The organism is Catenuloplanes sp. NPDC051500 (assembly GCF_044454585.1).
In the GTDB taxonomy this organism is placed as follows: domain Bacteria; phylum Actinomycetota; class Actinomycetes; order Mycobacteriales; family Micromonosporaceae; genus Catenuloplanes.
On record NZ_JBITDX010000001.1, the window covers coordinates 350,461 to 407,077 of the forward strand.

Sequence of the window (56,617 nt, forward strand, 5' to 3'; positions counted from 1 at the left end):
CCTCGACCGACTCGAACGCGAGGTAGGGATTGATCGCCGCCGCGCCGTAGCCGATCAGCGCGGCCGCGTGGTGCACCTCGCGGCAGTCACCGGACTCGACCACAAGCGCCACCCGGGTACGTGTCTGCTCGCGCACCAGGTGCTGGTGCACCGCGGCCGTGAGCAGCAGCGACGGAATCGGCGCCAGGTCCGCGTTGGAGTCCCGGTCGGAGAGGACAAGGATGCGCACGCCGTCCTCGATCGCCTCCGAGACGTGCCGGCAGATCTGGATCAGCCGGGCCCGGATGCCCGCGGCGCCGTCGCGCAGCGGGTAGAGGCCGGAGACCCGCACCGCCTTGAAGCCGGGCAGGTCACCGTCCTCGTCGATCGAGAGGATCTTGGCGAGCTCGTCGTTGTCGATGATCGGGTAGGGCAGCACGATCTGCCGGCAGGACGCCGGGCCCGGGTCGAGCAGGTTCCCCTCCGGCCCGATCGTCATCTGCAGGCTGGTGACCAGCTCCTCGCGGATGGCGTCCAGCGGCGGGTTCGTCACCTGGGCGAACAGCTGGTGGAAGTAGTCGTAGAGCAGCCTCGGCCGCTTCGACAGCGGCGAGATGGGCGTGTCGGTGCCCATCGAGCCGAGCGGCTCCGCCCCCGCCTTGGCCATCGGGCCGATCAGGACCTTGAGCTCCTCCTCGGAGTACCCGAAGGTCTGCTGACGGCGCAGCACCGAGTCGTGCGTGTACACGGTGTGCTCGCGGGCCGGCAGGTCCTCAAGGTTGATCAGACCGGCGTGCAGCCACTCGTCGTAGGGCTGCGCCGCGGCCAGCTCCGCCTTGATCTCGTCGTCCTCGACGATCGTGCCGGCCACCGTGTCGACAAGGAACATCCGGCCCGGCTGCAGCCGGCCCTTCGCCACCAGCGTCGCCGGGTCGAGATCGAGCACGCCCGCCTCAGAGCCGACAACCACAAGGCCGTCCTGGGTACGCCACCAGCGTCCCGGGCGCAGGCCGTTGCGGTCAAGCACGGCGCCGACCACCGAACCGTCAGTGAACGCGACAGCGGCCGGGCCGTCCCACGGCTCGATCAGGCTTGCGTGGAAGCGGTAGAACGCGCGCTTCGCCGGATCCATGTCCGGGTCGTTCTCCCAGGCCTCCGGGATCATCATCAGGACCGCGTGCGGGATGCTGCGCCCGGACAGGTGAAGCAGCTCAAGCACCGCGTCGAAGTTCGCCGAGTCGGACGCGTCAGGCGGGCAGACCGGGAACAGCCGCTTGATGCTGCCGGGCAGGTTCTTCGACTGCAGCGCCGCCTCGCGGGCCGCCATCCAGTTCTTGTTGCCCCGGATCGTGTTGATCTCACCGTTGTGGGCGATCAGCCGGTACGGGTGGGCGAGCGGCCACGACGGGAACGTGTTCGTCGAGAACCGGGAGTGCACAAGCGCGATCGCGCTGTCCACCCGCTCGTCCTCCAGGTCCGGGAAGAAGACCGGCAGCTGGTCCGGCGTGAGCATGCCCTTGTAGACGAACGTGCGCGAGGACAGCGACGGGAAGTAGGCCGGAATGCCCCGCTCGGCCGTCTCCCGCTCGGCCTGCTTACGCACGCAGAACGCCACCCGCTCCAGGTCCAGCCCGGACAGCGGCGTGCCGGCCGGAACGCCGGGCCGTGACGCGAGCTGCTCGGCCGCGATGAAGACCTGGCGGATCAGCGGGCGGGCCGCCTCCGCGGAGGCACCGAGGTCGTCGCTGACCACAGGTACATCGCGCCAGCCGAGCACGTCCGCACCCTCGACGAGCGCGTACTTCTCGAAGATCTGCGTGGCGCGGGCCGCATCGGCCTCGGCGCGCGGCAGGAAAACCAGTCCGGTCGCGTACTCACCGGCGGGAGGAAGTGCGAAATCAGTGACCGCACGGAAGAAATTATCCGGTACCTGAATCATGATGCCGGCGCCATCGCCGGTATTCGTCTCGGCACCCCGCGCACCACGGTGATCCAAACGGATCAACGCGGAGACGCCCTTGGCGACCACGTCATGCGAACGCCGGCCGTTGAGGTCCGCGACAAACGCGAAACCGCAGGCGTCATGCTCGAACGACGGGTCGTACATCAGGCCGGCCGTTCCGGGGAAACTGCCCGTCGGGGCGGCTCCGGTAACGGGAAGCTGAGCCCCCTGAGGGTACGGAAAAGCCACCGGGCCTCCTGTCGTCGCTCGCTGGTTGAAGATGTCGGGACGACGTCGGCCCTGTGCAGAGTCTCTAGAGTCTACGTGAGTCGGCGCCGTTTCCCACCAATACAGATTGATCACACGTCCACCATCTGAGACATGTAGGCTCGCTCGATGCCTCAGGTCGACGCCGCGCTCTTCGCTCGCCTGGAAGTCTTCTACGACGGAGTGCCGCGATTCGCCGCGCACGTCGAAGACTTCGGTGCATTGGCGCTCTTCATCGGCAGTAACGACGCGTATCCGCTATATGCACGGCCCGCATTGCAGGCCGGGAAAACGCCGTCCGCCGCAGACATTACCGCCGTGCGGCGGCGCCAGCGTGACATCGGCGCGCCCGAGGCGTTCGAGTGGGTGCACGAAACGACTCCGGAACTGCTGGCCGTGGCCCGCGCGGCCGGGTTGACAGTGCTCCAGGCGCCGTTGATGGTGCTGGATCCGGCCGCGTTGCCGCCGGCCGCCGATGACGAATCCGTTTCGCCACGGTTAATCGCGCCGGACGACGCATCGTTCGCAGACGACTTCGCACTCCAGCGCGCCGTCGCCACAGTCGCATTCACAAACGAAGGAACCTCGGTGGGTACGGCCGGCGCCCCCGACCGCGACGCCGCGCTGGTCCCGCTCTCCCCCGGCGCCATCGCGCTACAACGCCGCCGGGCCGCTGAGGGACGCGCCGCCACCGCGCTCGCAACGCTGACGAACGACCAGGTGTCCGGCGTGGTAGGCAGCGGCCTCTACCAGCGCGAGGGCGACGTCGCCGAGATCCTCGGCATCGCCACCTTGCCTAAACACGTTATGAGGCGCGGGCAGATCTCAGCCAACGACGCTCTTAGTCTGCAGCTTCTCCCGACCCCCGCCTGCTGGACCACGTCATGAGGCGCAAAGCAGACCTCAGCCAGCGACGCTCTTAGTCTGCAGTTTCTCCCGACCCGTCGCTTGCTTGACCACGTCGTGAGGCGCAAAGCAGACCTCAGCCAGCGACGCTCTTAGTCTGCAGTTTCTCCCGACCCGTCGCTTGCTTGACCACGTCGTGAGGCGCGGACGACCGAAGAAAGTCGGTCTCAGTCAGACACGCTCTTCGTCTGCCTGAGACCGCCTTTCTTCGGCCGTGGCGTCGAGCCCGGAGGAGCGAAGCGACGACCAGAAGCAGAGCGACCATTAGGTGGGCGGGCGCCAGTCTCCGGCGGTCGTGGCGACGCTGCCGAGTAGGCGCGGGGTGATCGTGCCGAGGGCGGCGTCGCGGGCGCGCAGGGCCAGCCGGCCCCGGGCCTGGAGTACCGCGGACATCCGGCGGGTCTGGCGCACGATTGTCGCGGTCCGGGGGCGGCGGGCGCGGCTGTACTGCTCGATCGCGGTGGTGAGCGTCCGCCCGGGCACCGCCTCCGCCATCACGGAGCGCAGCGTGGCCGCGTCTTCGAACGCGAGGCAGGCGCCCTGGCCGAGGTGGTGTGGCATCGCGTGTGCGGCGTCGCCGAGCAGTACCACGCCGCCGGGGCCGGAGCCGAAGCCGTACTGCCGGGGCAGTGGGCGAAGCTCCCGTACCTCCTGCTGGATCAGGTCTTCCGGTTCGGTCGCGTCGAGGAGTTCGCCGATCGGCGCGTGCCAGCCGGCCAGCCAGCGGCGCAACAGTTGCAGCTGCGTGGCGGGTGACTCCGGGCGGGGGGCGCCGGCCGCGGTCGCCACCCAGTAGATGCCGCCCCGGCTGGAGCCGCCGGCCGAGCCGCGCTCACCGAGCGAGACGGCGACGAACCGGTAGCCGGCGCCGAGCGTCTCGCCGTTCGGCGGCATGTCGTCGGGGAGGCGGGGGGCGCGGTACCAGGGGATGACCGCCCGCCACGCGGCGCAGCCGGAGCTGACAACCGATGCCTCCGGCGCCAGGTGTTTGCGAAGCACGCTGTCGATGCCGTCCGCGGCCACGATCAGGTCGGCCTCGTAGCGCTGCCGGCCGTGCCCGATCGACGGCCGGTCGCCGTCGTGCAGGTGCACGGTGTCGATCGGCACGCCGGTACGGATCTCCACGGCCTCGCCGAGCCCGGCGATCAGCGCGTCGTGCAGGTCCTCACGGTGCACCACGATCGGCGGCGTGGTGTCCGGGCCGGGCTGGCGCGGCTGGACGAGCCACTGCCCGTCCGGCCGGCGCACCCCGCGGTCGCGCAGCGGCGTGGCGATCGCGTGCAGCCCGTCGCCGAGGCCGAGCGAGCGGAGCGCCCGCACGCCGTTCGGCCAGAGGATCAGCGCGGCCCGGTCCACCGGGACGCGGTCGCCCCGCTCCAGGATGGTGACCTGCCAACCGCTCCGGGCGAGGGCGCCCGCCGCGGCGAGACCCCCGATCCCCGCACCCACCACGATCGCCGTGCGCATCCTGGATCCCTTCCCGGCTCGTCCTACCCGTGTCGTCGCCTTACTTGTCGTCGCCGCCAGGTGTTGCGGCGGAGGGCTCGTCGGCCTTCTTCTCCGCGGCGACCGGCTCCGGTTCCGGTGTCGGTTCCGTCGTGGGCGCCTCGCCCGTCTCCTGATATGCCCGGTACTGCTCCTCGGACACCACCGTGTAGCCGGACGGTGCGATCTGCGCCTGTGTGACGGGCGCCTCGCCCTCCACGGCCGGCGACGTGGCCGGCACCGGCAGGATCGGGATCAGGAACTCGCGCGGGCCGCGGGCCTGCACGAAGTAGGCGAGCGCGGCCAGGAACACGACCACTGACGTGAACACGTTGAGCCGGATGCCGAAGAACGAGTTGGCCGGGTCGGTCCGCATGATCTCGATCCAAAACCGGCCGACCGTGTAGCCCATCGCGTATACCGCGAACGCCCGGCCGCGGCCGAACTTGAACTTGCGGTCAAGCCCGAAGACCAGCGCCGCGACGCCCAGGTTCCAGATCAGCTCGTACAGGAACGTCGGGTGGTAGAGGCCGGGCTGCAGGATCGGGGCGCCGTCCGCGTCGAGAAGCGCGCGGCCCGGGTTGTCGTCGTCCATCTTGTGGATCTCCAGGCCCCACGGGAGCGTGGTCAGCCCTCCGTACAGCTCGTTGTTCCACCAGTTGCCGAGCCTGCCGATCGCCTGCGCGACCGGCAGGCCGGGCGCGACTGCGTCGGCGAACACGCGCAGCGGGACACCGTACTGACGGCAGGCGATCCAGGCGCCGAGCGCGCCGCCCGCGATGCCGCCCCAGATGCCGAGGCCGCCCTCCCAGATGAAGAGCGCGCGGATCGGCTCACCGCCCTCGCCGAAATATGCCTGCGGGGACGTGATGACGTGGTAGAGCCGGGCGCCGACGATGCCGAACGGCACCGCCCAGACGGCCACGTCGAGCGTCACCCAGGGCGCCGAACCACGGGCCCGGAGTCTGCGCTCCGTGATGAGCACGGCGGCGACGATGCCGAGGACGATGCAGAGCGCGTATGCCCGGATGGGAAAGCCCGCAACGTGCCAGACCGCGACGCTTGGGCTAGGGAGAGCGGCAGGAATCACGAATGCACACGCTACCGTCGCGACGTCGCGCTGCGTACCCCCGGGTGATGCCAGGTGTGTTCGTGACAGGAGCAGACGCCACGGGGGTACGGACGTGCGCGCCCGTACCCCCGTGAAGCTCGTCAGCGCCGGACCGAACGGGCGCCCTTCGCCAGGTCCGCGCCGAGTTCCCGAAGCGACGCCAGGCCTGCCTCGCGGTCCGGGGCCTCCAGCACGCGCCGGATGAGCGCGCTGCCCACGATGACGGCGTCCGCGTAGGCGCCCACCTCGGCAGCCTGCACGCCGTCGCGCACGCCGAGCCCGACGCCGACCGGGATGTCCGCGTCCGCGGCCCGGATGCGGTCGACAAGCGCGGGTGCGTCGGACGAGACCGCCTCCCGGGCACCTGTGACGCCCATCAGCGCGGTGGCGTAGACCCAGCCGCGGCAGTGCTTCAACGTCATCGCGATCCGGGAGTCCGTCGACGACGGCGAGACCAGGAACGTGCGGTCGAGGCGGTGCGCGTCGGACGCGGCCAGCCACGCGTCGGCCTCGTCCGGGATCAGGTCCGGCGTGATCATGCCGGTCGCGCCTGCCGCGGACAGGTCGCGCGCGAACGCGTCGACGCCGTACCGCTCGACCGGGTTCCAGTAGGTCATCAGCACCACCGGCGCGCCCGCCTTGGCGACCGCCTCGATGATCCGGAACGTGTCCCGGGTGCGCACGCCGTTCGCGAGCGCGATGTCGCTTGCCTTCTGGATGACCGGGCCGTCCATCACCGGGTCGGAGTAGGGCAGCTCGACCTCGATGACGTCGATGCCGGACTCCACCATCGCGACCATCGACGCGATGCTGTCGTCGACGGTCGGGAACCCGGCCGGCATGCAGCCGACGATCAGCGGCCGGCCCTCGGCACGGGCCTTCTCGAACGCCCCGCTGAGGCTCACAGGTTCTCCTCCGGGACGATCGTCTCGTTCTTGTCCAGGATGCCGAAGTACGCGCCGGCGGTGTGCACGTCCTTGTCGCCGCGCCCGGACAGGTTGACGATCACGACCGGCTCGCGGCCCAGCTCGTCCCGGAGCGCGGGGATGATCTTCGCGGTACCGGCGAGCGCGTGCGCGCTCTCGATCGCCGGGATGATCCCCTCGGTACGGCAGAGCAGCTGGAACGCGTCCATCGCCTCCCGGTCGGTGACCGGCGTGTAGCTCGCCCGTCCGGTGTCGTGCAGCCAGGAGTGCTCCGGGCCGACGCCCGGGTAGTCCAGGCCGGCCGAGATCGAGTGCGACTCGACGGTCTGCCCGTCCTCGTCCTGCAGGATGTAGGTGCGCGCGCCGTGCAGCACGCCGGCCGTGCCACCGGTGATCGAGGCGGCATGCCTGCCGGTCTCCACGCCGTCGCCGCCGGCCTCGAAGCCGTACAGCCGCACGGTCTCGTCCGGCACGAACGCGTGGAAGATGCCGATCGCGTTCGACCCGCCGCCCACGCACGCGGTCACCGCGTCCGGAAGCGCGCCGGTCAGCGACAGGCACTGCTCGCGCGCCTCGATGCCGATGCCGCCCACGAAGTCCCGGACGATCTCCGGGAACGGGGCCGGACCGGCAGCGGTGCCGAGCAGGTAGTGCGTGGTCTGCACGCTTGCCACCCAGTCGCGGAGCGCCTCGTTGAGCGCGTCCTTGAGCGTGCGGGACCCGTTCGTCACCGGGACGACCGTGGCGCCGAGCATCCGCATGCGGGCCACGTTGAGCGCCTGGCGCTCGGTGTCGACCTCGCCCATGTAGACGACGCACTCGAGGTCGAGCAGCGCGGCCGCGGTGGCGGAGGCGACCCCGTGCTGGCCGGCGCCGGTCTCCGCGATCACCCGCTGCTTGCCCATCCGCTTGGCGAGCAGCGCCTGGCCGAGCACGTTGCGTACCTTGTGGGCGCCGGTGTGGTTCAGGTCCTCGCGCTTGAGCAGGATCTTCGCGCCCAGGCGCTCGGACAGCCGGCGCGCGGAGTAGAGCAGTGACGGCGTGCCCGCGTAGTCGCGGAGCAGACCGCTGAACTCCTCCTGGAACGCCGGATCGGTCTTGGCGGACCGATACGCGGCGTCCAGCTCGTCAAGCGCGCCGACAAGCGCCTCCGGCACGAAACGCCCACCGAACCGCCCGAAGTGCCCGGAGATGTCGGGCAGCGTCGGCGCGGTCATCGGGCCGGCCTCGGCGTCGCCGGGTGGTTACCGGCGTTCACAAGCGCGGCCACCGCGTCCCGGGGGCTGCTCTGCGTCACCAGGCCCTCGCCGACAAGCACCGCGTCGGCACCGGCCGAGGCGTACCGGATCAGGTCGTGCGGCCCGCGCACCCCCGACTCGGCGATCTTGACGACCTCGTTCGGCAGGCCGGGCGCGATCCGCTCGAACACGGTCCGGTCGACCTCGAGCGTGCGCAGATTGCGCGCGTTCACGCCGATCACCCGGGCGCCGGCTTCAAGCGCGCGGTCCGTCTCGTCCTCGTCGTGCACCTCGACAAGCGCGGTCATGCCAAGCGACTCGATCCGCTCCAGCAGGCCGACAAGCGCGTTCTGCTCAAGCGCCGCGACGATCAGCAGCACCAGGTCGGCGCCGTGCGCCCGCGCCTCGTGTACCTGGTAGCTGGAGACCACGAAGTCCTTGCGCAGGATCGGCACACTTACCGCCGCGCGCACGGAATCGAGATCGTCGAGCGAGCCGCCGAACCAGCGCCCCTCGGTCAGCACACTGATCACCCGTGCGCCACCGGCCGCGTAGTCACGCGCCAGCACCGCCGGGTCCGGGATGTCCGCGAGCTGCCCCTTCGACGGGGACGCCCGCTTGACCTCGGCGATCACGCCGACGCCGGGCTTGCGCAGCGCCGCGTACGCGTCGATCGGCGGTGGCGCCTCGGCACACAGCTCTCTCAGGCGCTCCAGGGAGACCTGCTGCTGCCTGATCTCGACGTCCTCGCGCACTCCGGCCAGGATCTCGTCGAGCACGCTGCCGCCGCTGTTGTCCGCAATACCATGCTCAGCTGTCACCAAGGACTCCCCTCTCCGGGTGTCATGGGCCGATGCTAGGTCTCGCCCGCCCGCAGGCCACGCTCGGGGTATGGCGTGCCTCACCGGATGGGCTCGGGCATAATGCCGGTGCCTCCGTGAGTGCCGGGTGACGGTGGGTGCCCGGAATCGCCCGCCACGCCGCATTCACCAGCATGATCGTGCCGGCCTGCGCATTCATTGATCACTTTGTGTCACGACCGCTGTCAACCCCACGGTCATTGATCGGAAACACACCTCGGTCAGCATGGGTAGCGGGCACACTTGTCCGCGGGCCCGCACGGGCGCCCGTCAGCCGACAGAGACCACCTGTGGGGTACGCGATGACTTCCGACCGCACCAACGGACTCGTCCAGATGACTCGCACCGTCTGCTCCGTCGCCGCCGACCTCGCACAGAACGTGGAGCGTGCCGTCGTCGGCCCCGCCCGGGTGCGGACCGCAAGCGGCAACGCGTGGGAGGCCGTCTGCGCCGACCGCGACAGGGCCCGCAAGCGCGACGAGATGTTGAGCTCATGGTCGTCGCTTCGCTCCTCCGGGCTCGGCGCCACAACCAAAGAAGTCGGTGTCAGGCAGACAAAGAGCGTCTGACCGACACCGACTCCTGTGGTCGTCCGCGCCTCACGACGTGGCCGGGTTTCGCGGGGCCGGGGGCTGTCAATCGCCTGTGGGGTCCTCGCCACGGTCCAGGGCGTCCCAGGCCTGGCGGGTGCCGCGTGGGGCGTTCAGGGCCGGCAGCGGCTCCTTCTCGGCGGTGTGGGGCGAGCGCTCGTAACGGGCGCCCATCGACGGCCAGTGTGCGCCGCGCACGGCCGTCCACCCGCCGGCGGCGAACACCGCCAGACCACCGATCCCGGTCAGCACCGGCCAGAGCCCCTCGGCAAGTTCGAACGCGGCGCCGGCCACCATCGCCACGCCCAGCACGGCCAGCAGACCGCCGATCAAACGCCTGGTCAGGCCGCGGGTGGCGAGCACCGCCCCGGCGCCGGCAAGCGACACCACCGCAAGCGGCTGAAGCCAGGACAACAGATCGCCGCCGGTACGCTCCACGCGCAACGGCGACAGCGGTGCGGCCCGCTCGGTCACCTCGACAAGCCACACCCGGGTCACCGCGTAGATCGCCAGCCCGGCGCCGGCGACACAGAGCAGCAGCGCGATCGTGAACGCGCGACGGTGCCCGCCCGCCGGGGTGGCTGCCGAGCCGCCCGCCGGGGTGGCTGACGAGCCGGCTGCCGGGGTGGCTGACGAGCCGGCTGCCGGGGTGCTCGCCGGGTCGATCATCGGGCCGGGCGCAGGGTCTCGGCGGCGGCGATCGCGGCGAGCACCGCCGCAGCCTTGTTCCGCGTCTCCAGCTCCTCCGAGACCGGATCCGAGTCGGCCACGATCCCGGCGCCCGCGCCCACATAGGCGTAACCGCCCCGCAGCAGCGCGGTCCGGATCGCGATCGCCATGTCCATGTCGCCGCCGAAGCCGAAGTACCCGACCGTGCCGCCGTAGAGGCCACGGCGGGTCGGCTCCAGACTCTCGATGATCTCCATGGCCCGGACCTTCGGCGCGCCGGAGAGCGTGCCGGCCGGGAACGTCGCGGCCAGCGCGTCGAACGCGGTCTGATCCGCGCGCAGCTCGCCCAGCACCGTGCTGACGATGTGCATGACGTGGCTGTACCGCTCGATCGTGGCGAACTCCGGCACCTGCACCGTGCCCGGCCGGCAGACCCGGCCCAGGTCGTTGCGGCCCAGATCGACGAGCATCACGTGCTCGGCGCGCTCCTTCGGGTCGGCAAGCAGCTCCGCCGCGAGCGCGGCGTCCTCGGCCGGGGTGGCGCCGCGCGGACGCGTACCCGCGATGGGGTGGAGCATTGCTCTCTGCCCGTCGACCTTGAGATGCGCCTCCGGGGAGGAGCCCACGATGTCGAAGTCGTCGAAGCGCAGCAGATACATGTACGGGCTCGGGTTCGTGGTGCGCAGCACGCGGTAGACGTCGAGCGGGTCCGCGGTCGTCGGGCGCTCGAACCGCTGCGCCACCACGATCTGGAAGCACTCGCCGTCCCGGATCGCCTCCTTCGCGACCGCCACGGCCTTCTGGTACTCGCCCTCCGGCGTACGGCTGCGCGGCTCTGCTCTCTTGATCTGCTCGACCGTCGAAACCATCGGCGGCGTCGGCCGGGACAGCGCCGTCGTCATCGCGTCCAGCCGGCCGATCGCCTGGTGGTAGGCGGCGCCGATCTCCGCGTCGTCTGCGTCCGCGCCGACTATCGCGTTCGCCACGAGCGTCGCCGAGCCCTCGTAGTGGTCGAGCACCACCAGGTCGGTCGCAAGCATCATGCCGATCTCCGGCAGCCGCAGATCGTTCTCCGCCTGCTCCGGCAGCCGCTCGATCCGGCGGATCACGTCATAACCCAGATAGCCGACCATGCCGCCGGTCAACGGCGCCAGCCCCTCGCCGGCCTCACCGCGCAGCGCCTCCACAGTCGCACGCAACACGTCGAGCGGCTCGCCGTCGACGGGCACGCCGGCCGGGGGCGTGCCAAGCCACTCCGCGCGGCCGTCCCGCTCGGTAAGCGTGGCAGCGCTGCGGACACCGACGAACGAGTACCGCGACCAGGCCGTGCCGGCCGAGGCCGCGCCCTGCTCAGCGGACTCCAGCAGGAACGTGCCGGGCCCGCCGGCCAGCTTCCGGTAGACGCCGACCGGCGTCTCCGCGTCCGCAAGCACCTTTCGGGTGACCGGGACGACCCGGTGGCCGCCGTCGCGGATGCTCGCCCGGAACGTGGCCTCATCGGGCTGCACGGCGCCGTTCGTCATGCCGGGGCTCCCTGCGTGGTCGCCGTCGCCGGCGGCGTGGTTGTTGGCGGCGTGGTTGCTGGCGGCGTGGTTGCTGGCGGCGTGGTTGCCGTGATCGGGAGTTCGGTGGAGAAGCAGCTGTGTGTGCCGGTGTGGCAGGCCGGGCCGACCTGATCCACCGTGAGCAGCAGCGCGTCGCCGTCACAGTCAAGCGCGGCGCTCCTGACGTACTGGCGGTGGCCGGACGTCTCGCCCTTCACCCAGTACTCCCGGCGGCTGCGCGACCAGTAGGTCGCGTGGCCGGTGGCAAGCGTGCGGCGCAACGCCTCGTCGTCCATCCAGGCCAGCATCAGCACGTCGCCGGAGCCGTGCTCGCGCACCACGGCCGCGATCAGGCCATCATCGGTACGGCTCAGACGCGCGGCGATCGCGGGGTCCAGGGTGGCGGGCGGTGTGGATTCACTGATGTCTGGCACAGCTGCCGATTCTCCCGCATCCGGTTGCCGGGGCCACGACCCGCCCGGGTTCCGCGCGCCACACCCACCGGGCGGCGACACGTGACCAGGCGCGCCGGCCGTGTCTCAGCGTGACCGATCAGACGCCGGGCGCCGTGACAGATAACGCCCGGTCGCGTATTAAGTCAGACATTTTACCGGGCAAAGGCCCCTCCGGGGTGCTGTATCGATCATGCGTGGCGGGTACCGTTCGCCTCACCTCACGAGCGGACGGAGAATCGCCATGCCCCCGACGCCCCCCTCCGGAGCCGGCGAAGGCCCCGAGGAGGCCACGCCCGGCTGGCAGGCGCACGGGAAGCCGGTCCCCCACCCACGGCAGGCGGCGGACAGCGCGGCGTTCTTCTCCGACACCGGCGAGAACCCGGAGGCCACCCAGCCGTCGAATGCGCCGCTCCCGCCGTACATGGCGCAGCTGATCGACAAGCCGGAGAGCCCGCCGCCCTCCGGCGCGGCCGGGCCGTGGGCGGTGCCGAGCCCGTGGGCGCCCGCGCCGCCTGCCGAACCGGTGACACAGCCGATCGGGCGCGGGGACGGGTTCTACGACTACGGCGACGACGATGACTGGGAAACGGAACGGTTCGGCGATCCGCGCGAGCAGCGCTCGTCCGTCGTCGACCTGGCCACGTGGTCGCGCCTGGCACCGGCGAATACGGAGTCTCCCGGTCCCGGTCCCGGTCCCGGCCCAGGTCCCGGCTTCGGTGAGGCGGCCTTTGTAGAGGATGACCCGGCGGCGACCACGCCGATGGGTATGCCGATCCAGGATGTCCAGCCCACCGCGGGGGCGGCGCAAGCTGGTGGGCCGCAGGCGCAAGCTGGTGGGCCGCAGGCGCAAGCTGGCGGCCAGCAAGCCGAGTTCGCGCCGTTGAGCGCGCAGGAGATGGCTGGTCACGACGGGGCGGAGTCGCCGAAGGGTGGACGCGGGCGGGACATCGGCGGTCTGCAGCCGATCACGCCTGGCGTGCGGCCGGGGACCCGGCGGTTTGTACCCGGTCAGGGTGCGCCGGGCACGCCTCGCGGAGAGGATGCGGCGGCTCCGCCTGAAGGAATCAGCCCGGCCCGTCACGGCCGCCGAGTCGCCGGCGGCCAGGACACCACCGGTGGGCAGTCGGCTCCTGCCGTCATACCGGCACAAAGCACAGAGCCCGCATCGTACGAAGCCGGGCCGCCGAGCGCGCCGCCCGGTCGGCCGGACGACGTTGTCACGGACGGCGGGGCCTCCTTCGCGCCGCTGGCCCCGGCCGGTGAGGGCGTCCCGAACCCAGCCCTCCCTGCTCAGGGGCCGTGGAGCGGCAAACCGGTGATCCCTGAGGTACCGCCGATCCCGGACACTGCGCGCAGCCCGTGGTCACCGTTCGGCGGAGCGACGCCGGTGACCGAACCCGCACCGCCCACCCGCGGCGCTGCTGGGCCCCGCCCGCCCCGTATCGACGAGGAACGTTCCGGAGCGGGCTGGCCCGTCGCTCCGCGGACCGCGCCGGACGACTCGGTCGACCTCGATTCGCCCACCTCCGCGCTAACGCCGGCACGACCGGACGGCACCGCCCGCATCGATGTACCGGCACAAACGCGCGGAACTGGCGCCACGGACAACGTGATCAACACGGATCCGGAGTCGCCTCGGCCTGCGCAGCGCACCTGGCAGCCGGTCCCCCCGGGCGCCGGTCTGCCGATCGGCCCCGCCGCCGACACGCTGCCCGCCGCGGAGACATCGCGGCTCGCCGTGCCCGCCGTCCCGTCTGGAGCCTCGCCGGACGACACCGACGACCCGGCTCCCCCGGACGACCCAGCCCATGCGAGCGGCCTGTCCGGTGCGACCAATCCGCCTTCTGCGAACGATCCGGCCCACTCGGACAACCGGCCCCACGGGACCGACCCGGCCCACGCGGTCGACGCGACCCCCACGGTCAACGCAACCCAAGCGGTCAACGCGACCCAAGCGGATGATGCGACCCAAGCGGTCAACGCGACCCAAGCGGATGATGCGACCCAGTCAGTGGACGCGGCCCAAGCGGTCGGCGCGACCCACGCGGATGATGCGACCCACGCAGTCGACGCGGCCCCAGCGATCGACGCGGACGCCGCGACCTACGGGAACGACGTGGCGCAGGCTGCCCAGGCGGACGACGCTTCCTACGCGGTCGAACCGGCCCACACGGTCGATCCGGCCCGCACGGACGACGCGGACGACGCGGACGACGCGGATAGACCGGCCCACACGAACTACGCATACGACCCGGACTACACGGTCAACGCAGCCCATGCGAACCCCCCTGCTCACGCGGTCGACCCGGCCCATGCGGACGACGCGGCACGCGCGGTCGTCGACGCAGCTCGCTCGGCCGATCCGGCACGCGCGAACAATCCGGCCCACACCGACGCGTTCGACGCAGCGCTCGCGGACGATGCAGCCCATGCGCATGAGGTGGCCCGCTCGGGCGACTCCGTGCGGGCACGTAGCCTTGCCGACCTCCCCGACGAGCCTGATCGTCGTCGCCCGGCGGCCGGCATGGGGCACGCGGACTCCGTCGGTCAGGCGGAGAGCATCGACAGTGCCGAGCACGGTCGGGTAGACGGCATGGTGCGGTATGAGGATCGCGATCTGGCAGGGGGCCACGGCCCGGAGAGGCCGCGCGACCTGGCAGACGCCTCTGAACACGCGGATCTCCACGACGGGGGAACTGCTCGCACGGCAGCCGCCCATGGCCAGGCTAGCGACCGCAACCACGTCGACGACCAAGTCCACGAGAGTGAGCACGACCCGGCAGGCGAGCACGACTTGGCAGGCAAGCACGACTGGGTGGACAGTGCAGACCCGGCCGAGGCGCTGGCTGCCTACGGTGAGTCGGCGCCGGGGGCGATCGACGCCGATCCTGATGCGGCGGTAGCGGTCGGTGTCGATGCGAGGCCTGCGGTGGAGATCCATCTCGAGGTGTTCAAGCCGCTCGCGGCTGCAGAGATCACGCCTGTCGCAGACACCTCGCCAGCTGCGGCGGTCACCGGCCTGGCCGCGAACACCGAGCCGGTCACAGCCCCGGAGACCGCGCCGACCGGAACCGGCGAGACCGCCGGAGCCCGCGAACCAGCCGAGACAGGCGAAACCGGCGGGACACTCGAAACCGACGAAACAGCTGGAGCCGGCGAAACAGCTGGAGCCGGCGAAACAGCTGGAGCCCGCGACACAGCCGGAACCCGCGAGACGGCCGGAACCCGCGAGACGGCCGGGAGGAGCAGCGAGCGGGTGGACGCCGCGATGTCGCCTATCGCGGACGGCGAGACGGACGATGACGAGGCCGAGTCCGGCTCTGACGTGGACGTGAGTGAGCTGCGGCCGGAACATCCTGCGCCGGTGTGGGTCACCACGACCCGGTTGCAGCCGGTTGATCTTCCGGACGGCCGTGGTGAGGTGGACGCGCTCACCGAGCGTACCGGCGAGCGGCCGGTCATCGGCGCCGATCATGGTGCGCCCGCCGACGAACGCCGGGCTGCCTCTGCTGCGCTGCACCGGAATGACGAAGCTTCGTTCGAGGTCATCGAGGCGATCGCGGAGGCGTTGCGGGAGCGTACCGGCGCACATGCACTGGTGGCGGACGCTGCTCAAGATCGGAACGAGACGACGCTGGCCGCGGAGGCCGCGGCCGATGCGCTGCGCGCGCACGACGCCGCTGTGGCTACGGAGTCCGCTCCCGAGACCGCGGGAAGCGGCCGACCCGGCGCCGGGCAGGCTGCGCGTCCGGCGGCACCTGGCGGCTCTGGCCTCTCCTCCGAACGGAGCGCCGAGATCGGCGCCGCCGTGGCAGCGCTGCGCTCAGGCGCGCGGAAGGCCGGCAGCATCGTCTACACACCGGCGGCCTCAACCCGGCGGCACACCACAGACCTGTCGGCGAATGCACAGGACCCGGACGCCACGGATCCGCAGGACACGGATCCGCAGGACACGGATTCGCCTGCCTCGGTTGTGGAGCCGACTCTCACCAGCGCTCATGAGGCGAGCCCAGCCGTCTCGGACACACACAACCCCGAACCAGCAGACGCGGGCACGCGGGAGGCAGACCTACTCGTCACAGCCGCGACACCGCCCCTCACGCATGCTGATCACGCGAACCCGGAAGCCCTGGACACGCAGCCGGAAGCCCTGGACACGCAGGACGCCCAACCGGCCGCCGCGGACACTCAGAACGCAGACCTACTCGGCGCAGCAGTCCAAGAAGCTGACCCGGCACGCGCAGACGTGCATGACGCGAAGGCACACGACGCGGCGGCGGTCGGCACAGACGCGCAGTTCACCGGGCCTGTGATCACCCACGCATATGGCATAGGGCAGACACCGGCGGAGGCGCATGCGGCACCGGATCCCGCGCTCCCCCACGACGCGGAACCAACTGTCGACGAGGCCTACGATCGGGAACCAGCCGACCCGGACAGGCACGACGTGGAGGCGGCTCTCACGGGAACGGTTCCTGTGCCCGCGTTCGACGGGGACACGATGGCCTCGGACGTGCGGAACCCGGCACCGGTTCTCATCGGCGTAGACGCCGAGTCGGCCCTCGGCGGCCTCAATCCTGCCGGGACTAGGGTGGAGGAGCCGGGCGAACTCGAGGCTCCCGGGCTTCTTGAAGCAGAAGATACGGCCGACCAGGACATCATTGAGCCGGGCGACGAGTTGGACGCCGGTCGAAAGACCTGGGCGCGGACGCCAGCCGAACCGCCCGTGACCGGCGGATGGGCCGGCACCACGGGCACCACCCACACCACCAGCGCCTCCACGACCGTCTCCGACGACGTTAATCTCGACGCGACCAGCGCAGACCTCGTCACAGTGGACGCGATTCCGCCGGCCTCGACTGCCGACCCGGCCGATGCAGCCGAGAAAGCCAAGAAAGCCGAGAAAGCCGCCCTCGACGAGAACGCACGCCTCACGACCACGGCGAACCCCGCTGACTCGCTCCCAGACCCGGCGCCGAGCAGCACGAACGCCCCGATCGACCCCGAGCCGGAACCGCTCGACCATGCCAGCACCCAGCCTGAGCGCGCTGACGACGATGAGGATGACGACGTGACTCTGCTGAGCACAAACCTGGACCGCGACGACGACCACCCGCAGACCACCGCCGCAGGCGACGCCGAGACCGCCACAGGCGACGCCGAGACCACAGCCACGCACGACCCCGAGGCGCCCCAGTTGCGTCCCGGCGACGTGGTGGAGACGCCGATCGCGGTGTGGACGGAGGAGGCCGCGGCGCCGTTCCGGCAGCAGTGGCATGAGATCAAGGCGCAGTTCGTGGACGATCCGGTGGGGGCGCTGGCGCAGGCGCAGACCGTCTGTGCGAACGCGGTGCACGATCTCGCGGACTCGCTGCTTGCGGAGCAGGCCGGCCTGGACCCGCACAAGGCGAACGCCACGCCTGACACCGAGAGCATGCGGATCGCGATGCGCCGCTACCGCGAGTTCCTGGACCGCATCCTCGCGCTCTGACGCGGCGTGGCCGTGGTCCGCGACGCGGCGCTGGTGGCTGCCGCCGCGGCACTGCGCCCGCGCACGGCATGAAGCACGATGAGGGGGCACATCGCGGACAGAGGAGCCCCACACATGGCAGGACGGACCGGGCGCAGGCCGGGTAACCCGGACACCCGGGAGGCGATTCTCGGCGCGGCGCGGTCGGTGTTCGCGGACAGGGGGTTCGACAAGGCGTCGATCAGGGCGATCGCGTCCGTGGCCGACGTCGATCCGGCGCTTGTGCACCACTATTTCGGCACCAAGGACCAGCTGTTCCTGGCCGCGATGGAGGCGCCGATCGACCCGGCGGAGCTGCTGCCGGACGTGCTGGCAGGCGGCGTGGACGGCGTCGGCGAGCGGATGATCCGGATGATCCTCGGTGTGTGGGATGGGCAGGCCGGGAAGGCGGGGGTGGCGCTGCTGCGGTCCGCGGTCACGAACGACTGGACCGCGCGGCTGTTCCGCGAGTTCATCGCCACGCAGGTGCTGCGCCGCGCGATGACTGAGCTGGAGGTCGATCCGGGGGAGGCGCCGCTGCGGTCGGGCCTGGTCGCGTCACAGATCGCTGGTTTGATCATGATGCGGTACGTGATCCGGTTGGAGCCGATCGCGTCGGCCCCGGCGGAGTCGATCGTGGCCACGATGGGCCCGACCCTGCAGCGTTATCTCACGGGTGACCTAAGCGGCGTGTGAGGTGGCGGAGTCCGCGGAGCAGCGCGGGCAGAGCACCGGGTGCAGCAGCCGGGCCAGTTCGGCGCGGTCCGCGACCGGGTGGGCGTAGGCGAGCCGGACCGTCTTGGTGGTGCCGATGTCGACGAGCATGCCGTACCTGTCCATCCGCACGACGCGGGGATCACGCCCGCCGTAGGTCATGCCGGCCTTGTCCAGCTGCGCCTTCAGGAAGTCGGTGACCTCCGGCGCGTGGTGGTCGGCGAGGTCGCTGAGCAGGTCCCACTCGATCGCGTGCAGCGGGTCCGGCTCGGCCTCGGCGTACTCGTCCGGGTCGACCTCGATTGTCACGCCGCCGCGCTCCAGCCGGACCTCGGCCACCTCCAGGCGGTGCAGCACGAACTCGCCTGACAGGTCGAGCAGGTCGCCGGTCGGGTCGACCTCGGCGAACTCGATCGCGGCCTCGCGCGCGTCGTCACCGGACAGTGCGACGGCCCAGCCTGCGATCCAGGCGCGGCCGAGCGAGGGCGCCCCGGCCACCGGGGGCACGTCCGTCACGTCGAGCACCATCGCGGTGTCGTCCGCGCCGTCCGTCGGGATCAGCGCCTCGGTGAGCAGGCCGTCGCGGCGGCTGAGCATCAGCACCCGGCCCGCGCTGTCGGCGACGTGCCGGACGGGGTGCGGACCGGGACGGCAGGCGATCGTCGCGCTGCCGGGCAGCCGGCCTGCTGCAAGTGTTCGGGCGACCTCGGCGGGGCTGGGGTGCATGTTCTGGTCCCTCCGACTTACGTTAGGCTTGCCTTAGTAAGGGAAGGCTAACTTACTCGGCTCGGGAAGCCAATCGGCCCCCGCGTCCGCGGACAAACCACCCCTGGAGCGCACAACGTGAACCAAAGCCGGCCCAAGGTCCGCATTTCCCGTGCCCTCGGCATGCCACTGACCCGCAAGTGCGTCAAGTACTTCGAGAAGCGGCCGTACCCGCCGGGCGTGCACGGTCGGTCCCGCAAGAAGCCGTCGGACTACCAGGTCCGGCTGCTGGAGAAGCAGCGGCTGCGGCACCAGTACAACATCTCCGAGACCCAGCTTCGGCGCGCGTTCGACGACGCCGTGCGCCAGCAGGGTCGTACCGGCGAGAACCTGCTGCAGATCCTGGAGAGCCGTCTCGACGCCACAGTGCACCGCGCGGGCATGGCCCGGACGATCTACCAGGCCCGCCAGCTTGTCGCGCACGGCCACTTCATGGTGGACGGCAAGAAGGTCGACCGGCCGTCGTACCGCGTCAAGGAGGGTCAGCTCATCGAGGTTCGCGAGCGCAGCCGCGTGAAGCCGCCGTTCCAGGTGGCGGCGACCGGCGCGCACGTGGACGGCCCGACCGCGCCGTACCTGTCGACCTCGCTTGACGAGCTCAAGACCACAGTTCTGCGCAGCCCGGCCCGCACCGAGATCCCGGTCATCTGCGACGAGCAGCTGGTGGTCGAGTTCTACGCCCGCTGATCCGTCCCGGGTCCCGTTCCGCCGGCCGTGGCTTCAGGCCCCACGGCCGGCGGAACGCTCCAAAACCGTAAATGCGGATATACCCCGCTCCGCGCGGGTCACCGCCCGCGTGCTCCCGCGGGCCACGGGATCCGCGGGCGCACGGTCAAGAGCACCTAGCGGGTCTGCTCCAGCCAGCTGGCGTGCAGCTTCCCGTACACCCCGTCGGGCTCCTTGAGCAGTTCCCCGTGCGATCCGCGTTGCACGATCCGGCCGGCGTCGAAGACCAGCACCTCGTCCGCGGCCTCGGCGGTGGAGAGCCGGTGCGCGATCGCGATAGTGGTCCGGCCGCGGGTCACCGTGTCGAGCGCCGCCTGCAACCGCACCTCGGTCGCCGGGTCCACCGCGGACGTCGCCTCGTCGAGTACAAGCAGGTCCGGGTCCGCGACATAGGCCCTGGCCAGCGCGACCAGCTGCCGCTCCCCCACGCTCAGCGACTCGCCGCGCTCACCGACCCGCGTCTCGATCCCGGCGGGCAGCGCGCCCAGCCAGTCCGCCAGCCCCAGCTCCGCAAAGGCGGCGCGGAGTGCGTCGTCGCTGAGGCCCGGCCTGGCGAACCTGACGTTCTCCGCGATGGTGGCGTCGAACAGGAACCCGTCCTGCGGCACCATCACCACCCGCGCGCGAAGCGAGTCGAACCGGACCGTGGTCAGCGGCGTGCCGGAGAGCAGCACCCGCCCGGCCGTCGGATCCATCAGCCGGGTGAGCAGCTTCGCGAACGTGGTCTTGCCGCTGCCGGTCTCGCCGACCACCGCGACCTTCGTCTTCGCGGTGATGTCCACGCACACGTCGGTAAGCACGCGCGGCCCGTCCGGATAGTGGAAGTTGACCGCGTCGAAGCGCACGTCGAGCGGTCCGCCCGGCAGCGCGACACCAGCTGTTCCCGGGTCGGCCACGTCCGGCTTCAGGTCCAGGATGTTGAGCACCCGGCGCCAGCCCGCGATCGCGTTCTGCGCCTCGTTGAGCATCTCGGTCGCCATCTGCACCGGCTGGATGAAGAGCGTGACCAGGAACAGGTACGCGGTGAGCTGCCCGATCGTCAGGTCGCCGCCGACGCCGAACGTGACGCCCGCGCACACCACCCCGGCCAGCGCCAGGCCGGTCGCGACCTCGCCCGTGGAGAAGCTGGTGACGCTTGTCCTCATCGCGGAGCTCTGCCGCACCCGCACGTCGCCGATCGCCTTGTCGAGCCGGCCCTCGGTACGGCCGGAGATGCCGTACGCCCGGATCACGGCCGCGCCGACCACGCTCTCGGAGACCACGGCAAGCATGGCGGCCATCCGCGCACGGACCTCGCCGTACGCCCCCGCGAGCCGCTTCTGGTAGGCCCGGATCACGATCGCGGCAGGCACGAACGCGGCGAACACGACGAGCGTCAGCTGCCACGAGTAGAACGCCATGACCACTGTGGTGACGATCAGCTGGCCGCCGCTGACGATCAGCTGCACGCCGCCCATCTGCAGGAACGTGGTGATCTGGTCGACGTCGCTCGTCACCCGGGACACCAGCGAGCCGCGTCGTTCGGACTGCTGGTGAAGCATGGACAGGTCGTGCACGTGCCGGAACGTACGCACCCGCAGCCCGGCCAGCGCGGTCTCGCTCACCGTGAACAGCCGGCGCATCATCAGGTATCCGCTGGCCGTGGTGATGACCAGGACCGCGAGCGTGGTGCCCGCGATGATCGCGACCGTGCCGACGTGCGGGCCGCCGGGCGCGGTGATGCCCTTGTCGATGCCCTGCTGGATCGCGATCGGCGCGGCGACCCGGCCGATCATCGAGATCAGCGCGAGCAGCAGTGTGCCGGCCAGCCCGCCGCGCAGCTCGGGCGAGAGCGCGAGCCCGCGCCGGAGCGTGGCGTAGGTGCCCTCGTCCTCAGTCATTAAGGGCTTCCGCCTTCTCGTAGGCCGTGACCAGGTCCTTGTAACCCGGCACGGTGGCCAGCAGCTCAGTGTGGGTGCCGCGCGCCAGGATCCGCCCGTTCTCCAGGTAGACCACCTCGTCCGCGAGCGCGATCGTGGCCCGCCGGTACGCGACGACAAGGATGCTCGCGCCCTCGCCGGCCGAGGCGCGCAGCGCGCCGAGGATCGCCGCCTCCACGCGCGGGTCGACCGCGCTCGTCGCATCGTCAAGGATCAGCAGCCGCGGCCGGCCGGCCAGCGCGCGGGCAAGCGTGATCCGCTGCCGCTGCCCGCCGGAGAGCGAGGTGCCCCGCTCGCCGACCTCGGTGTCGAGCGACTCGGGCAGCCCGGCGACGAACGAGTCGATCTGGGCCAGTCGCAGCGCGGCCCATACCTCGGCGTCGTCCGCGGCCGGGCGGTCGAGCGCGATGTTCGCCCGCACGGTGTCGTCGAACACGAACGGCAGCTGCGGGACCAGCGCGATGCTTCCGGCAAGCGACTCCGCGGTGAGCGTGCGCAGGTCCGCGCCGTCCAGCCGGACCGTGCCGGAGTCCGGGTCGACGAGCCGGACGGCAAGCGACGCGATAGTGGACTTGCCGGACCCGGTCGGGCCGACAAGCGCGACAGTCTTCCCGGCGGGCACCTCAAGCGTGACGCCGGCAAGCACCTGCTCGCCTGTCGCGTAGGTGAAGTCGACGTTCTCGAACGTCAGCTGGGCCGGCCCGGTCAGGTCGAGGTCGTCGGTGCCGTACCTGGTGGAGCCCTCGGCCCCGAGCACCGCGTGCACCCGGTCGTAGCCGGCGACGCCGCGCGGCAGGTCGCCGACAAGCCAGGCGATCGCGCGCAGCGGGAACGCCAGCACTGTGAACAGGAACGCGACGCTCACCAGCTGGGACACGGTGATCGCGCCGGTGCTGAGCCGCCAGGTGCCGAGCAACAGCACCGCGATGGTGCCGACGCTCGGCAGTGAGTCCATCAGCGGGTCGAAGAGGCCGCGCAGCCGCCCGACCGCGATCAGCGCGTCGCGCAGCTCACCGACCCGGGCCGCGAACCGCTCGGTCTCCGCGGTCTCCTTGCCCATCGTCTTGATGACAAGCGCGCCATCGAAGCTCTCGTGGGCGATCTCGGCGACGCCTGCGCGCAGCTTCTGCGCGCGCATCTGACGTGGCGACATCCGCCGGGAGTAGAAGACGTTGAGTGCGAACAGCGACGGCACCAGGACCAGGCCGACCAGGCCTAGCACCCAGTCGGTCCAGAGCACGCTGCCGAGCGCGCCGAACAGCATGACGATCGTGCCGACCGCGAGCGGCAGCGGCGCGAACGGCTGGACCGCCGCCTCCACGTCCGACGTGGCGGTGGAGAGCAGCGAACCGGCCGAGTTGCGCTGGTGCCAGGCGAGCGGCAGCTCCAGGTAGCGGCGGGTGATGCGCTCGCGATAGCCGGCCTGGAGGCGGAACATCATGGCGCCGGCCGCGAGCCGGCGGGCGAACATGGCGGCCACCCGGATGCCGCTGATGCCGAGCAGCACGGCCGCGGCCAGGCCGAGCGCGCCGACGTCGATCCGGTCCTCGGCGAACGCGGGCGTGATCACCCGGCCGACGATCGCGCCGATCACATACGCATTACCGACAAGCATCGCGCCGTGCAGCACGCTTCCGGCGACCGAGATCGCGAAGAGCCTAGGCTCCGCCGCGATGCCCTGACCGAGCACGCGCAGGCCGCGCAACAGCACGTCGCCGCCGGTCCTGGTCGTCGTGCCGGTGTCCTCGGTGACACTCACCCCGTAGATCCCCCGCCTCGGTCGCGCTCGTGCCGGCCTGACAGCCGGTAAGCGTTACAACCGTTTCAATCCCTTACCAATGTCTACTCCTGCGCGGCCGATGCCCGGCGACCGCCCCTGTGTGGCCGCGTTCACACCGTCCGCTACCCGAACGGGCGGTTCTAGGATCAGCGACATGACGCGTCATTCGCTCACCGAACGGGCCGCGCTAGCCGATCTTCTCCTGGCCGTCGGGCCGGACGCTCCCACGCTCTGCGAGGGGTGGACCGCCCGCGACCTGGCCGCCCACCTGGTCGTCCGGGAACGCCAGCCGATCGCCGGACTCGGAAACTTCATCAAGCCCATGCGGGGGTACGGGGAGCGCGCGCTGCGACGCCGGGCCGAGACGCCCTACGAGGAGTTGATCTCGCAGGTGCGCAACCCCCCGTGGTGGAGCCCGCAGAGCAACCGGCTGGCCGACCCGTACGCGAACACCGGCGAGTTCTACATCCACCACGAGGACGTGCGGCGCGGCAGCCCCGGCTGGCAACCGCGCACGCTCGGCGCGGACTTCGACGCGGCGCTCTGGGGGAACGTCCGCCTCTTCAGCCGGCTGGCGCTCCGGCGTTTCCCTGCCGCGCTGACGCTTCAGGCGCCCGGGCTCGGCGAGATCACCGCGGGTGCGGGCGGTGAACCGGCGCGGCTGATCGGCGCGCCGGGCGAGTTGACACTGTTCATCGCGGGCCGGCAGCGCGCCTCCCGGGTGCAGATCGAGGCCGCGCCCGCGCTCGCGGACCGGCTCCGTACCGCCAGTTTCCGCCTCTGATCGTCATTTCCGGCAAACAGGGAGTTACCCCTCCGAACGTCATGTGGATCATCCGCCGACCGGCACAGCGGCCGCACGCTGTGTGGATTCGGGTCTCGACGAACGGCCGTCGCCGCCATACCCTTCGGTAACACAGATTTAACGAGACGCCGGTCACGTTCACATATACCACCAGAGGCGGCCAATATGACCCTTGACGTTCCTTACCGGTCAATTGCGGACATGCTGCTGAAGCGGGTGGCGGCTACCCCGGAGCGGCACGCGTTCGCCCACCCCAGCGCGGACGAGTCCGGCCCGGTCTGGCTGAGCTGGACGCAGGTGGGCGAGCGGGCTAAGGCGATCGCGGCCGGCGTGCACGCGCTCGGCATCGGCACGGAGGACCGGGTCGCGATCCTCTCCACCACCCGGCTGGAGTGGATCCTCGCGGACCTGGGCGTGATGCTGTCCGGCGGCGCCACCACAACTGTCTACCCGACCACCGAGGCGGCCGACGCCACGTTCATCGTCGGCGACTCCGGGTCGAAGGTGCTGATCGCGGAGGACCCGGCACAGGCCGCCAAGATGGCCGGCGCGGACCTGCCCGCGCTCACCCACGTGGTGCTTATCGACGGCCCGGCCGACCCGCACGCCGCGATCCCCCAGCTCACGCTCGCCGAGCTGGAGGCGAAGGGCCGCGCCGAGCTGGCCGCGGACCCGTCGATGATCGACCGCATCGTCGAGGGCATCTCGCCTGACCACCTGGCCACGCTGATCTACACGTCCGGCACCACCGGCCGGCCGAAGGGTGTGGAGCTGCTGCACCGCGGCTGGACCTGGGAGGGCGTGGCGCAGGGCCAGCTCGGCCTGCTGCTCGAGACGGACCTGCAGTACCTGTGGCTGCCGATGTCCCACTCGTTCGGCAAGACGCTGATCTGCGGCATCATCCACGTCGGCGTGCCCACCTACGTCGACGGCCGGGTGGACCGGCTGATCGACAGTCTCGGGGTGATCCGCCCGACGCTTATGTGCTCCGCGCCGCGCGTCTACGAGAAGGTCTACAACAAGGCCGTCACGAACGGCACCGGCGGTGGCGGGCTCAAGGCGAAGATCTTCACCTGGGCCGTCGCGGTCGGCAAGGAGAAGGTGGCGTACGAGCAGACCAACCAGCCGCTGCCCGCCTCACTCAAGGTGAAGTACGCGGTGGCGGAACGGCTGGTCTTCAGCAAGCTGCAGGCCCGGCTCGGTGGGCGCATGCGCGCGCTGGTCTCCGGCTCCGCCGCGCTCAGCCCGCAGATCGCCGAGTTCTTCGCCGCGGCCAACCTGCCGATCCTTGAGGGCTACGGCCTGACCGAGGCCTCCGCGGCGAACTTCGTCAACCGCCCGGAGAAGGTCAAGATCGGCTCGGTCGGCAAGCCGCTCGGCGACCTGGAGTGCCGGATCGACGAGGACGGCGAGGTGCTGCTGCGCGGCGCGCCTGTCATGCGCGGCTACCACAACCTGCCGGAGGAGACAGCTGCCGCGTTCACCGAGGACGGCTTCTTCCGCACCGGCGACATCGGCGAGCTTGACGCGGACGGCTTCCTCAAGATCACCGACCGGAAGAAGGACCTGGTCAAGACGTCAGGCGGCAAGTACGTGGCGCCGTCGCACATCGAGGGCATGTTCAAGGCGATCTGCCCGTACACCTCGCAGGTCGTGGTGGTGGGCCAGTCCCGGAACTTCTGCACGATGCTCATCGCGCTCGACCCGGACGCGCTCACCGGCTGGGCCGCCGGCACCGCGCACGAGGGCAAGTCCTATGCCGACATCGTGGCCACACCGGAGGTCAGGGCCATGGTCGACGACTACGTGCGCCAGCTCAACGACAACCTGAACCGCTGGGAGACGATCAAGAAGTACACGGTCCTGCACCGCGACCTGACAATCGAGGACGGCGAGATGACGCCGTCCCTGAAGATCAAGCGCCGCGTCGTGGAGGCGAACTTCTCCGACGAGATCGAGTCCATGTACGAGGGCTCGCTGGCACACCTCTAGGGCGTACCCCCGGCGGCCGTTGACCTTGATCTGGGAAAGCGGGTCAGCGGCTGTCGCGGGCGGAGAACTCGCGGACCGCGATGGCGTAGTCGCGGGGCTCAAGCGTCCACTCGTCCGGGTCGCCGGGCGTGCTGTTGCGGTTCAGCTGGGCCTGGAGCGTGTCGACCGCGGCGGACAGGCCGCTGAACGGCCGGGTCCGCCAGAGGTGCTCGCCGGCCGCGGCCACCTGGAAGAGGTCGTCCTCGATCAGGACCAGGCCGGCGCCGGCCAGCCGCTGGAGCGCGAGCTCGACCTCGGCACGCTGCGGCAGGCTGCGGTGCAGGAAGTCGGCGGCGGAGAGCACGTCCGCGAGCGTCGCGCCGGCGGCGGGCAGGCCGATCGACGACGCGCGGTCACGTTCGGTGCGGTCGGCGATGACCACCGCAACGAAGATCCACGCGTCGGACCAATTCCAGCCAACGTCCCCCATGACGACATGATGCCCTGATCACCCGAGACTCGTGAAGAAAGTGTGACTCGGCGATCATCACGATGACGGGCTCGCGACGAACGTGTGACACGGAACCGGCTGCCTGACCACTCAGATAGCCGTTCGCGCATTGAAACGGTTGAATCATTCCGAATTGATCACTGTTCCGGTGTGGCGGCAACCTCGGCCGGTGCGCCGACCGTCAGGCGCGGCAGGAACACCTGGGTGAGCGGGCCGATCGCCAGCGCGTAGGCGACAGTGCCGATCCCGACCGCGCCGCCGAGCAGCCAGCCGAGCGCCAGCACTGTCACCTCGACCACGGTGCGGGCCAGCCGGATCGACGTGCGCGGGTGGCGGGCGACATATCCGGTCATCAGCCCGTCCCGCGGGCCCGGGCCGAGACGCGCGCCGATGTAGAGGCCGGTGGCGAACGCGTTGAGCACGATGCCGCCGGTCAGGAAGCCGATCCGCGCCCACATCGGGTCCGGCGCGGGCAGCAGCCACAGCGCGGCGTCGACCACCAGGCCGATCACGATCACATTGCTCACCGTGCCGAGGCCGGGCCGCTGCCGGAGCGGGATCCACAGCAGCAGCACCACCACGCCGACAAGGATCGTGACCGTGCCGAACGACAGCCCGGTACGACGCGCGAGCCCCTGGTGGAACACGTCCCACGGGTCCAGCCCGAGGTGCGACTCGATCATGAAAGCCATGCTCACGCCGTAGGCGACCAGCCCGGCCTGCAGCTGGGTGAAGCGGCGGGCGAAGCGGTCGCGGAGCGTGAAGGGCACGCCAGCTTGGTTGCTCACGGTGGTCATAAGTGCCACTCTGGGGGCCAATCATTCCCGATCAAAGGTCCAATTCTGCGGAGGTGGCTCATGTCGGTGGTGATTCGAGGCAGCCAATTGGCCCGGATGCTCGGCCAATGGCACCCGCTGCCCGGCACCCGCCGCAGCCCGGAGTACGCCGCACTCGCCCAGGCGGTCCGCGGCCTGCTCTCCGACGGGCGGCTCGCGCTCGGCGTCCGGCTCCCCGCCGAACGGGAACTGGCCGAGGCGCTGTCGATCAGCCGGACCACTGTCACCGCGGCGTACCGGGAGCTGCGCGAGACCGGCCACCTGGCCAGCCGCCGCGGCGCCGGCAGCTGGACCACGCTCCCGTCCGGCCACCGGGTCAGCACCACCGGACTGTGGACGCCGACCGACACGATGGGCATGATCGACCTCGGCTGCGCCGCGCTGCCCCCGCCACCCGAACTCGTCCCGGCCGCCCGCGCCGCCGCCGACGAGCTGCCCTGCTACCTGGGCGACGCCGGCTACCACCCGACCGGAATCATCGAGCTGCGCGAAGCGGTCGCGGACGGCTTCCGCGCCCGCGGCCTGCCGACCAGCCCGGAACAGATCATGATCACGAGTGGTACGCAGCAGGCGCTCGACCTCGTGCTCCGGCACCACCTCGCGGTCGGCGCCGGCGTGCTCGTCGAGTCACCCACCTACCCGAACGCGCTGGCCGCACTCGCCGCCCGCCGCGCCCGGATCGGCACCCACGGGCTCGACCCGGCCGCCGGCTGGGACTCGGAGCTGCTGTTCAGCACGCTCAAGCAGACCCGCCCGCGCCTGGCGTACGTGATCCCCGAGTTCCAGAACCCGACCGGCCGCCTGATGCCCGCCGAACTGCGCGAACGACTCCCCTCCGTAGCCCACTCCACAGGCACTGACGTGGTCGCCGACGAGTCGTTCGTGGACCTCCCACTGGACGGCACCCCGATGCCACCGCCGGTCGCCGCGTTCGACAGGCACTCCCGCGTGCTCACCATCGGCGGCATGAGCAAGCCGTACTGGGGCGGCCTGCGCATCGGCTGGGTCCGCGCGTCCGCGCCGGTAGTCCAGCGCCTGGCCGCCGCCCGCGTCGGCGTCGACATGGGCAGCCCCGTCATCGACCAGCTCGTCGCCGTCCAACTGCTCCGCCAGCGCGACGCCATCGTCGGCGCCCGCCGCCTCCAACTCGCCGCCCAGCGCGACGCGCTCGTCACAGCCGTCCGCACCACGTTCCCCGAGTGGCGCGTCGTCGTCCCGTCCGGCGGCGTCACCCTCTGGGCCGAACTCGACGGCCCGGTCTCAAGCGCCCTCTCCCACGCCGCCGAGGACGTCGGCGTCCGCCTCGCGCCCGGCCCCCGCTTCGGCCTCGACGGCACCCTCGAACGCTACCTCCGCCTCCCCTTCACCCTCCCCGCCGACGACCTCATCGAGGCCGTCCGCCGCATCGCCGACATCCGCTACGACCTCGACCGCATCCGCACCGGCTCCCGCTGGCGCACCCCCGAGGTCATCACCTGACCGGCCCGTACCCCCAAGCTCTTTTCCCACTCCCGCGGTGGTCAGGCCCGCACGCTCCCGCGGGCCGCGGCCCCGCCGTGGCCCGCCCACACCCCATCACCTCCGAGTCCCAGGCCACAGCACAATGCCACCGCGCCGGCGGCTGGGCCTCGAAGATTCCTACGGCTCTGCTGGTCCTGTTCGGGGCCGGGGAGGGCCACCACAGCCGCAAGGTCTTGGGGAGGCGAGGAAAAGGCGGCGCTCCCGATCCGTACCCCCGGCAAAGGGTGTGGATCTGTGGGAGCGCCGCCCGTGGTGCGGTGCAGTGGAGCTCAGCGGCCGGAGACGGCCTTGATGTAGTCGGAGTTGAGGCGGCCGATCAGGTTGAGCGGGATGCCCTTGGGGCAGACCGTGGTGCATTCGCCGGCGTTGGTGCAGCCGCCGAAGCCGGCCTCGTCCTGGGCCTCGATCATGCTGATCACGCGGGAGGCGCGCTCCGGCTGGCCCTGCGGCATCAGGCCCAGGTGGGCGACCTTGGCCGCGGTGAACAGCATGGAGGAGCCGTTCGGGCAGGCGGCGACGCAGGCGCCGCAGCCGATGCAGGTGGCGGCCTCGAAGGCGGCGTCCGCGTCGGCCTTGGGGATCGGGGTGGCGTGCGCGTCGGGAGCGGTTCCGGTCGGGGCGGTGATGTAGCCGCCGGCCTGGATAATCTCGTCGAACGCGCCCCGGTTGACGACCAGGTCCTTGATCACCGGGAACGCGGCGGCGCGCCACGGCTCGATGTCGATGGAGTCACCGTCGTTGAAGTGACGCATGTGCAGCTGGCAGGTGGTGGTGGCCCGCTCGGGGCCGTGCGCCACGCCGTTGATCATCATGCCGCACATGCCGCAGATGCCCTCGCGACAGTCGTGGTCGAACGCGATCGGCTCGTCGCCCTCGAGGATGAGGCGCTCGTTGAGGACGTCGAGCATCTCAAGGAACGAGGCGTCCGGGGAGATGTCGGTGACCTCGTACGTCACCATCCTGCCCTTGTCCTCGGGGCCCTTCTGACGCCAGACGCGCAGCTTGAGGTTCATTACTTGTAGCTCCGCTGGGTGGGGTGGACGTACTCGAAGTTGAGGTCTTCCTTGTGCAGCGTCGGTGCGGCTCCGGTGCCGGCGAACTCCCAGGCGGCGACGTAGCTGAACTCGTCGTCGTGCCGGAGCGCCTCGCCGTCCTCGGTCTGGCTCTCCGCGCGGAAGTGACCGCCGCAGGATTCGGCGCGGTGCAGCGCGTCCACGCACATCAGCTCGGCCAGCTCGAAGAAGTCGGCCACCCGGCCGGCCCGCTCCAGGTTCTGGTTGAGCTCAGCGCCGACGCCCGGCACCTTGACCCGGGTCCAGAACTCCTCGCGGAGCGCCTGGATCAGGCCGATCGCCTTGGTCAGGCCCTCTTCGGTGCGCTCCATGCCGCAGTACTCCCACATGATGTGGCCGAGTTCGCGGTGGAAGGAGTCGACGGTGCGGTCGCCGTTGATGGTGAGGAACTTCTGCAGCCGCTCCTCGACCTGGGTGCGCGCCTCGACCACCGAGGGGTGATCGGCGGAGACCTTCTCGTACGGCCCGGACGCCAGGTAGTTGCCGAGCGTGTTCGGGAGCACGAAGTACCCGTCCGCGAGGCCCTGCATCAGCGCGGACGCGCCGAGCCGGTTCGCGCCGTGGTCGGAGAAGTTGGCCTCGCCAACCACGAACAGGCCGGGGATGTTGGACTGCAGGTCGTAGTCGACCCAGAGGCCGCCCATCGTGTAGTGCACGGCGGGGTAGATGCGCATCGGCGTGACGTACGGGTCCTCGCCGGTGATCCGCGCGTACATCTCGAACAGGTTGCCGTACTTCGCCTCGACCGCGGGCTGGCCCAGCCGGGTGATCGCGTCCGCGAAGTCCAGGTAGACGCCGAGCCCGCCGGGGCCGACGCCGCGGCCCTCGTCGCACACGTTCTTGGCGGCCCGGGACGCGATGTCACGCGGGACCAGGTTGCCGAACGCCGGGTAGATGCGCTCCAGGTAGTAGTCGCGCTCGTCCTCAGGGATATCCGCCGCCTCGCGGTCGTCCCCGCCCTTCTTCGGCACCCAGACCCGGCCGTCGTTGCGAAGCGACTCGGACATCAGCGTGAGCTTGCTCTGGTGCGAGCCGGACTCCGGGATGCAGGTCGGGTGGATCTGCGTGTAGCAGGGGTTCGCGAAGTACGCGCCCTTGCGGTGCGCCCGCCAGGTGGCCGTGACGTTGCAGCCCTTGGCGTTCGTGGAGAGGAAGAAAACGTTGCCGTAGCCGCCGGAGGCGAGCACCACCGCGTCCGCGACCTCGGTGCTGATCTCGCCGGTGACCAGGTCGCGGACCACGACGCCGCGCGCCTTGCCGTCGACGATGATCAGCTCCAGCATCTCGTGGCGCTCGTGCATCTCCACGTTGCCTGCAGCGATCTGCCGCTCCAGCGCCTGGTACGCGCCGAGCAGCAGCTGCTGACCCGTCTGGCCCCGGGCGTAGAACGTGCGGGACACCTGGGTGCCGCCGAACGAGCGGTTGTCGAGCAGGCCGCCGTACTCGCGCGCGAACGGCACGCCCTGCGCCACGCACTGGTCGATGATGTTCACGCTGACCTGGGCCAGGCGGTACACGTTCGACTCACGGGCGCGGAAGTCGCCGCCCTTGACCGTGTCGTAGAACAGGCGGTAGATCGAGTCGCCGTCGTTGCGGTAGTTCTTCGCCGCGTTGATGCCACCCTGCGCCGCGATCGAGTGCGCGCGCCGCGGGCTGTCCTGGTAGCAGTAGGACTTCACGTGGTAGCCGGCCTCGCCGAGCGTGGCCGCGGCCGAACCGCCGGCCAGGCCGGTGCCGATCACGATCACGGTCAGCTTGCGCCGGTTGGCCGGGTTGACGAGCTTGGCGGAGAACTGCCGCCGTTCCCAGCGGGTCTCGACCGGCCCGTCCGGCGCGGCGGTGTCGGCGATCGCGTCGCCCTCGGTCCAGAAGGAAGTCATCAGCTCACCAGTCCGGTCAGCACGGCAAAGGGGACGGAGAGGAAGCCGGCCACCAGGATCACGCTGAGTACAAGCGCGACGGTCTTGGCGATCCGCTCACCACGGGCCGACTGCTGGCCGAGCGTGCGGACGGCGCTGAAGATGCCGTGCCGCAGGTGGAAGCCGACGGCAAGGATCGACAGCACGTAGAACGCGGTCACGTACCAGCGCTCGGGCGCGAAGGCGGAGATCACGTTCGCGTACGGCTTGGCCGGGTCGAAGTCGGGGTGCACGGTGCCGGTGGTCATGTCCAGCAGGTGCCAGATGATGAAGAGCAGGACGATGACACCGCCCCAGCGCATCGTGCGGGCCGCGTAGCTGCCCTGCACCTTCGGCCGGTGCGCGTACCGCACCGGGCGCGCCTTACGGGCCCGGACCGTCAGGACGGCTGCGGACACGATGTGCGCGATCACGGCGACCAGCAGGCCGAACCGCATGATCCAGAGCGCCCAGACCGGGGGAAGGGCGGGCTCGCCGATCTCCCGCAGCCAGTGCGCGTAGTGATCGAAGGACTCCTGACCCACGAAGATCTTGAGGTTGCCCGCCATGTGCGCGAAGAGAAAGCCCACCAGGACGATTCCGCTGACCGCCATGATGATCTTTAGCGCCACAGTGGAGCGGGCGCGCGAACGCCCGGCTGCCGGCTTGCGGGCGCCTGCGGGGCGCCCGGGACCGGCCTTCTGCCCTGCGGCCTTACCGGCCGGGGCTGAGGTATCTACCGCCACAAACTTGACCGTAAGAACGCCATCGGAATTCGTCCAATGCATGAAACCGATGGACTCGATAGCCATAGGCTATCTGAGTGCAGTTACAACAGCTCCGATACTTCGTCGCAGTGGCAGAACTCCGACATTTCACCCATGCGGCTGACCAGTTGGGGGTCTCTCAGCCGACACTCAGTAAGCAGATTCACACCCTGGAATCCACGCTCGGCGCCCCGTTGTTCGACAGGCACCCGGGCAATGTGCGGCTGACGACCGTGGGCGAGACGCTGCTTCCGCTCGCCCGGCGCATCGTGACCGACGCGGACGCGGCCCGGCACGCGGTCCAGGAGATCGTCGGCCTGCGCCGGGGCCGGGTCCGACTCGGCGCCACCCCGAGCCTGTGCACGTCCCTCGTACCCGGCGTACTCCGAAATTTCCGAGAAAATCACCCGGATGTGGAGCTTCACGTCGACGAGGGCGGCTCGCAGGACCTGGTCGTCGACCTGATCGCCCACGCACTCGACCTCGCGCTGATCGTGCTCCCTGAGCAGGGCAGCGATCCCGCGTTGCACACCGAGCGCATCCTGCACGAGTCGCTCGTCGTCGCGTCCGTCGCGTCCGGCCCGCCGCCCACCACCTCCGACCGGCTCGCGCTCGCCGAGTTGCGGGACACGCCCCTCGTCATGTTCCGCGTCGGCTACGACCTGCGCACCGCCACAATCGAGGCCTGCAACAGGGCCGGCTTCACCCCCCGATACGCGGTCGAGGGCGGCGAGATGGACGCGGTGCTCGCGTTCGTCGAGGCCGGACTGGGCGTCGCGCTGGTCCCCGGCATGGTGCTTGCCAACCGCCCACTGCTGCGCGCCACACCGCTTGCCATGCCGGGCGTACACCGGACGATCGCGCTGGCCCGCCGCCGCGAGTCGGTCATGCCGCACGCGGCCACCGCACTGCGCGAGACGCTTCTCGACTTCATCGCGGCCGGCCCGCTCCCGGCCGGCGTCACGGTGATCCAGACGCCACCGGAGACGCGCTAGAAACCCACGATCTAGTTCCCCCGGTGCCGAGCCCCGGACCCCACGATCCGCCGTTCACCCTCATCTCGACAGCCCCGGGCGCAGACCAAGATCCAATACATTTTCCCACTTCGCGGGTGGTCCGGCCCGCACGCTCCCGCGGGCAAACCGGAGCGTCGGGCTCCGCTGGCGCTCCGCACGCCGCTCCGGAGCCGGTCCCGCCGTGGTCCCGGAAACCCGGCGTGCCGCAACGCGCCCGGCCTGCGGGAGGGACGACCCGGCGAGCTACCGCACCGGGCTTCCCGCGGCCCGCAGCGCGGACTTGACCTCCGGGATGGTCAGCTCGCCGAAGTGGAAGACGCTTGCCGCCAGCACCGCGTCCGCGCCCGCCTCGATCGCGGGCGGGAAGTGCTCCACCGCGCCCGCGCCGCCGCTTGCGATCACCGGGATGTCCACCACCGCGCGTACCCGCCGGATCAGCTCCAGGTCGAAGCCGGCCTTGGTGCCGTCCGCGTCCATCGAGTTCAGCAGGATCTCACCGGCGCCCAGCTCGGCCACGCGGGCCGCCCACTCCACCGCATCAAGCCCGGTGCCGCGGCGGCCACCGTGCGTGGTCACCTCGAAGCCGCCCTCCGCCGTCCGCCGCACGTCCAGCGACAGCACCAGCACCTGATTGCCGAACCGGTGCGCGATCTCGGAGATCAGCTCCGGCCGGGCGATCGCCGCGGTGTTCACGCCGACCTTGTCCGCACCGGCCCGCAGCAGCGTGTCCACGTTCTCCACCGAGCGGACGCCGCCGCCGACAGTGAGCGGGATGAAGACCGATTCCGCGGTACGGCGGACCACGTCGAGCATCGTGCCGCGCGCGTCGGAACTGGCGGTGACGTCAAGAAACGTCAGTTCGTCCGCGCCCGCCGCGTCGTAGGCGGCGGCCAGCTCGACCGGGTCACCCGCATCCCGCAGGTCCGCGAAGTTGACGCCCTTGACCACCCGCCCGGCGTCCACGTCCAGGCAGGGGATCACGCGTACCGCCACAGTCATGCCGTGGAGCCTATCGGGGCGGCCGGGGCGGGTTCGGGGCGGTTCTGCGCCGTGGGGCGCGGCCTGAGCACGAGCGGCAGCAGCACTCCCCCGATCACCAGCGCGCCGCCGATGACGTCCTGGGTGTGGATCGGCTCGCCGAGGAACAGCGCGGCCGAGCCCATGCCGAAGAACGGGACCAGCATGGAGAACGGCGCGACGGTTGACGCGCCGTACCGCTTGATCAATGAGCCCCAGGCCCCGAACCCGCCCAGCGTGGCCACGAACGCGATGAACAGCACCGCACCCGCCGCCGGCAGCGTCACTGTCCGCAGCGCGGCGAGATCCGCGGCCGGGCCGTCCACGATCAGCGACAGCCCGAACAGCGGCACCGCACCAAGTGCGCTCACCCACACCATGAACCGCAGGCTGTCCGGCGGCGACGCCTTCCGGGTCGCCACGTTCGACAACCCCCACGCCACCGCCGCCGCGATGACAAGCGCGAACGCGACCGGCGGCCGGTCCGGGCCGAGCCGGGCGGCCACCACACCGAGCCCGGCCACCGCGACCGCCAGCCCGGCCAGCTGCACCGGGCGCGGCCGCTCGCGCAGCAGCAGCACCGCGAAGACAGTGGTGAACACCGCCTGGCTCTGCAGCACAAGCGAGGACAGCCCGGCCGGCATGCCCGCCTCGATGCCGAAGAAGAGCAGCGAGAACTTGGTGACCGCGAGCGCCAGCGCCACCGCGATCACCCACCGCCACGGCACCTGCGGACGACCCACGAAGAACAGCGCGGGTACGGCCGCCAGCCCGAACCGCAGTGCGGAGAAGAGCAGCGACGGGAAGTGCTCCAGCCCGACCGCGATGACGACGAAGTTGACGCCCCAGACCGCGGCGACCGCCACGGCCAGCGCGATGTCGCGAGGTCTCATGGTGTCGATGCTCCGGCACACCTCCGTGTAGCAACAGTTCTTTGTGCTACACCCACCATGTACCGTCGCTACATGATCGACCTCGGCCGCCTCCGCGCACTCCACGCCGTGGCCAGCTACGGCTCCGTGCTGGCCGCCGGCTCCGCGCTGCACTGCACGCCGTCCGCGGTGTCCCAGCAGATCGGCAAACTGGAGCGCGAGACCGGCACCACACTCGTCGAGAAGGACGGCCGCGGCATCCGGCTCACCGAGGCCGGCCAGGTGCTGGCCCGGCACGCCGAGTCGGTGCTGGCCGCGGTGGACGAGGCCGAGGCCGCGCTGGCCGCGCACCGGGACACCGTCACCGGCCGGCTTACCGTCTCGTCGTTCGCCACCGCCGCCCGCGCGCTGCTCCCGCACGCGCTGCACCGGCTCGCCGCCGACCACCCCGGCCTTCGCACCGGGATCGTCGAGGCCAACCCGCACGAGGGCCTGGACAACCTGCAGCGCGGGCACGTCGACCTGTGCGTGCTTGACGACTGGCCCGAGGTGGCGCTGCGCTACCCGCCCGGCGTCGCGCACCTGGAGCTGGGTCTCGACGTCGCCGACCTGATCGTGCCGTCCGGGCACCGGCTGGCCGGGCGCACGGGTGTACGGCTCGCCCAGGCCCGGGACGAACGCTGGATCTCCGCGCCGGTCGGCGCGATCTGCCACGAGTGGCTGGTCCGGGTGCTGCCCGGCGTCCGCCCCGACTTCCTGGTCGGCGAGTTCGAGACGCAGCTGACGCTTGTCGCGGCCGGTCTCGGTATCGCCATGGTGCCGCGCCTGGCCCGGACCTCACTGCCGGCCGGTGTGCGCGTGGTACCGGTGACGCCGTCGCCGACCCGGCGCGTGGTGCTCGCCTGGCGCGAGGCCTCCGCGGCCCGGCCGGCGATCGGCGCGGCGGTCGAGGCGCTCCGGGAGGCATGGGCGCAACGGTCCTGAGGGCACCGCCCGAAGGCGTGCTCGACAGATCTCGCGGCCTCGCCGCAGCCCGGCATCCCACGTCGATACAGCGCCTATACGCAGGGTGCGGAGACCGCGCCCCGCTCGGTGCCGAAGATGCGCAGCTCGCCGTGCCACCGGGTGAGCCGGAAGTCGAGACGCCAGTCAGTGCAGGTCTCGCCGGGGCGCTCGGGCGGGCCGAACTCGGGCGCCTGGGTGCTTGTGAACGAGACCGTCGCGATCAGCTCGCCGGGCTCGGCCGCGTCCACCACCTCGAGCAGCCGCACGTTCGAGTCCTGGGTCGTCGCGGTGTCCGCGCCGAAGTTCGCCACCTGGCCGGGATCGTTCGGATCGACCACGCCGCCGGGCGCGAAGACCTTGGCAGCGACGGATGCGTCGTGCGCGTTGATACCTGCGAAGTAGAAGTCGAACAGGGCCGCGACCTCTGTGGCGCGCGCGTCGCCGGTCACGATCGCCACCATCCCGATCTGCGCCGGCACCGTGGGCGACGCGGACTGCGACTCGAACCCCAGCGCGCCGCTTGAATCGGCATCGATACCCGGCGCCGGCTCGGTGACGACGTCGGAGGCGGCTTCGGGAGCGGCTTCTGGGCCTGCTTCGGGGCCTGCTTCGGTGACCGCGTCCGAGGGCTGGTCGGTAGCGGACTGCGCCCCCGCGTCCAGCAGCAGGTACCCGCCGCCCACCAGCCCGGCGAGGACCGCAAGCGCCACGCCGGCCACCCGCCACCGCGCCACCGTCGCCCGGGGCTTCCGCCGGTGAGCCGGCCACTCCGGCTCGCTGACCGGGCTCGCGGGCAGTGGGGCCGAACTCGCAGGTCCGTAAGCCCGGCCCTCGGGCGCGTAACCCGGACTGATCGGCGTGGGTATCGGAGGCACGGGCGCGCCGGCCGGGCTCGCCGGCCCACTCCCGGCCGGGCGGCCCGCGCTCGCCGGCGCGGTGCCGTCACAGACCACGCAGCGCGATGCGGCCGCGTCGTTCGCCGTGTCGCATTCGGTGCATCGCCACTCGGTCATGACCTGGGCCTTTCGCCGGACCATTTCGTGACCGCAGTCAATAGGCCCGCCCGGCAAGGCCGCAATGCGTTCCGCGCGAATTGACGGACCCGCCCGCCGAACGCGGCCGGACGACGGTCCACACAGGCCGAAGAACACCCTCGGCCCACCGGAAAGGCCATGCCATACCGGTTGTCCCACTCGTACCGTCCGAGGCCTGAGTCAGTCGTCGGCACTGGTGGGGGCGTATGTACACCGAGGAGAGCAGCACAGTGACCGCCCCGGCGCGGGACGCGCGATTCCATCACGGCGACGCGGCCGACGTACCCCGGGGTGGCCCGCTGTCCGCGATCACCCGCTGCCTGAGTGGCGCGGTGTACACGGTTCCCGGATTCGCCGACCGGGTTATCACGGAATTGCTGCTGGACGGGCACCGTGCCGTTTCCCCTGCCGTCGACTACGACCTGGAGCCGGTCATCCGGCACGCGTTCCAGGCACGGCGACTCCTGCTGATCCAGCATGCGGTCGTCACCGGGATCCTGGTGCTCGCGTTCCTGTTCCTGCCCGGCCCCGCCTTCGGGCTGCTGATGGCTTCGATCGCGCTGGCGATCGTTGGGCGGATGATCCGTGGCGACCTACCGGGGAACTGGAAGGTCTGGCTGGGCGGCAGCCTCGTCCTCCTTGTGCTGACGTTCTTCACCGGGCCGCTGCTCGCGGTGCTCGGTCAGCTCGGCGCCACCGGGTCCGCGTCCGGCGGTTACCCCGCGGAAGCGGTGGAGGCCGGCACGTCGCCCTGGACGCCCGTCGTGATCGCGGCGCTGATCGGAGCGGCCGCGCTGGTTGCCACGTCTGCCGTGCGTACCCTCATGGTGCGTGCTCTGGGCGTTGATCTTCGCCCCGGGAACAGCGACCGCGGCGCGACAGTTGCCGCATCCCGGATCGAGGGCCGGATAGCGCGGTTGTCGGCCGCGCAGCGCGGCAACATCCTGCTGCACTCCGGGACGAACCCGTTCCTCGGCGCGGGCGTCGTGCAGAACGCCTGGTCGATGGCGATGGAGTTGAAGCCGGACGAGGAGAACGGGACGCGGCAGGCGGTGGAGGTCGACCCGGTCGCGCTCAACAGGTACGTGAAGCAGCGCCTGGCCTCGCTTCGCTCCACCGACCTGCGCGAGGCCGAGCGGATGTCCGGGCTGACGCTGCGGGACCAGATCGTGTCCGCGGGCGTCGGCGGTCAGGGCTGGCCGCTCGTCGACACGGACGCGCTGGTGCCGTACTCGCACGCGACCCCGCAGGCGATGGAGTCGGTGATCCGGCATCCGCAGGCGAGCGTGCGGCACTTCCTCCGGGCCACTGTCGGCGCGAACGTGACGCCTGTCGAGTCCGGTGACGGCCGGCTGCTGATCCCGGGCGAGCATCACAGCATCTCGGTCTCCACGTTCGTCCATCTCGCGGTGGAGGGCGGCATGCTCTACGTGGAGACGGTCTCGACAGTGCTGGGGCCGCTGCTGGGCGGGTTCCGGCTGATCGACGGCTACTCGGCCGACCCGGACCAGGCGGCCGGCCGGGCGTTCCGGGAGAGCTGCCTGGACCTCGGTGAGAACATCGCGCTCGCACCGTACCGGCTGGCCGTGACGCTTGTCCGGATGAGCGCGCTCCACCGGGCGATGCGGGCCGCTGAGGACGGCGAGCAGGGCGACCTGACCGACTTCGGCGCGCGCTTCGATCTGCGGCAGGTGGCGTCCGCGCGCGGGCCGGCCACCTACCTGCAGCGGCTGGACGCGGCGAAGTACACCAAGCTGGTCGAGCGCCGGATCAGCGAGGCGGTGATCTGCCACCTGCGCGACCAGGGCATCGACACGTCCGAGTACGAGCGGCGGATGAACGTCTACAACAACAGCGGCGTCTTCATCCGCGGTGACAACTACGGTGCCGCGGCGGGCGGCGCCGAGGCGTCGGCCGTGGTGCACCGCGACGACCGGGCCGACCGGCCGGGGAAGGGGAGGAACTGATGGAGGGCGTCTTCATCGGCCGGGACAACCACGGCGCGGCCGCGGCCGGACCGCACGCGCGGGCGATCGTGAACGGCGACGGCGCGCTCGCTCCGGTGCTCGCCGCGGTGGAGAAGCTGCGCGCCGCGATCGACGCGGTGCCGGAGGCGCTCGCCGACCCGGACGCGGCGCTGCGGGACGTGAACGCGATCGCGGCCGCGACGCAGCGGAATCCGCCGGACACCGCGGCCGTGATGGCCGGTGCCCGGCGGCTCCTGGACCGGATCACCGCGGCGGGTGTGTTCGTCTCCGCGGCGGAGAATCTCCGTAGAGCGTTGTGAGGCCCCGGGGAGCGGGGCCTCCGCGGCCACTCACCTCAGCCGCGACAAGCGGCGCCCAGACGCCGGCCAGGCTGTAGCGGAGCCCGGCGCCGGTTGCCGCGATACCCGCGATGACAAGCGCGTAGATCAGATGGTCGTGCGCACGGAAGGTCCGCGGTCAGCTCTCCGCCAGGACCGCCAGCGCCTGGGCGACTGTGAACGCGCCCGCGTAGAGCGCCTTGCCCGCGATCACGCCCTCCACACCGGCCGACTCCAGCGTGGCCAGTGCGCGCAGGTCGTCAAGCGTGGACACGCCGCCGCTTGCGATCACCGGCGCGGGGGTGGCGGCGCAGACCTCGCGGAGCAGCTCCAGGTTCGGGCCGCGCATGGTGCCGTCCTTGGTGATGTCCGTGACGACGTACCGGGCGGCGCCGGCCTTGTCCAGGCGGGCCAGCACCTCGTAGAGGTCGCCGCCGTCCTTGGTCCAGCCACGCGCGGCAAGCGTCCGGCCGCGCACGTCAAGGCCGATCGCGACGCGGTCGCCGTACTCGGCCGCGACCCGGTCGCACCACTCCGGGTTCTCAAGCGCGGCCGTGCCGATGTTGACCCGGGCCGCGCCGGTGCTCAGCGCACGCTCAAGCGACTCGTCGTCCCGGATGCCACCGGAGATCTCCACCCGTACGTCAAGCCGGCCGACCACATCGGCAAGCAGCTCCGCGTTCGAGCCGCGGCCGAACGCGGCGTCCAGGTCGACCAGGTGAATCCAGGTGGCGCCGTCGGCCTGCCAGGCGAGCGCGGCGTCCAGCGGGTCGCCGTAGGCGGTCTCACTGCCGGCCGCGCCCTGCACCAGGCGGACGGCCTGACCGTCGGCGACGTCGACGGCGGGAAGCAGTTCGAGAGTCACGGATTCTCCTTGTTCATGAGTTTCTTCGGCCCAGCGCGATCACGATCAGCGCGGGGAGGGCGAGGATCAGCACCAGCGCGATGATCAGGCGCATCACCAGGTCGTCGACCAGGTACCAGACCACCATCAGCGCCAGCAGGGTGAGCATCACGATTCCGGCCCGCTGGGTGGGGTTGAACCGTGGCTGCAGCCGCCCGGTACGCCGGTCCGGCAGCTTCGGCGTCAGCTTGTGCGTGATGTCCTTACGTTTCTGCCGGCGCGACGCCACGGCCGCGCGGGCCGCACGTTTGTGCTCCGCGTCCGCCAGCCGGGCGGCGCGCCGGAGGGCACGCTCCTTGCTCACAGCCCTGAGATCCAGTTCCGGAGCAGAAGCGCGCCGGTGTCCCCGGACTTCTCCGGGTGGAACTGGGCGGCGGCGAGCGCGCCGTGCTCGACCGCGGCCACGAACGGCTCGTCGTGCGCCGCAGTGGTGACCACCGCGTCCGAGAGCGCCTCCAGGCCCGAAGCGGCGTAGGAGTGCACGAAGTAGAACCGGGCGTCGCCCGGCATCCCGGCCATCAGGCGGCTCTCCGACGGCGCGGACACCGTGTTCCACCCCATGTGCGGGATGCGCTCGGCCGTGAGACGCGTCACGCCCCCCGGGAACAGGCCGAGGCCCTTGGTCACGGTGCCGTGCTCGTCGCCGAACTCGAACAGGATCTGTGCGCCGACGCAGATGCCGAGCACCGGGCGGCCTGCCGCGACCCGCGCCGCGAGCATCGGGCCGGCGTCGATCGCCTCCACACCTGCCATGCAGGCGGCGTAGGCGCCGACGCCCGGCACCACCACGCCGTCCGCCTCAGCGGCGGCGGTCAGGTCCGGCGTGACGGTAACGTCCGCGCCGGCCCGCTCCAGGGCGCGCTCGGCGGAACGCAGGTTGCCGGAGCCGTAGTCAAGGATCACCACGCGCTTGGTCATGATGGTCAGCCCCTCATCCGGGAAGCAGCCAGAAGATGCCGCCCGCCGCGGCCAGCACGGCGAGCAGCCCGGTGATCACTATCGAGAACGCCGTCGACCTCTGCCGGTAGAGCGAAAAGGCCCCACCGGCCAGAATCCCCGCAAAAGCAAGCATCAACAGCGGTACGGCGGAGTCCATCACAGGCCCCGGAGAAGCTGGGCCGAGGTCACAGCGTGCCCTTGGTGGACGGAATCGCCCCGGCGTTACGCGGGTCGATCTCCACCGCCTCGCGCAGCGCCCGGGACACCGCCTTGAACTGCGCCTCCACCACGTGGTGCGCGTCCGGGTGGCCGCCCTCGCGCGCGCCGCGAAGCACCGACACGTGAAGCGTCATCTTCGCGGTCTGCGCGAACGACTCCCAGATGTGCCGCGTCATGCTCGTCGCGTAGACCGGCCCGATGTACGGCGTGAGCAGCGGCTCGTCGTGCACCATGTACGGCCGGCCGGACAGGTCGAGCGCGGCCCGGACCAGCACCTCGTCCATCGGGATTGTCGCGGACCCGTACCGCCGGATGCCCGCCTTGTCGCCGAGCGCCTCAGCGAACGCGGTGCCGAGCGCCAGCGCGGTGTCCTCGATCGTGTGGTGCGCGTCGATCTCCAGATCGCCCTCGGTGTGCACGGTCAGGTCGAACCCGCCGTGCTTGGCGATCTGGTTCAGCATGTGGTCGAAGAAGCCGACCCCGGTGCTGATGTCGCCCTTGCCGGTCCCGTCCAGGTCCAGCTCGATGCGCACCTTGGTCTCATTCGTGGTGCGGTCGATCCGCGCCCGTCGGCTCATCGGTACAGCTCCTTCATCGCGTTCAGGAAAGCGTCGGTCTCTTCGGTGGTGCCGGCCGTGACCCGCAGCCAGCCCGCCAGCCCGACGTCGCGCACAAGCACGCCACTGTCGAGAAGCGTGCGCCACGCGGCCTTCTGGTCTCCGCCGGGGACCTGGTAGAGCACGAAGTTGGCGTCGCTGTCCGCCACGGTGAGCCCGGCGGCGCGCAGCTCGGCGACGATCCGGTCGCGCTCGGCCTTGATTGCCTCGACCGTGCCGAGCAGCGCCGCGCGGTAGGCAAGCGCGGCCCGCGCCGCGGCCTGGGTCAGCGAGGACAGGTGGTACGGCAGCCGGACCAGCTGCACCGCGTCCACCACGGCCGGGTCCGCGGCCAGGTAGCCGAGCCGCCCGCCGGCGAACCCGAACGCCTTGCTCATCGTCCGCGTCACCACAAGCCGCGGGTGGCCGGGCAGCACCTCGAGCGCGCTCGGTGTGCCGGGCCGGGCGAACTCCGCATACGCCTCGTCCACGACCACCATGCCGGGCGCGACGTCAAGCACGGCCGCGATCACGGCCGGGTCCAGCGCGGTGCCTGTCGGGTTGTTCGGCGAGCAGAGGAAGACCAGGTCCGGCGCGTGCGTGCGGATCTGCTCCACCGCGTGCTCCGCGGAGAGCCCGAAGTCGGCGTCCCGGTAGCCGTCCACCCAGGTGGTGCCGGTGCCGACCGCGAGCAGCGGGTGCATCGAGTACGCCGGGGTGAAGCCGAGCGCCACCCGGCCCGGCCCGGCGAAGGCCTGGAGCAGCTGCTGCTGGACCTCGTTCGACCCGTTCGCCGCCCACACGTGCGCGGTGGTCAGGCCGTGGCCCAGGTACTCGGCAAGCGCGGCGCGGAGTGCCACCGCGTCCCGGTCCGGGTAGCGGTTGAGGTCGCGCACCTCGGCCTGGAGCGCCGTGCCGATCGCCTCGGCCACCTCGTCCGGCACCTGGTACGAGTTCTCGTTCGTGTTCAGCCGCACCGGCACGTCCAGCTGGGGCGCGCCGTACGGGCTCATCCCCCGCAGATCGTCCCGGATCGGCAGGTCGTCGATCGCTGTCACGACAGCCCCCCGGGGAACCGCGCGGTGACGGCCTCGCCGTGCGCGGGCAGGTCCTCGACCGTGGCGAGCGCGACCACGTGCGACGCGACCTCGCGAAGCGCCGCCTCGTCGTACTCGATGATGTGCACGTTCTTCAGGAACGACTGCACGGACAGGCCGGACTGGTGCCGGGCACAGCCGCCGGTCGGCAGCACGTGGTTGGAGCCGGCGCAGTAGTCGCCGAGCGACACCGGCGCGTACGGCCCCACGAAGATCGCTCCGGCGTTGCGCACCCGCATCGCCCACTCGCGCGCGTCCCGCGTCTGGATCTCCAGGTGCTCGGCCGCGTAGGCGTCCACCACCCGCAGACCCTGCTCCAGGTCTCTCACCAGGACGATTCCCGACTGAGCACCGGTGAGCGACGTGGTGACCCGCTCCGCGTGCTTGGTGGCCGCGACCATCGTGGCCAGTGCCTCCTCGACCGAGGACGCCAGCTCCGGCGACGGCGTGACAAGCACGCTTGCGGCCAGCGGGTCGTGCTCGGCCTGGCTGATCAGGTCCGCCGCGACGTGCACCGGGTCGGCCGTGTCGTCGGCAAGGATCGCGATCTCGGTCGGGCCGGCCTCCGCGTCGATGCCGACCACGCCGCGCAGCAGCCGCTTCGCCGCGGTCACCCAGATGTTGCCGGGGCCGGTGATCACGTCGACGGGCGCGCAGCCGTCGCCGTCGAACGCGCCGGTGGAGCCGTACCCGAGCATCGCGATCGCCTGGGCGCCACCGGCCGCGTAGACCTCGTCCACGCCGAGCAGCGCACAGGCGGCGAGCACCCGGGCGTCCGGCAGGCCGCCGTTCTCCTTCTGCGGCGGGCTGGCGACGACGAGCGCGTCCACGCCGGCGATCTGGGCCGGCACCACGTTCATCACCACTGTCGACGGGTACATGGCCAGGCCGCCGGGCACGTAGAGGCCGACGCGGGAGACCGGCAGCCAGCGCTCGGTGACAGTGCCACCGGGCGCGACCCGGGTGGTCACGTCCTGCCGCCGCTGGTCGGCGTGCACCGTGCGGACGCGGGCGATCGCCTCCTCGAGCGCGGCCCGGACCGCCGGCTCAAGCGCGCTCAGGGACGCGGTGATCGCCTCGGCCGGTACGCGCAACCGCTCCAGACGCACGCCGTCGAACCGCTCGGTCGCCTCGCGGACGGCCGAGAATCCATGGTCGCGGACCGCCTCCACGAGCGGGCGGATGGTCTCGGTCGCGACCGAGACGTCGAGCTGGGCACGGGGCAGCAGGCCAGGCAGGACCGCGACGTCGGCCGCGCTCCGCAGGTCGATCCGATTCAACACTCTTGGGAGTCTATTCGGCGTGCTCTCCGGCGGTCCCGGCCCGTCCGGCTGCCGGGACGATAACGCAGCGGAGCGGCGCCGGATGCGCCACGATGTTCTGGTGAGAAGCTCATGAGCACGGCAGATCGGGAAGGCCACGGGGGTTCCGGGCCCGGTGCGTTCCGCTACGCTCGGGGCGTGGTGACGCGGTTGCCGGTGTTCCCGCTGGGGACGGTGCTCTTCCCAGGCCTGGTCATGCCGCTGCACATCTTCGAGGAGCGGTACCGGGAGCTCGTCCGCGACCTGGTCGCCCGCCCGGACACGCCCCACGAGTTCGGCGTGGTCGCGATCCGCAGCGGGTGGGAGGTGCTGCCCGCCGGCCCCGGTGGGCCGGACACGGCTGCCGCGCGCGTCACACTCCACGAGATCGGCTGCACCGCCGAGGTGCGCCAGGTCACCGAGCTTCCCGACGGGCAGTACGACCTGCTCACCGTGGGCCGCCGCCGCTTCCGGATCACCGAGGTCCTGCCGGACCCGGCGCCCTACCTGGTCGCCCAGGTCGAGTGGCTGCCCGAGCCGGCCGGCGCGGAGGACGTGGCCGACCTGCTGGCCCCGCGCGTGCTCGCGACGTTCCGCGAGTACCTGCGCCTGATGCGCCCGGAGAACCCGGACACCGCCGAACAGCTTCCGGACGATCCGACCACGCTCTCCCACCTGGTCGCGGCCACCGGCGCGTTCACTGTCGAGGAACGTCAGGCGCTGCTCGCCGCCCCGGACACGGCCGCCCGACTCCGCGCCGAACTCAAGCTGCTCTCCCGCGAGGCGACGCTGTTCCGCAGCGTGCGCGCGGTCCCGGTGCCGCTCTCCGAGTACGCCACCCCGTCCAGCCAGAACTAGGCGCTGCCTCGACGTGGGATGCCGGGCTGCGGCGAGGCCCCCACCTCGATACAGCGCCCAGAACCACACGCCACGATCACAGGCGATCTTCCCGCTCACGCCGGGGTTCGGCCCGCACGCTCCCGCGGGCTCCCCGCCCGCGGGTGGTCCCGGCCAGATCCCTGCGAGCCTCCACACAGAGCCCTCCGGCGCGTGCCGTGGGGCCCGTCCGAGGCGACGTGGTCTTGATCGTGCGCCCACGGCACCGGCAGGAAGCCCGGCTGCCGCCCCGACCGCCCACCCCCACAGGGAGTGAACGCTCTGCTCCTGCGGCCGACCGGTGTCGCCGGGAGGCCTCGGACGGTGATGCGAGATCAACCGGGCATATTTGGATCTTTCAGGGTTGCCTGGTCCTTGCCGTTGATCTCGTGGCTTTCGATCGCGTCCGCGGGGATCTCCGGGGAGGCCTCGACGCTGGCCGGGGGCACGCTGAACGCGGGTGTGACAGGCGGCACCGGAAAGCCTGACGGCATCAGCGGGCCGTGGAGGAAGCCGGGCTCGGGCTCGGGACGCAGCGAGGGCCAGCGGGACCAGCCCGCGAGCAGCGTGTACGTGGCCGCGGTCGCCAGCGGCGCCGCAAGCAGATCGCCACGCAGCCCCGGCACGAAGCCGAGGAACAGGTGCAGCTCGCCCGCCCGGAGATCGGCCGGCTTGGTGAAGTGGTCGCCGACCGCGGCCGCCGTCTTGAGCTGCTCGTAGTCGTCAAGCCCGATCAGCCGGCCGAGCTTCCAGGCCGCGATTGCCGCACCTACCGCACCGGCCGTGACCGCGGCCAGCGCGATCGCACCCCGGTAGCGGCGCAGCACGAACCAGGCCCCGACCGCGACCAGGATGCCGAACGTGATCCCGAGGAACGTGTACCAGGCGTCCGCGGCGACGAACTGCTCCGGCTGCGCGCTGGTCAGCAGCGGGCCGTTCTCGCCCTGCACGACAGGTACGTCAGGCGCGAGCACCGCCCACAGCAGGCCGAGCGGCGCACCGAGCGCGGCGACGACCAGCCCGGCCCCGACCGACCAGGCGATCTCCCGGCCCAGCGGCGGTGGCGGCGACTCGAAGACGCCCAGCTCGGGGTCGTAGACCGGCTGCTCTTCCGACGGGACGCTGCTGAGGCCGGGCTGCCGACTGGACGCGCTCACGGCTCGATCCTCTCAGGCCCGCGCGCGCCCGGCACCGGGACCCGTGCATCGGTCAGCGGGCGAACGGCTCAAGCATCATCGACGTGGCCCGCAGCCAGGCGTTTCGCGTCTCCGGCTGGAGCTGGTGGTACTCGATCGACGCGCCGGTCTCCAGCGCCGGGTCGTAGGGGACGATCGCGACCGCGCGGGTACGCGTCTTGAAGTGCTTCTCCAGGTCGTCGAGCAGCGGGGACTTGCCCGGCGTGGGGCAGGAGATGAGCGTCACCGCGTTCGACACCAGGTCGCTCATGCCGACGTCGTCGAGCAGGTCGAGCATCCAGTCCGCGGTGAACGCGGCGTCCTCGCGCGGGACAGTGGTGACCACCAGCTGGTCCGCGGCCTGCAGCACGGTCTGCCAGTTCACACTCTCGACGTTGTTGCCGGTGTCCACGCAGATGACGTCGTGGGTACGCCGCAGCAGCTCAAGCACCCGGCGGACGGTGTGCTGGTCGAGGCGCTGGGCGAAACGCGGGTTCTCCTCGCCGGCCAGCACGTCGTACGACCCGTCGGAGGCGTGCCGGAGGAAGTCGTCCAGCCGGTCGAGCAGCTCGGCGCCGTGGGTGATCTCGATCTGGGCCAGCTCCGAGATCAGGTGCCGGACCGTGCGCGCGTGCCGGGCGCTGCCGGCCCGCAGGCCGAGCGTGCCGCGCAGCTCGTTGTCGTCCCAGGCCAGCACGCCCTTGCCGCGCACGCTGCCGACCGCGGCCGAGGCGAGCACTGTCGCGGTGGTCTTGTGCACGCCGCCCTTGGGGTTGGCGAACGCAAGCACCCGCGGTCCGCCCAGGTCGCGTTTGAGCACGCTTACCGCGCGCTCGGTCTCGATGTCGAGCGCGGAGCGGTCCGGTTCCGGCGCGTTGCCGAGGAAGTTGACGGCTTTCGCCTGGTAGATGCCCTGCGGCACGGTCGGCGGCTCGGGGGCGGGTGGCGGCGCGGCGGCCGGGGCCGGCGTCGTGGGCGGCGGCGGAGGCGGGGTGTAACCGGGCGGGGACAGGATCGAGTAGCGCGACTCGACCGGCGGCAGATCGCGCTCCGGCGGCGCCACGTAGGCCTGGGGAGCCGCGGGGTAGGTCTGCGGGGCCGCGGCGGCCTGCGGCACCGGGGCGGGCGGAGGCTGGGGCGCGGCCTGCGGGACCGGGTTGCCTGCCGGGTAGCGAGCCGGCGGCGCGGACCTGTAGCGGGAGTCCAGGGCCGCGTAACGCGACTCGAACGACTGCTCCTGCTCGTCCGGCCCGGGGCCGGCCGGTGGTGGCTGCACGGACTGGCCGCCGTAGCCGGTGCCGGCCGGCGGATATGCCGGACGGCGGGGCATGCCCGGGTCCTGCTGCGGGCGGGGCGGCGGCTGGACCGGCTCCTGGCGCCCGTTTACCGCCGCGCCGTAGGACGACGACGTCGGGGTGCGCGGCGGACGGCGGGGAAGCGGGTTCTCCGGCGGTGGGGGTGGCGGCTCGTAGCCGGGCCCCCCGGACGGCGCCGGATCGAAGTAGTTTCGTCCCTCGGAATACCCGTTCGGGGCGTTGTAGCGGTTACCGCCCTCGGTGTACCCGTTCGCGTCCGGATATGCCGTCGCGCCAGGATGTCCGTTATGCCCGTTCGCTGGGTAAGCTGGGTCCCCAGGCGCCGCGCGTCCCGTTCGGTCGGCGTTCACCTGGGCATGCTCCCCGGTCCGGCCACCGAGCAGGGCACGGTCAAGAAGCGCGCGCCAACGCGGCGGCGGTTCCTGCGCCCGACCCCAGTCGGTATCGGTGCCCTCCACGGATGCATCCTCCCAGCGCCAATGGTCTGCCTGACAGGCTACGAAGGAAACCCGCTTCAGGCCACACCCGCATCCTCAACCCAATCGCCCGGCCGACGACCGCAAACGGCCGGACTCCGCAGACCATAACGATGCGTGCCTGATCGTGCTGCCACCGCCCCGATCGCCGAACCACGCTGCCCGCGCCGTTGCTGTCACGCGCCGTGAGCTCGCAGGGCTGCCGCCCGCCGAAGGTTCAACGCGTGGGGCCGCGCCGGGATGCTGTCATTCTCTCCTATCGGCCGCTCGGCGTCACCTGTGCGCCCGCTGAAGCCATCAATTCTGTGAGACCGTCCACAGGAGGTTTGACCACGTCCGTCTGCTCCGGCAGCGGCGGCAGAAGCACCGCCCGGTCCAGCCGGACAAGCTCGGGGGCCGGATCGACCGCCCGGATCCCGGGCCGCTCGGCGAGCTCCGCGAGCTCGGCCGGCGTGGCCCGAATCACGGCCGCGTAGAAGCACGAGCAGCCGTCCCGGAACGAGACGGCCTCCGCCGCGGACACCTTCGCACCGCTGTCGTACACGGTCCGCAACTCCACCTCCTGCGCGGAGTCACCGGTCAGCTTCGCGCTCAGCCGCTTGTAGTCGGCCGCTTCCTTGTCCTTGCGGTCCGCGATCACGGCCATGCCACCCAGCAGGTCGGCCGGGAGCCGCTGCACCGCGATCCGGACGATCTCCGTCTGCACGCGGGGCAGCGGCACGCGCCCGACCACCACGGCGGCGGCCCGGCCGTCAAGCGCGCCGGCCAGCCGGTCCGGGCCGAGGTACTCGGTGAACGTCACAAGCGCGTAGCCTGCCGCCGGGTCGGACAGCGCGGCCAGTTCCCGTGCCGCCCCGTCCAGGTAGTCCGGGATCGACCCACCCTCGGCCACGCCGACCCGGACCACGTCACCCACGGTCTGGTCACCGGACGGCGGGCGCTGGTCCGCGGCCCAGACCGCGGTCAGCAGCACGGCCGTGGAAGCGGCCACCGCCGCACCAGTCAAGATCTTCAACCGCGCGGGGGTACGCCCGAGGCGTGCCATCCCGCGGCCGAGCGGCGGCAGGAGCCGGTCGTCGAGCCGCCGCAGCAGCCCGGTCAACTCGCCGCGCGAAGCACGTCCAGGGAGTTCTGCAGGTCGTCCGGATAAGGGCTGACGAACCGCACCTCCTCGTACGTACCCGGGTGCACGAAGCCCAGCTCGTGGGCGTGCAGCCACTGCCGGGACAGGCCGGCCCGCGCGGAGAGCGTCGGATCCGCGCCGTAGGTCAGGTCGCCCACGCACGGATGCCGCATCGCGGACATGTGCACCCGGATCTGGTGGGTGCGACCGGTCTCCAGCTTCACCTCGACCAGGCTTGCCGAACGGAACGCCTCAAGCGTGTCGTAGTGCGTGATGCTCGGCTTGCCACCGGTCATCACGGCCCACCGCCAGTCCGAGGACGGGTGCCGGTCGATCGGCGCGTCGATCGTGCCACGCAGCGGGTCGAGGTGACCCTGCACCACCGAGTGGTAGATCTTGTCCACCTCGCGCTCCTTGAACGCGCGCTTGAGCACCGTATACGCATGCTCGCTCTTGGCCACCACCATCAGGCCCGTGGTGCCGACGTCCAGCCGGTGCACCACGCCCTGACGCTCGGCGGCCCCGCTTGTGGCGACCGTGTGACCGAGCCCGGCGACGCCGCCGATCACTGTCGGGCCGGTCCAGCCCGGGCTCGGGTGCGCGGCCACGCCGACCGGCTTGTCGACCACCACGATGTCGTCGTCGGAGTAGACGACCCGCAGGCCGTCCACGGTCTCCGCGACCACGCTCGGCGGCGCGACCGGGGCCGGCAGCGTCACCTCTAGCCAGGAGCCGCCGGAGACCTTGTCTGATTTGCCGCGCCGGGTGCCGTCGACATATGCGTCGCCGGCCTCCACGATCGCGGCGGCTGCCGTGCGGGAAAGCCCGAACAGCCTGGAGACGGCGGCGTCGAGACGCATGCCGTCGAGGCCGTCGGGTACGGGAAGAGATCGGGTGTCACCGGGGGGCTGGGTCACGCGCTCGAGCTGTCCTTTTCGTCACTGCTGCCGGGGGCCGGCTTTGTGCGGCCCTCAGAGGATATCCGGGACCCGTCCCGCTGCCGTCCGGTGAGCTCCAGCAGCACCGCCAGCACCACCCCGACGCTCAGCGAGCTGTCCGCCAGGTTGAAGATCGGGAACGCACCACCGCTGGGCTGGAACACGCTGACGAAGTCGACCACGTGACCGAGGAACGGGCCCGGCTCGCGGAAGAGCCGGTCCAGCAGGTTACCGAGCGCGCCGCCGAGCACCAGGCCGAGCGAGATCGCCCACGGGACCGACCGCAGGCGAGTGGCCATCCAGCCGATCCAGATCACCACCGCGATGGTGACCAGCGGGAAGATCCAGGTGTAGCCGGAACCGAGACTGAACGCGGCGCCGCTGTTCCGGATCAGGCTCCAGTAGAGCACGCCCGGGATCACCGTCACGTCGTCGCGGTAGTTGAGCGCCGAGAGCGCCAGCTGCTTCGTCGCCAGGTCCGCCGCGACGATCACGGCAGCGACCGAGCCGAGGACGGAGACCGCCCGCCGGACGCTGCCGTACCTTCCGACCTCGGCCCCTGCGGGCGGCTGCTCAGCCTCCACCGTCACCGGTCCGTCCTCCCCGGCGGCGCCGGAATCAGCGCCGCTCCTCCAGTTGCTTGCACGAGACACACCGGGTGGCGGACGGGAACGCGGCGAGCCGCTCGACCGGGATCGGGTTGCCGCAGCGCTCGCACCACCCGTAATGCCCCTCGTCGAGCCGCTCGAGCGCCCGCTCGACCTGGTTGATCCGCTCCAGGAGGTTGTTGGCGAGCGTGATGTCCTGCTCGCGTTCGAACGTCTTGGTACCGGTGTCAGCCTGGTCGTCGCCCGCCGAGTCGCCAAGCCTCTCACGCTGGAGACCGGCGATCTCGATCAGAGTGTGATCGTACTCGTGACGGAGCTCATCCCGGCGACCCGCGAGGGCGGCCCGGATCTTCTCGGTCTCGGCCTCGCTGCGGGAGCCCTTCGAGGGCGTGTTCTTGCGGGTCGCGGTCTTGGTCTCGGCTGCCTTCGCCATGGTGCTCGCTCCCTCGGCCGCGCTGTCCGCGGCGGTCGGCGGTGCCTTGTCTGCCCGCGCCGCGCGTGCGGCGGCCGGCCTGGCCCGGTTCGTCTCCGTGCCCTTCGTCGTACTCCCGGTGCGGGTGCCGTGTTCCCCGGCGTTCCGCGCCGTCCTGCCGTGTGCGGTGATGCTCGGTACCGCTTCCTTACCTGATGCCGGTGCCGATGGCGCCTTTGATGCGGCTGGTGCTGGCGAAGCCTCTGACGCGGCTGATGGTCGTGCTGGCGCCTCTGATGCGGCTAATGGTGCTGCTGGTGGTGCTGCTGGTGCTGGTGCTGCTGTGGTGCTCGACGCTTTCGCGCCGGAAGCTTTGGTGCTCGATGCGGCTTTTCCGACGCCGGCCGCCGTGCTGGTGCTCCCGCCCGTTGCCTCCGCGGGCTCGATTGCCGCGGCCGTTCGCTTGGCCGCCCGCGTCACCGGCTCGGCTGCGACGGTGGTTTTGGCCGGCCGCTTCGTCCCTTTCGCGGTCGCGGGCTTCGCCAGGCCCTCGATCGCCTTCGCCGTACCCCCGGCCGCCGTGACGACGGCTTTCACGGCCGACCCCGTCGTGGCCTTGGTAGCCGGCTCCGTCGTGGTCTTCGTGGCCCGCCCTGCCGCGGCCTTCGTAGTCCGCCCCGCCGTCGCCTTCGAAGCCGACCCCGTCGTGGCCTTGGCAGCCGACTCGGTCGTCGCCTTCGAAGCCGACTCCGTCGTGGCCTTGGTAGCCGACCCCGCCGTGGACTTCGTCGCCGGCCCCGCTGTGGTCTTCGTCGCCGACCCCGTCGTGGCCTGCCCTGTCGTGGTTTTCGTCGCCGGACCCGTCGTGGCCTTCGTCGCCGACTCCGGTGTGGTCTTCGTCGCCGGCCCCGCCGTGGCCCGCCCCGCCGTGGACTTCGTCGCCGACTCCGCCGTAGCGGGCTTCGCGGCGGCCCTGCCGGGCGTCTTCGCGACCGCCCCCGCGGCGGTCGCGCTCTTCTTGCCGCTCGCAGGTTTCCCACCGGGTGCTGAAGTCACACGTGCCACATTCTTCGCGGCGGCTCTCACCGCTGCGGGCGTGGTCTTCGCTGTGGTTTTCTTCGCCGCGCTCCGGCCGGCCGCGCCCGGGTTTCCCGAGCCCTTGCCCCCACCGGCGGCCACCTCGGCGCCTCGGCCCGAACCGCGGTCCGGCCCGCGATTCGGCGAGGTGACCGCACTCGCCGTGACGGGTGTGGCCGGCTTCGCCGTGGTGGCGGCGGGTGCCCGATTCGTCCCCTTGGCAGCAGTCGCCGCCGCGGTCGCGATCCATCCCGACACCTTACGGCCAGTCGTAGCTTCGTCGCTAGTAGTCACTTCCTCGGCCGCGTTCGCCCGCTTGGCCATGGCGCCCCCCGCGTGCAAAACGGGTGCACGGCGGGCCGCCGCGCACTCCAGAGGTTCGCAAGAATACGGACCGTAAGCGAATCCGACAACAGGGCGCACCGCTGTGAGCCATTTTCACCACATCTGACCGATAAATTATCGCAATTCCGACAAAGGCCTTCCCGGTTGCCCTAGTGTCGACGTGGGTCACGACGCGGCGGGTCCGGGGCGCCGCCGTCCGCGCCGTACTCGTTGAACCAGCGCGCCAGCCTGCCCCGCCGGCTCACCGCGCGCAGCCGCCTCTCCGCGACCTCGCGCACCTCCGCGGTCGCCACGATCAACAGGCTGTCGCCGGCCCGCAGCCGGGTGTCGGCCGATGGCACGAAACCGGCTCCGTCGCGCACCACGAGCGTGACTGACGCGCCCACCGGCAGCCGGAGTTCGTCCACGTGCACGCCGCGCAACCGCGACTCCGGTGGGATGTCCAGCGTCAGCAGGTCCGCGTGCACCCGGTCCAGCGGCGCGGTCTCCACGGACAGCTCGGCCGGCTCCGCCTCCGCCACCACGCCGAGGCGGCGGGCCAGCGGCGCAAGCGTGCCGCCCTGCACCAGTGTGAAGATCACCACCAGCACGAAGACCACGTCGAACAGCTGCCGGGCGCCGGGCATCGACGCGGAGAGCGGGATGGTGGCCAGCACGATCGGCACCGCGCCGCGCAGCCCGGCCCAGGACAGGAACGTCTGCTCCCGCCAGCCCAGCCGGATCCGCCGGCGCAGCGGCCCGGCCAGCCGGTACGGCAGCGCGGACACCAGCACCGACAGCGGCCGGGCCAGCAGCACCAGCGCCAGGCCTGCCACCAGCGCCTCGACGAACGCGCCGGCCAGCCGGTCCGGCGAGGCCAGCAGCCCGAGCAGCACGAACAGCCCGATCTGCGCGGTCCAAGCCAGCCCGTCCGCGAAGCCGAGGATCGCCTGCCGGTGCGGGAGCCGCGCGTTGCCGAGCAGCACGCCTGCCACGTAGACAGCGAGGAAGCCTGACGCGTGCGCGACCGCGCCGGCCGCGTAGGCGAGCACGGTAAGCGCCACGGCGGCGATCGGGTAGAGCCCGGCGGACGGCAGTGCGGCGTGCCGGAGCAGCCAGCGGCCGCTCACCCCGACCAAATAGCCGATCGCGGCGCCGGCGACCAGCTCGTACCCGATGATCAGCAGTTCCTGCCACAGGGGGTGGACGAACCCGGTGGTGGAGAGCAGCACCACGACGATCACCACCGGAGCGTCGTTCATGCCGGACTCGGCCTCGAGCGTGGCGACCAGCCGCGGGGGCAGGCGCAGTCGGCGCAGCGTGGCGAAGACCGCTGCCGCGTCAGTGGAGGAGAGGACGGCGCCGTAGAGCAGCGCCAGGCGCCAGTCCAGGCCGAGCAGCAGGTGGGTGACCAGGCCGACGGCGACGATGCTTACCGCGACCCCGGCCGTGGAGAGCAGCGCGGCCAGGCCGAGCACCGGACGGAGCGTGCTTACCCGCGCGGTCAGGCCGCCCTCCGCGATGATCACGATGAGCGCGCAGAAGCCGAGGATCCGGGTCAGCTCCGCGTCGTCGAAGCGGATGCCGAGCCCGCCCTCGCCGATCAGGAGCCCGATGCCGAGGTAGATCAGCAGGCTGGGGAAGCCGAAGCGGGTGGAGATGCGGACCGCGGCGACAGCGATAAGCACCACTGCGGCGCCGAGCAGCAGCGCCAGATCTATGTCCGCGCTCACCGGCGTATCACGCCGAGCCGTCCCGGAGCACGGCCACGGTCTCCGCAAGCGCCGCGGGAGCGTCCGAGATCAGGAACAGCTTGTCGCGGCTGGCGGCGCCGAGCGTGAGCGTGACGGACGCGGGCCGCACGCCGAGCGCACCGGCAAGCGCCTTGCGGGCCGACTCGGTGGCGCGGCCGTCGACCGGGGGCGCGTTGACGGCGACGACGAGCGCGGGGCCGTGCGGGCCGTCGTGCCGGCCGCCGACCCGCGCACGGGACGCACCGGGTTTCACCCGGACGGGCACGGAAAGGTCCATGCCTCATTCTCCCGAACGGGGGTTCGCGTTGCTGACCACCGAACGGTGAAGAAAGATCACATCCGAGTCGGGGCAGGTGGCCGGGCGCTCACACGCGGCGGGCGTCGGCCAGGAGCGCGCTGTCCGGCTCGCACAGGCCGCAGGGGGTGAAGCCGAGCTCGGAGGCCTCGTTCACCGGGAGCGGCTCGGCCTCCTTGTCCATCAGGTGGACGCAGCCGGCCAGGTGGTAGCGGGGCCGGCCGTCCACCACGTAGACGTCCGCGGTCATTCGGGCGACGCGGGCGGTCTCGGCGGCGGACACGGGCTGAGCCTCGGGCTCGTCCTCCGGATCCTCGACCGGCTCGCGCTGCGGCGGGACCGGCTCGCGCTGCGGCGGGACCGGGTCGCGGTAGACCGGCTCCTCCGGCTCGGACGCGCCGTAGCCGGGGAACTCCTCGTCGCGGTACTCGGTAGAGGTGGCGGCCGCTGCGCCGTCCTGACGCTGCCGCCGGCCCTCGTAGTCACCGAACTCGCCGAACTCCTCGTCGAGGTACTCCTCTGCGGGATCGCCGTACCGGTCTCGCTTGGCGTCCGCCTCGGACATCGTCTCCGAGTTGTCGATCATTTCGGCACGCGCGGCCGCAGCCTGCCGCATGCCCACCACGAGCGTCACCGCGGCCAGCAGACTGCCCACGATCGAACCGATCAGGAGCAGGCTTGACGCGCTCCCCAGCCCTATCACGAGCAACGCGATCGCGACGAGGATGAGCAGCAAACTGATGACGATCATGGCTCACCCCCGTCGCGTCGACTAACGGCCGGACTCGATGGAGGAGCCGCTGCGACCGCCGCCGTACGACGAGGCCAGCCCCGCCGCGGCGAGACCGCCGGATCCACCAACGGCACGGTTGCCCTCACTCCGGGTCAGCTCCGCCTCCAGGCCCTGGCCGCGACCGTCGAGGTCACGCAACTGGCTCTCCAGGTACGCCTTCAGGCGGGTGCGGTACTCCCGCTCGAACTGCTTGAGCTCCTCGATGTGCTTCTGCAGCGCGGACCGCTTCGCGTCCAGGCCGCCCATGGCCTCCTGGTGACGCTGACGGGCGTCACGCTCGAGCGCGTCGGCCTTGGCCCGCGCCTCGCGGGTGACCTCCTCCGCCTTGGTACGGGCGTCGGTAAGCAGCTTGTCGGCCTCGCGACGCGCGTCGGCGAC

The 56,617-nt window shown here is 71.4% G+C and carries 51 protein-coding genes (2 of these 51 running past the window's edge); 14 read left to right on the forward strand and 37 right to left on the reverse strand.

What is annotated here, in order from left to right; genetic code table 11:
• Positions 1-2,170, reverse strand: partial view of a glutamate synthase large subunit gene (gene gltB / locus ACIA8K_RS01435; protein ID WP_396053713.1) — the beginning only. The gene continues 2,441 nt to the left of window position 1, outside the view; 2,170 of the gene's 4,611 nt are visible here — the first part of the coding sequence; it begins with the start codon at positions 2,168-2,170; the stop codon falls past the left edge of the window.
• 147 nt (positions 2,171-2,317) lie between these two features.
• On the opposite strand from gltB, the gene ACIA8K_RS01440 reads away from it, so the two are divergent.
• Positions 2,318-3,076, forward strand: coding sequence for a GNAT family N-acetyltransferase (locus ACIA8K_RS01440; RefSeq protein ID WP_396053715.1), 759 nt, complete (start codon positions 2,318-2,320; stop codon positions 3,074-3,076).
• Between the two features lie 282 nt (positions 3,077-3,358).
• On the opposite strand, the gene ACIA8K_RS01445 is transcribed toward ACIA8K_RS01440, so the two are convergent.
• The 5 genes from ACIA8K_RS01445 to trpC form a co-directional block, all read right to left on the reverse strand.
• Positions 3,359-4,561, reverse strand: a complete 1,203-nt coding sequence (locus tag ACIA8K_RS01445) for an FAD-dependent oxidoreductase (RefSeq protein WP_396053717.1) — start codon at positions 4,559-4,561, stop codon at positions 3,359-3,361.
• A gap of 40 nt (positions 4,562-4,601) precedes the next feature.
• Positions 4,602-5,669, reverse strand: a complete 1,068-nt coding sequence (gene lgt / locus ACIA8K_RS01450; RefSeq protein WP_396053719.1) for a prolipoprotein diacylglyceryl transferase — start codon at positions 5,667-5,669, stop codon at positions 4,602-4,604.
• Between the two features lie 122 nt (positions 5,670-5,791).
• On the reverse strand, positions 5,792-6,595 hold the full coding sequence (trpA, locus tag ACIA8K_RS01455) for a tryptophan synthase subunit alpha (protein ID WP_396053721.1): 804 nt from the start codon (positions 6,593-6,595) through the stop codon (positions 5,792-5,794).
• Positions 6,592-7,833 carry a tryptophan synthase subunit beta gene (gene trpB / locus ACIA8K_RS01460; protein ID WP_396053723.1) on the reverse strand — a complete coding sequence of 414 codons (1,242 nt, stop codon included), beginning with the start codon at positions 7,831-7,833 and terminating at the stop codon, positions 6,592-6,594. Before trpB ends, trpA begins: the two co-directional genes overlap by 4 nt.
• The gene (gene trpC, locus ACIA8K_RS01465; RefSeq protein WP_396054468.1) at positions 7,830-8,633 is read right to left on the reverse strand and encodes an indole-3-glycerol phosphate synthase TrpC; all 804 of its coding nucleotides are present in this window, start codon (positions 8,631-8,633) and stop codon (positions 7,830-7,832) included. Before trpC ends, trpB begins: the two co-directional genes overlap by 4 nt.
• 383 nt (positions 8,634-9,016) lie before the next feature.
• On the opposite strand from trpC, the gene ACIA8K_RS01470 reads away from it, so the two are divergent.
• Entirely contained in the window at positions 9,017-9,283 is a 267-nt protein-coding gene (locus tag ACIA8K_RS01470) for a hypothetical protein (RefSeq protein ID WP_396053725.1), read from the forward strand.
• Positions 9,284-9,349: 66 nt separating this feature from the next.
• On the opposite strand, the gene ACIA8K_RS01475 is transcribed toward ACIA8K_RS01470, so the two are convergent.
• The 3 genes from ACIA8K_RS01475 to hisI are packed head-to-tail and all read right to left on the reverse strand — an operon-like array spanning position 9,350 to position 11,951.
• The gene (locus tag ACIA8K_RS01475; protein ID WP_396053727.1) at positions 9,350-9,973 is read right to left on the reverse strand and encodes a Trp biosynthesis-associated membrane protein; all 624 of its coding nucleotides are present in this window, start codon (positions 9,971-9,973) and stop codon (positions 9,350-9,352) included.
• The gene (locus ACIA8K_RS01480; RefSeq protein ID WP_396053729.1) at positions 9,970-11,496 is read right to left on the reverse strand and encodes an anthranilate synthase component I; all 1,527 of its coding nucleotides are present in this window, start codon (positions 11,494-11,496) and stop codon (positions 9,970-9,972) included. The genes ACIA8K_RS01475 and ACIA8K_RS01480 overlap by 4 nt, the downstream gene beginning before the upstream one ends.
• Positions 11,493-11,951: a phosphoribosyl-AMP cyclohydrolase gene (gene hisI, locus ACIA8K_RS01485; RefSeq protein WP_396053731.1), complete on the reverse strand. Its 459-nt coding sequence runs from the start codon at positions 11,949-11,951 to the stop codon at positions 11,493-11,495. Before hisI ends, ACIA8K_RS01480 begins: the two co-directional genes overlap by 4 nt.
• A gap of 262 nt (positions 11,952-12,213) precedes the next feature.
• Between hisI and ACIA8K_RS01490 the strand changes: the two genes are divergently transcribed.
• Together ACIA8K_RS01490 and ACIA8K_RS01495 are read left to right on the forward strand one after the other, a co-directional pair.
• The gene (locus ACIA8K_RS01490; RefSeq protein WP_396053733.1) at positions 12,214-17,463 is read left to right on the forward strand and encodes a hypothetical protein; all 5,250 of its coding nucleotides are present in this window, start codon (positions 12,214-12,216) and stop codon (positions 17,461-17,463) included.
• Between the two features lie 114 nt (positions 17,464-17,577).
• Positions 17,578-18,177: a TetR family transcriptional regulator gene (locus ACIA8K_RS01495; RefSeq protein WP_396053735.1), complete on the forward strand. Its 600-nt coding sequence runs from the start codon at positions 17,578-17,580 to the stop codon at positions 18,175-18,177.
• Here ACIA8K_RS01495 and ACIA8K_RS01500 read toward each other — a convergent pair.
• The gene (locus ACIA8K_RS01500; RefSeq protein WP_396053737.1) at positions 18,163-18,921 is read right to left on the reverse strand and encodes a DUF2470 domain-containing protein; all 759 of its coding nucleotides are present in this window, start codon (positions 18,919-18,921) and stop codon (positions 18,163-18,165) included. The two genes, ACIA8K_RS01495 and ACIA8K_RS01500, sit on opposite strands and share 15 nt — an antisense overlap.
• A 117-nt stretch (positions 18,922-19,038) precedes the next feature.
• Here ACIA8K_RS01500 and rpsD point away from each other — a divergent pair, with 117 nt between their 5' ends.
• Positions 19,039-19,647: a 30S ribosomal protein S4 gene (gene rpsD, locus ACIA8K_RS01505; protein WP_396053739.1), complete on the forward strand. Its 609-nt coding sequence runs from the start codon at positions 19,039-19,041 to the stop codon at positions 19,645-19,647.
• A 155-nt stretch (positions 19,648-19,802) separates the two neighbouring features.
• Here rpsD and ACIA8K_RS01510 read toward each other — a convergent pair whose 3' ends face one another.
• Positions 19,803-21,566 carry an ABC transporter ATP-binding protein gene (locus ACIA8K_RS01510; RefSeq protein WP_396053741.1) on the reverse strand — a complete coding sequence of 588 codons (1,764 nt, stop codon included), beginning with the start codon at positions 21,564-21,566 and terminating at the stop codon, positions 19,803-19,805.
• Complete coding sequence (locus tag ACIA8K_RS01515) at positions 21,559-23,316, reverse strand: ABC transporter ATP-binding protein (protein WP_396054470.1); 1,758 nt, start codon at positions 23,314-23,316, stop codon at positions 21,559-21,561. The genes ACIA8K_RS01510 and ACIA8K_RS01515 overlap by 8 nt, the downstream gene beginning before the upstream one ends.
• Before the next feature lie 223 nt (positions 23,317-23,539).
• Between ACIA8K_RS01515 and ACIA8K_RS01520 the strand changes: the two genes are divergently transcribed.
• Together ACIA8K_RS01520 and ACIA8K_RS01525 are read left to right on the forward strand one after the other, a co-directional pair.
• Entirely contained in the window at positions 23,540-24,169 is a 630-nt protein-coding gene (locus tag ACIA8K_RS01520) for a TIGR03085 family metal-binding protein (protein ID WP_396053743.1), read from the forward strand.
• Positions 24,170-24,355: 186 nt separating this feature from the next.
• A complete protein-coding gene (locus tag ACIA8K_RS01525; RefSeq protein WP_396053745.1) occupies positions 24,356-26,182 on the forward strand; it encodes an AMP-dependent synthetase/ligase in 1,827 nt (608 codons plus the stop codon).
• 43 nt (positions 26,183-26,225) lie between these two features.
• On the opposite strand, the gene ACIA8K_RS01530 is transcribed toward ACIA8K_RS01525, so the two are convergent.
• Both ACIA8K_RS01530 and ACIA8K_RS01535 read right to left on the reverse strand, forming a co-directional pair.
• Positions 26,226-26,651, reverse strand: a complete 426-nt coding sequence (locus tag ACIA8K_RS01530; RefSeq protein WP_396053747.1) for a hypothetical protein — start codon at positions 26,649-26,651, stop codon at positions 26,226-26,228.
• Between the two features lie 158 nt (positions 26,652-26,809).
• A complete protein-coding gene (locus ACIA8K_RS01535; RefSeq protein ID WP_396053749.1) occupies positions 26,810-27,469 on the reverse strand; it encodes a YitT family protein in 660 nt (219 codons plus the stop codon).
• A 60-nt stretch (positions 27,470-27,529) separates the two neighbouring features.
• Here ACIA8K_RS01535 and ACIA8K_RS01540 point away from each other — a divergent pair, with 60 nt between their 5' ends.
• Complete coding sequence (locus ACIA8K_RS01540) at positions 27,530-28,987, forward strand: PLP-dependent aminotransferase family protein (RefSeq protein ID WP_396053751.1); 1,458 nt, start codon at positions 27,530-27,532, stop codon at positions 28,985-28,987.
• A 311-nt stretch (positions 28,988-29,298) separates the two neighbouring features.
• Here the strand turns inward: ACIA8K_RS01540 and ACIA8K_RS01545 are convergent, their stop codons facing one another.
• From ACIA8K_RS01545 to ACIA8K_RS01555, 3 genes are read right to left on the reverse strand one after another with little or no spacing between them, the layout of a single operon-like run.
• Positions 29,299-30,042, reverse strand: coding sequence for a succinate dehydrogenase/fumarate reductase iron-sulfur subunit (locus ACIA8K_RS01545; RefSeq protein ID WP_396053753.1), 744 nt, complete (start codon positions 30,040-30,042; stop codon positions 29,299-29,301).
• Positions 30,042-31,982, reverse strand: a complete 1,941-nt coding sequence (locus ACIA8K_RS01550) for a fumarate reductase/succinate dehydrogenase flavoprotein subunit (RefSeq protein ID WP_396053755.1) — start codon at positions 31,980-31,982, stop codon at positions 30,042-30,044. Before ACIA8K_RS01550 ends, ACIA8K_RS01545 begins: the two co-directional genes overlap by 1 nt.
• Complete coding sequence (locus tag ACIA8K_RS01555; RefSeq protein WP_396054472.1) at positions 31,982-32,632, reverse strand: succinate dehydrogenase cytochrome b subunit; 651 nt, start codon at positions 32,630-32,632, stop codon at positions 31,982-31,984. Before ACIA8K_RS01555 ends, ACIA8K_RS01550 begins: the two co-directional genes overlap by 1 nt.
• Before the next feature lie 191 nt (positions 32,633-32,823).
• Between ACIA8K_RS01555 and ACIA8K_RS01560 the strand changes: the two genes are divergently transcribed.
• Entirely contained in the window at positions 32,824-33,762 is a 939-nt protein-coding gene (locus ACIA8K_RS01560; protein WP_396053757.1) for a LysR family transcriptional regulator, read from the forward strand.
• A gap of 264 nt (positions 33,763-34,026) precedes the next feature.
• Here ACIA8K_RS01560 and hisF read toward each other — a convergent pair whose 3' ends face one another.
• Entirely contained in the window at positions 34,027-34,782 is a 756-nt protein-coding gene (gene hisF, locus ACIA8K_RS01565; protein WP_396053759.1) for an imidazole glycerol phosphate synthase subunit HisF, read from the reverse strand.
• Positions 34,779-35,693 (reverse strand): EamA family transporter, encoded by a 915-nt coding sequence (locus tag ACIA8K_RS01570; protein ID WP_396053761.1) that lies wholly within the window; start codon positions 35,691-35,693, stop codon positions 34,779-34,781. The genes hisF and ACIA8K_RS01570 overlap by 4 nt, the downstream gene beginning before the upstream one ends.
• Positions 35,694-35,765: 72 nt before the next feature.
• On the opposite strand from ACIA8K_RS01570, the gene ACIA8K_RS01575 reads away from it, so the two are divergent.
• Positions 35,766-36,656 carry a LysR family transcriptional regulator gene (locus tag ACIA8K_RS01575; protein WP_396053763.1) on the forward strand — a complete coding sequence of 297 codons (891 nt, stop codon included), beginning with the start codon at positions 35,766-35,768 and terminating at the stop codon, positions 36,654-36,656.
• 74 nt (positions 36,657-36,730) lie between these two features.
• Here the strand turns inward: ACIA8K_RS01575 and ACIA8K_RS01580 are convergent, their stop codons facing one another.
• Positions 36,731-37,690: a hypothetical protein gene (locus ACIA8K_RS01580; protein ID WP_396053765.1), complete on the reverse strand. Its 960-nt coding sequence runs from the start codon at positions 37,688-37,690 to the stop codon at positions 36,731-36,733.
• A gap of 227 nt (positions 37,691-37,917) precedes the next feature.
• On the opposite strand from ACIA8K_RS01580, the gene ACIA8K_RS01585 reads away from it, so the two are divergent.
• Complete coding sequence (locus tag ACIA8K_RS01585; protein ID WP_396053767.1) at positions 37,918-39,678, forward strand: hypothetical protein; 1,761 nt, start codon at positions 37,918-37,920, stop codon at positions 39,676-39,678.
• Positions 39,678-39,998 (forward strand): hypothetical protein, encoded by a 321-nt coding sequence (locus tag ACIA8K_RS01590; RefSeq protein WP_396053769.1) that lies wholly within the window; start codon positions 39,678-39,680, stop codon positions 39,996-39,998. The genes ACIA8K_RS01585 and ACIA8K_RS01590 overlap by 1 nt, the downstream gene beginning before the upstream one ends.
• Positions 39,999-40,155: 157 nt before the next feature.
• Here ACIA8K_RS01590 and priA read toward each other — a convergent pair whose 3' ends face one another.
• The 7 genes from priA to hisD are packed head-to-tail and all read right to left on the reverse strand — an operon-like array spanning position 40,156 to position 45,054.
• Complete coding sequence (priA, locus tag ACIA8K_RS01595) at positions 40,156-40,881, reverse strand: bifunctional 1-(5-phosphoribosyl)-5-((5-phosphoribosylamino)methylideneamino)imidazole-4-carboxamide isomerase/phosphoribosylanthranilate isomerase PriA (protein WP_396053771.1); 726 nt, start codon at positions 40,879-40,881, stop codon at positions 40,156-40,158.
• 13 nt (positions 40,882-40,894) lie between these two features.
• Positions 40,895-41,224 (reverse strand): hypothetical protein, encoded by a 330-nt coding sequence (locus ACIA8K_RS01600; RefSeq protein ID WP_396053773.1) that lies wholly within the window; start codon positions 41,222-41,224, stop codon positions 40,895-40,897.
• Entirely contained in the window at positions 41,221-41,838 is a 618-nt protein-coding gene (hisH, locus tag ACIA8K_RS01605) for an imidazole glycerol phosphate synthase subunit HisH (protein ID WP_396053775.1), read from the reverse strand. The genes ACIA8K_RS01600 and hisH overlap by 4 nt, the downstream gene beginning before the upstream one ends.
• 13 nt (positions 41,839-41,851) lie before the next feature.
• A complete protein-coding gene (locus ACIA8K_RS01610) occupies positions 41,852-42,016 on the reverse strand; it encodes a hypothetical protein (protein WP_396053777.1) in 165 nt (54 codons plus the stop codon).
• 28 nt (positions 42,017-42,044) lie between these two features.
• Positions 42,045-42,656 carry an imidazoleglycerol-phosphate dehydratase HisB gene (gene hisB / locus ACIA8K_RS01615; protein WP_396053779.1) on the reverse strand — a complete coding sequence of 204 codons (612 nt, stop codon included), beginning with the start codon at positions 42,654-42,656 and terminating at the stop codon, positions 42,045-42,047.
• Positions 42,653-43,732 (reverse strand): histidinol-phosphate transaminase, encoded by a 1,080-nt coding sequence (locus ACIA8K_RS01620; RefSeq protein WP_396053781.1) that lies wholly within the window; start codon positions 43,730-43,732, stop codon positions 42,653-42,655. Before ACIA8K_RS01620 ends, hisB begins: the two co-directional genes overlap by 4 nt.
• Positions 43,729-45,054: a histidinol dehydrogenase gene (hisD, locus tag ACIA8K_RS01625; protein WP_396053783.1), complete on the reverse strand. Its 1,326-nt coding sequence runs from the start codon at positions 45,052-45,054 to the stop codon at positions 43,729-43,731. Before hisD ends, ACIA8K_RS01620 begins: the two co-directional genes overlap by 4 nt.
• 177 nt (positions 45,055-45,231) lie before the next feature.
• Between hisD and ACIA8K_RS01630 the strand changes: the two genes are divergently transcribed.
• Entirely contained in the window at positions 45,232-45,930 is a 699-nt protein-coding gene (locus ACIA8K_RS01630; protein WP_396053785.1) for an LON peptidase substrate-binding domain-containing protein, read from the forward strand.
• A gap of 353 nt (positions 45,931-46,283) precedes the next feature.
• Here ACIA8K_RS01630 and ACIA8K_RS01635 read toward each other — a convergent pair whose 3' ends face one another.
• From ACIA8K_RS01635 to ACIA8K_RS01660, 6 genes are all read right to left on the reverse strand, one after another.
• The gene (locus ACIA8K_RS01635) at positions 46,284-47,105 is read right to left on the reverse strand and encodes a DUF2567 domain-containing protein (protein ID WP_396053787.1); all 822 of its coding nucleotides are present in this window, start codon (positions 47,103-47,105) and stop codon (positions 46,284-46,286) included.
• Between the two features lie 52 nt (positions 47,106-47,157).
• Positions 47,158-48,453: a MinD/ParA family protein gene (locus ACIA8K_RS01640; protein ID WP_396053789.1), complete on the reverse strand. Its 1,296-nt coding sequence runs from the start codon at positions 48,451-48,453 to the stop codon at positions 47,158-47,160.
• Positions 48,454-49,171: 718 nt separating this feature from the next.
• Complete coding sequence (locus tag ACIA8K_RS01645) at positions 49,172-50,017, reverse strand: hypothetical protein (RefSeq protein WP_396053791.1); 846 nt, start codon at positions 50,015-50,017, stop codon at positions 49,172-49,174.
• On the reverse strand, positions 50,014-50,898 hold the full coding sequence (locus ACIA8K_RS01650) for an RluA family pseudouridine synthase (protein ID WP_396054474.1): 885 nt from the start codon (positions 50,896-50,898) through the stop codon (positions 50,014-50,016). The genes ACIA8K_RS01645 and ACIA8K_RS01650 overlap by 4 nt, the downstream gene beginning before the upstream one ends.
• Positions 50,899-50,951: 53 nt before the next feature.
• Positions 50,952-51,629 (reverse strand): signal peptidase II, encoded by a 678-nt coding sequence (lspA, locus tag ACIA8K_RS01655; RefSeq protein ID WP_396053793.1) that lies wholly within the window; start codon positions 51,627-51,629, stop codon positions 50,952-50,954.
• Positions 51,595-52,017, reverse strand: a complete 423-nt coding sequence (locus ACIA8K_RS01660) for a TraR/DksA family transcriptional regulator (protein WP_396053795.1) — start codon at positions 52,015-52,017, stop codon at positions 51,595-51,597. Before ACIA8K_RS01660 ends, lspA begins: the two co-directional genes overlap by 35 nt.
• Here ACIA8K_RS01660 and ACIA8K_RS01665 point away from each other — a divergent pair.
• Positions 52,016-53,473: a hypothetical protein gene (locus tag ACIA8K_RS01665; RefSeq protein ID WP_396053797.1), complete on the forward strand. Its 1,458-nt coding sequence runs from the start codon at positions 52,016-52,018 to the stop codon at positions 53,471-53,473. The genes ACIA8K_RS01660 and ACIA8K_RS01665 overlap by 2 nt on opposite strands.
• A gap of 94 nt (positions 53,474-53,567) precedes the next feature.
• On the opposite strand, the gene ACIA8K_RS01670 is transcribed toward ACIA8K_RS01665, so the two are convergent.
• The 4 genes from ACIA8K_RS01670 to ACIA8K_RS01685 form a co-directional block, all read right to left on the reverse strand.
• Positions 53,568-55,130, reverse strand: a complete 1,563-nt coding sequence (locus ACIA8K_RS01670) for a potassium/proton antiporter (protein WP_396053799.1) — start codon at positions 55,128-55,130, stop codon at positions 53,568-53,570.
• A 7-nt stretch (positions 55,131-55,137) separates the two neighbouring features.
• Positions 55,138-55,428 (reverse strand): DUF167 domain-containing protein, encoded by a 291-nt coding sequence (locus ACIA8K_RS01675; RefSeq protein ID WP_396053801.1) that lies wholly within the window; start codon positions 55,426-55,428, stop codon positions 55,138-55,140.
• Positions 55,429-55,516: 88 nt separating this feature from the next.
• The gene (locus tag ACIA8K_RS01680) at positions 55,517-56,197 is read right to left on the reverse strand and encodes a hypothetical protein (RefSeq protein ID WP_396053803.1); all 681 of its coding nucleotides are present in this window, start codon (positions 56,195-56,197) and stop codon (positions 55,517-55,519) included.
• 21 nt (positions 56,198-56,218) lie between these two features.
• A protein-coding gene (locus ACIA8K_RS01685) for a DivIVA domain-containing protein (protein WP_396053805.1) crosses the window boundary here: on the reverse strand, positions 56,219-56,617 show its end. The gene runs 426 nt beyond the window's last position; the window shows 399 of its 825 coding nt (coding positions 427-825); its start codon lies off the right edge, out of view; it ends in the stop codon at positions 56,219-56,221.

Bases quoted from the DNA above. Each gene is read 5' to 3' on its own strand.
- hisH (WP_396053775.1), bottom strand. From the start codon at position 41,838: ATGACCAAGCGCGTGGTGATCCTTGACTACGGCTCCGGCAACCTGCGT.
- ACIA8K_RS01540 (WP_396053751.1), top strand. From the start codon at position 27,530: ATGTCGGTGGTGATTCGAGGCAGCCAATTGGCCCGGATGCTCGGCCAA.
- trpB (WP_396053723.1), bottom strand. From the start codon at position 7,833: ATGACCGCGCCGACGCTGCCCGACATCTCCGGGCACTTCGGGCGGTTC.
- ACIA8K_RS01480 (WP_396053729.1), bottom strand. From the start codon at position 11,496: ATGACGAACGGCGCCGTGCAGCCCGATGAGGCCACGTTCCGGGCGAGC.
- ACIA8K_RS01590 (WP_396053769.1), top strand. From the start codon at position 39,678: ATGGAGGGCGTCTTCATCGGCCGGGACAACCACGGCGCGGCCGCGGCC.
- ACIA8K_RS01470 (WP_396053725.1), top strand. From the start codon at position 9,017: ATGACTTCCGACCGCACCAACGGACTCGTCCAGATGACTCGCACCGTC.
- ACIA8K_RS01490 (WP_396053733.1), top strand. From the start codon at position 12,214: ATGCCCCCGACGCCCCCCTCCGGAGCCGGCGAAGGCCCCGAGGAGGCC.
- ACIA8K_RS01585 (WP_396053767.1), top strand. From the start codon at position 37,918: ATGTACACCGAGGAGAGCAGCACAGTGACCGCCCCGGCGCGGGACGCG.
- ACIA8K_RS01640 (WP_396053789.1), bottom strand. From the start codon at position 48,453: ATGCCCCGCCGTCCGGCATATCCGCCGGCCGGCACCGGCTACGGCGGC.
- ACIA8K_RS01580 (WP_396053765.1), bottom strand. From the start codon at position 37,690: ATGACCGAGTGGCGATGCACCGAATGCGACACGGCGAACGACGCGGCC.
- ACIA8K_RS01475 (WP_396053727.1), bottom strand. From the start codon at position 9,973: ATGATCGACCCGGCGAGCACCCCGGCAGCCGGCTCGTCAGCCACCCCG.
- ACIA8K_RS01525 (WP_396053745.1), top strand. From the start codon at position 24,356: ATGACCCTTGACGTTCCTTACCGGTCAATTGCGGACATGCTGCTGAAG.
- ACIA8K_RS01660 (WP_396053795.1), bottom strand. From the start codon at position 52,017: ATGGCGAAGGCAGCCGAGACCAAGACCGCGACCCGCAAGAACACGCCC.
- ACIA8K_RS01520 (WP_396053743.1), top strand. From the start codon at position 23,540: ATGACGCGTCATTCGCTCACCGAACGGGCCGCGCTAGCCGATCTTCTC.
- ACIA8K_RS01530 (WP_396053747.1), bottom strand. From the start codon at position 26,651: ATGGGGGACGTTGGCTGGAATTGGTCCGACGCGTGGATCTTCGTTGCG.
- ACIA8K_RS01550 (WP_396053755.1), bottom strand. From the start codon at position 31,982: ATGACTTCCTTCTGGACCGAGGGCGACGCGATCGCCGACACCGCCGCG.
- ACIA8K_RS01610 (WP_396053777.1), bottom strand. From the start codon at position 42,016: ATGGACTCCGCCGTACCGCTGTTGATGCTTGCTTTTGCGGGGATTCTG.
- ACIA8K_RS01510 (WP_396053741.1), bottom strand. From the start codon at position 21,566: ATGACTGAGGACGAGGGCACCTACGCCACGCTCCGGCGCGGGCTCGCG.
- hisF (WP_396053759.1), bottom strand. From the start codon at position 34,782: ATGACTGTGGCGGTACGCGTGATCCCCTGCCTGGACGTGGACGCCGGG.
- ACIA8K_RS01545 (WP_396053753.1), bottom strand. From the start codon at position 30,042: ATGAACCTCAAGCTGCGCGTCTGGCGTCAGAAGGGCCCCGAGGACAAG.
- ACIA8K_RS01500 (WP_396053737.1), bottom strand. From the start codon at position 18,921: ATGCACCCCAGCCCCGCCGAGGTCGCCCGAACACTTGCAGCAGGCCGG.
- ACIA8K_RS01535 (WP_396053749.1), bottom strand. From the start codon at position 27,469: ATGACCACCGTGAGCAACCAAGCTGGCGTGCCCTTCACGCTCCGCGAC.
- hisB (WP_396053779.1), bottom strand. From the start codon at position 42,656: ATGAGCCGACGGGCGCGGATCGACCGCACCACGAATGAGACCAAGGTG.
- ACIA8K_RS01665 (WP_396053797.1), top strand. From the start codon at position 52,016: ATGGTGCTCGCTCCCTCGGCCGCGCTGTCCGCGGCGGTCGGCGGTGCC.
- ACIA8K_RS01650 (WP_396054474.1), bottom strand. From the start codon at position 50,898: ATGCGTCTCGACGCCGCCGTCTCCAGGCTGTTCGGGCTTTCCCGCACG.
- ACIA8K_RS01570 (WP_396053761.1), bottom strand. From the start codon at position 35,693: ATGAGACCTCGCGACATCGCGCTGGCCGTGGCGGTCGCCGCGGTCTGG.
- ACIA8K_RS01495 (WP_396053735.1), top strand. From the start codon at position 17,578: ATGGCAGGACGGACCGGGCGCAGGCCGGGTAACCCGGACACCCGGGAG.
- ACIA8K_RS01575 (WP_396053763.1), top strand. From the start codon at position 35,766: ATGATCGACCTCGGCCGCCTCCGCGCACTCCACGCCGTGGCCAGCTAC.
- ACIA8K_RS01680 (WP_396053803.1), bottom strand. From the start codon at position 56,197: ATGATCGTCATCAGTTTGCTGCTCATCCTCGTCGCGATCGCGTTGCTC.
- ACIA8K_RS01675 (WP_396053801.1), bottom strand. From the start codon at position 55,428: ATGGACCTTTCCGTGCCCGTCCGGGTGAAACCCGGTGCGTCCCGTGCG.
- ACIA8K_RS01440 (WP_396053715.1), top strand. From the start codon at position 2,318: ATGCCTCAGGTCGACGCCGCGCTCTTCGCTCGCCTGGAAGTCTTCTAC.
- ACIA8K_RS01445 (WP_396053717.1), bottom strand. From the start codon at position 4,561: ATGCGCACGGCGATCGTGGTGGGTGCGGGGATCGGGGGTCTCGCCGCG.